The sequence below is a fragment of the Kriegella aquimaris genome (assembly GCF_900103215.1).
Lineage (GTDB): Bacteria > Bacteroidota > Bacteroidia > Flavobacteriales > Flavobacteriaceae > Kriegella > Kriegella aquimaris.
The window spans coordinates 230,686-281,721 of sequence record NZ_FNGV01000006.1; the positions used below are offsets into that span (position 1 = coordinate 230,686).

A 51,036-nucleotide genomic window follows, 5' to 3' on the forward strand; every position below is an offset into this window, starting at 1 on the left:
GTTTGAGAAAATTGCGCTTGTTGGCGAAATTGGTAGACCCGATCATCAATAAAAACTTCCGGATCTCTTGTTGAAATACAATAATCAATGCAATAAGGCCCACTTGCATAAATGCCCCGACCATACTGCTGATCATTTCCATACCCAAGAGTTCGGTGAGTTTCCAAAAGCCCCAAACGATAACAATGCCCAAAAAGATATTGATCGCAACGGAGCCGCGGACCAATTTATAGATGTAGTAGAGAAGTACTGCGACTAAAATGATGTCGAGGACATCGGTAATCTCGAAGTCGATAAAATTCAAAAAATCCAATTAGTACCGTTTTTGTAAAATTATGAAAAATAGATGAACAAAAATTCAAACCTTTTATGAAGCAAGTGCTTTTGCCAATTTAATACATTCTACAGCCTCTTTTACATCGTGCACCCTTAAAATGGAAGCTCCTTTTTGCAGGGCTACCATATTCAGTGCGGTAGTTCCATTGAGCGCGTTTTCGGCACTACCGCCTAAAATTTTATAGATCATTGATTTTCTGCTTAGACCGGCCAAGATGGGAAGTTCAAAGGTTTGAAACAAGTGCAACTGTCGAAGCAACTCGTAATTTTGTGCTATATTTTTGGCGAACCCAAAACCCGGGTCAACCATCAGGTCATTAATTTGCTTAGCTCTTGCCAAAACGATGCGTTCAGAAAAGAATTGAAGTATCTCTGTAAGTAAATTTTCATAATTGGTCTGCTGTTGCATGTTTTTGGGATTGCCCCGCATGTGCATCATAATATAGGGTACTTGATAGGCCGCAATAGTGTCAAACATGTTTTCGTCTAGCATTCCTGCGGAAATATCATTAATCATTGCCGCACCTACCTGCAAACATTCCTTGGCAACATTACTACGAAAAGTGTCAATGGATAGTAGGCTTTCAGGAAATTCTTTCTGTAGCGCTTCTATCACCGGAACTATTCTTTTTGTTTCGGCTTCTTCCGATATTTCCGTTGCCCCCGGCCGCGAACTATATGCGCCCACATCGATGAAGGTGGCCCCTTCATGTAGCATACTTTCCACCTGCAGTAAAATATTCTTTTCTTTGGTGTACTTTCCACCGTCATAAAAAGAATCAGGGGTTATATTGAGAATACCCATGACCTTGGGTTGGCTCAGATCAATTAAATTTCCTTTGCAATTGATAGTCATAATTTGATAAAGTTGGAGGAATTGGGCTTGATAAACCGAGTTTAAAACGCGAACTTTGGCGAATTGAAATTTTAAGCGAAATTTACCATTTAAGTGGTAGTAAAAAAAATAGATGCAGCAAACTTCTGAACAATACGATGCGGTAGTAGCTATTTGCCGGAATCTGTTTCAAAAAAAAATGAAGGATTATGGCAGCGCTTGGCGAATTTTAAGGCTTCCTTCCCTGACCGATCAGATATATATCAAAGCTCAACGTATACGAAGTTTGCAAGAAAACGAAGTTCGTAAAGTAGATGAGGGAGAACGTTCTGAATTTATCGGTATCATTAATTATGCGATAATGGCCCTCATTCAATTGGAAATGGGCATCGCCTCTGAACCTGATCTTTCCGAGGAAAAAGCCGTAGCACTTTATGATAAGCATATTTCGGAAACAAAATCACTTATGGAGAAAAAGAACCATGATTATGGAGAGGCTTGGCGTGATATGCGCATAAGTTCTTTGACCGACTTGATTTTGCAGAAATTGTTGCGCGTTAAACAGATAGAAGATAACAAAGGGAAAACTTTGGTCAGTGAGGGAATCGATGCCAATTATCAGGATATGATAAATTATGCCATTTTTGCACTTATCCATATGGATGAGCACCAATCTGAAAAGGGGTAAACTTTCATTAAAGCACGGTATGACCCTAGCATATAATTTACACTGCAATTCTTAATGTTAATCTAATAATCAGTGTGTCGGATAGCATAATATTCACTTAAAGAAAACATGAAATATATAGTCGGTTTATCACGTATAATAGTTGGAGTTCTTTTTATTATTAGCGGGTTCATAAAACTCAATGACCCTGTTGGTTTCTCATTCAAACTGCAAGAATATTTCAGTGCCGGCGTTTTAGATCTTCCGTTTTTTGAGCCGTATGCATTGACTATTTCTATTTTTGTTGTCATTTTCGAGGTGATGTTGGGCGTAATGCTCTTGACTGGCTTTCGGGTGAAGTTTACAGTGTGGAGCTTATTGCTAATGATTGTGTTTTTTACCTTCCTGACATTTTATTCGGCCTATTTCAATAAGGTGACCGACTGTGGTTGCTTTGGAGATGCTATCAAATTGACTCCATGGGAATCGTTCACAAAAGATATTGTACTTCTGGTATTGATTGTTGTTTTATTTGTAGGCAGTAAGCATATTAAGTCGGTTTTTGGCCCGAATACCAAAAGAATCGTTACTGTAATCGCATTGGTGTTATGCGGAATCTATGCCAATTACGTGCTAAATCATTTGCCGGTAATTGACTTTAGACCGTATAAAATCGGTGCAAATATCGAGCAGGGTATGGGAGTCCCCGAAGGTGCGCCCAAAGCTATATTTGAATATGCATGGAAATTTAAGGTCGATGGCGAGGAAAAGGTTTTTGTTACCCAAGGCGATTATCCGACGGTCGATGGTGAATTTATCGATGTCGAGACGACTGAAATACAAAAAGGTTATGAACCGCCCATACATGATTTTACCATAGAACAAGAAGGTGAAGACTTTGCAGCGACCTTACTTCAAAAACCGAAATTAATCATGGTGGTGGCTTACGATTTGCGAAAGAGCCATATGCCCGTTTTTGAACAAATAAAGCAAATTACCGATAGTGCGGTAAAGAAGGGATATAAAGTAATTGGTATGTCGGCATCCAATGATGAACAGACCCAACAATTACGTCAGACCTACGATTTGAATTTTGAGTTTTATTTTACTGATGAAACTACATTGAAGACTATAGTTCGTTCGAACCCGGGAGTTTTGGTGTTGGAAAAAGGAACTATCAAGCAAAAAGTACATTATAACGATTTAGGAGATTTGGAATTCAATTAATCGGATTTTAAAGCTGATGCATTGGATGAAATCAAAGAGTATAGAATTTTAGAAACTAAACACATCGAAAATGAGAAGTAAAATTGTTGCAGGAAATTGGAAAATGAACAAAAATATGAAAGAGACGGAAGCCTTGCTTACCGAACTTTCAGCAAAACTGCCCGATACAAAAGCCGAAGTCATGGTGGCACCTACTTTTGTTAATTTGGCCAAGGCCGTACGTACGTTGGAAACTTCGACTATTGAGGTTATTGCACAGAACGTCCATTTCGCAGAAAACGGAGCCTATACCGGTGAAATTTCTGCAGATATGTTATTGAGTGTGGGGGTCGAGACTGTCATTATAGGTCATTCAGAAAGAAGAGCTTATTTTGGAGAAACCGATGAGATTTTGGCTAAAAAAGTGGTTACGGCATTGGGCAAGGGCATGCGTGTCATGTTTTGCTTTGGGGAAGAATTGGAAGATAGAAAATCTGGCAACCATTTTAACCTTGTTGAAAGCCAACTGAAGAATGCACTATTTTCTTTGGATGCTAGTGTATGGTCGAAAATTATATTGGCTTATGAGCCTGTTTGGGCAATTGGTACAGGTGAAACTGCATCTCCCGAGCAAGCCCAAGAAATGCACGCCTTTATTCGAAAAACAATTACGGAAGCTTATGATGCAACTATAGCCAATAATGTTTCTATTCTTTACGGAGGAAGCGTTAAACCGGCCAATGCAGAAGAAATTTTCTCAAAACCTGATGTTGATGGGGGACTCATTGGTGGGGCGTCATTAAAAGCTGATGACTTTGTGGCAATTATAAGTGCCATTTAGAGCTAAAACGTCTTTTTAGGAGGTTTTTACTTCGAAGAAATGAGAACCTCCTATTTTTCATTCATATTATGAAGTAGCGCATGTCAAATACCATTTATGTAGAATATAATTTTAAGATTGAGCCTCAACAACCTGCTTCCGATATTTTAATTGCCGAATTGGGAGAGGCCGGTTTTGAAAGTTTTGTCGAGAATGAGGAAGGGATTTTGGCGTACATTCAAAAAACGGATTGGAACGACACTATTCTTAAAGGCATCCAGATTTTTGATAATAAGAATTTTAAAATTGATTTCTCTTTAAAAGAAATCGAACAAGAAAATTGGAATGCGACTTGGGAGCAGAATTTCGATCCTATTCAAGTAGGTGACCAATGTATGGTCCGTGCTCCTTTTCATGCAAAACCAACGACAAAATACGATATCGTCATTGAACCAAAGATGAGTTTTGGAACTGGGCACCACGAAACTACCCATATGATGTTACAGTTTATTTTGGACCACGATTTTGACGGTAAATCGGTGTTGGATATGGGTTCGGGAACTGGCGTACTGGCTATCTTGGCCGCAATGAAAGGCGCTTCTCATGTTGATGCCATCGATATTGATAATTGGTGTTATGTGAACGCCAAAGAAAACGTGCAACGGAACAACTGTGACCATATCAATGTGAAAGAGGGGGATAGTAGTCTGTTGGGATCGATGAAATACGATATTATTTTGGCCAATATTAATCGAAATATATTGTTGGAAGATATCCCGCGATATGCCGAATCACTAAAAAAAGATGGACAGCTATTTCTAAGTGGGTTTTATTCCGAAGACATTCCTACGATTTCTGCAAAATGTAGGGAGTTAAACCTAGAATTTGAAAAAAACATCGAAAAAAATAATTGGGTTGCCGTAAAATATGTATTTTAGGGAGTGTTATACTGGTAGAAATGAATGTATAAATGTTATCACTATGAGCACCAAAGAAAAAATATCGGAAGAGCTGCTTTTAGAGGAAAAAGTAGTGAAACAGAATGAAATTGTACTTTTCAACGACGAGGTCAACACTTTTGATCATGTTATTGAAACATTAATCGCTGTTTGCGATCACACTCCTGAGCAAGCCGAACAATGCGCTTTGATAGTTCATTACAACGGCAAATGCACTGTCAAAACAGGAGAGTACAATGATTTGGAACCACAATGTAGTGGATTGCTACAAGCCGGACTGAGTGCTGAAATCGTTTAGTGCGTAAAGCCTAACGTTATAGCATGGTTTTCCTTGGCTTATTGCAGGCCGTCACCATACCAAGATGTTTTTTGGTAGCCAAAAAGTATTCCCTAATTTCTTGTAAAATCTTTTCTTATTGTAGTACACTGTCGTGCTAATATTTTAGACGTTCTAGGGTCTGAAATCCACGGATAATCTTAAATCCGGCTACTATTAGTTGCATAATAAGGAATTTGAGATGCTGTCAACTTTCTATCCCTGATTCCCTGGTCATTTTCAAACTTTTAAATCATTTCATATTTCACGGTTAAAGCCCGTATTTTAGTAATTCGGCAGAAATTGATATTTGCCCAGAACTTAAATAATAGAATAACATACTGGCTGTTTGCCTTGGAAAGCTTTGTGGTGTGCGGTTTGCTTGCTATTGTAGTTTTCGATTAATGTAAGAAATATACCTAACCCTTTTCAGCTGCAAAAGTGGTATATTCCATGCCTTAAATGTTCGTAGTAATAATTGTGCGATGAATGGCTCTCTCAAAAAAATATAAGATTAGTTCTGGCGATTTCAACCTGCTGTTCAATACCTTATTTACGCCACTTTGCCTATTTGCAAACAAATTTTTGAACGATATCGAGATTTCTAAAGATGTCGTACAAGAGGTTTTTGTTCAGGTGTGGAATAAAAGAATTGAATTCAATGACGAAGTGGTGGTCAAATCGTATCTATACGCTTCTGTTAAAAACAAATCCCTAGATTATTTGAAGAGTAAACATTTCAAGGTGAAATCGGATGTCAAAATAGAACAGCTGAAAAAAGTGGAATCCAATTCTTTTTTCTTAAGGGAAGTGATGCTGTCGGAAACCTATGAAATAATTGCGGCCGCCTTGGAGAAATTACCTATGAAGTCAAGGGAGGTTACTAAATTAAGTGTTTTAGGTTTGTCAAATCAACAAATTGCCGAAGAACTTGATATTTCTGTGAACACTGTTAAAACGCAAAAACGCATAGCCTATAAAAAGCTAAGAGCAGTTTTAAAAAAGGATTACTTTCTTTTTCTCTCCATATTTTTGACATAAGTTAAAAAAATCACAATTTTTTTTCACCCTGTTTAACGTTTCTCTCGTCTTATTAAAAAATGAGGGGAATGTAACTGCATATTCCATCTAATTGAAGCATATGGGTTATTTAAGAAAAGTGATAGTAATGGCCAAATCGATTGCGGCAAAAGTTCTTAGCGGGGAACAGGTCGATGAGGCTCCTCTGAAGGAAATCTTTTCTGATGAGGATAAGAATCATATCCTTTCACAACTTAATGATAAAACTGCCTTAAAAACATATCAGAAGACTAGAAGCGATTTAAACAATGACAGAGCTGAGCAGTGGAAAAAGCTTGAGTCGTTGTCGGTGAAAAAGCCAAAGGTTTTAACACTTAGGTTTCTTGGGCGTTTAGCGGCTGTCTTTATTGGTCTTGTCGCATTATCGGGGTATTTGTTTTATCAGATTTCCGCTGATTCCAATGCTGACGTTCAAATTCCTGAGGATGTCATTACGTTAGAACTTGAAGATGGTACCATCAAGGTTATTGATCCTGAAAAAGGAAACAAGATAACGAATGCTAAAGGGGAAGTAATCGGGGTTCAAAACAAAGATTCTATAAGTTATAAAACTGCGTCGGCCGAAGAGAAACTTGCCTATAATGTTCTTAAAGTACCCTATGGGAAAAAATTCCTGATTTCACTATCTGATGGTACATCGGTACACTTGAATGCCGGTACGTCACTTAGGTATCCTATAAAATTTTTGAAAGGTCATAAGAGGGAAGTTTTTTTGGATGGGGAGGCTTATTTCAATGTGGCAAAGGACAAACAGCATCCTTTTTTGATCAATACGGGTAAACTGAACATAGAAGTATTGGGCACCAAATTCAACATATCATCTTATGAAGAGGACCCGCAAGTAAATACAGTAGTCGTTTCCGGTCTGGTAAAGGTATATGATGACACTTCTGATAATAGTGATTTGGTTACTCCGGGTCGCATGGCTTCTTGGGATAGGCTTACGGAAAGCACGATAGTCACCGAAACGGAATTGGATTTACATGTAGGATGGATAGAAGGAAAATTAGTGTTCAGAAGAACCACTTTTGGGGCAATGATAAAAAAATTGGAACGGTTTTATGATGTCGAGATAACCAGTACCAATGAAGCGCTCAATGAAACCGTATTCAGTGCCTCTTTTGATTTGAATATCGAAAGTATTGACCAAGTGCTGAACTACATATCTAAAAATTATCCTTTTACCTATACCAAAAATCAAAATGGGATAACCATAAATTGAATAATAACCTTAAAATCCAAAACGATATGAAATGAAAGTAGTACAAATCTTGTGTTAGGGAAGCCGAGAAATATGCGCGCAAAGGCATGGGGCTTCTTGAGATGAGTGAATTATGATTTTAATTAACTAAATTAACTACACCGAAAAATGAAAAAAAAGAAAAGAGGCACGCAACGCCCAAACCTTTTTAACTTTGGTCTAAAAATGAAGCTAACTACAATACTCTTAATTGTTTCGCTTTTTAAGATTCAGGCCAACACGTATTCACAGAACACAAAAATTACGCTCAACTTAAAGAATGTTAGTCTAGAAGAGGTCTTCAATGAAATTGAAGCAAAGACAGAATTTAGGTTCTTATATAATAATGAAGAGGTGGACCCTGATAGAAAGGTCTCCATCAATGTTAGCAAAAAACGTATAGCTATAGTTTTACGCGAAATTTTTCAAAATACTTCAATAGATTATAAAGTATTTGATAATCGCCAGATTGTACTGAGCGATGTCAAAGAGAATTCAACAATACCAGATAGTAATATCAAGGTTGGCAAAACCGTTCAAAATCAAGTTACCGGTACTGTGACTGATGAAGATGGGGTTCCTTTACCCGGAGTAAACGTCGTGGAAAAAGGTACTTCTAATGGGGCATCGACTGATTTTGACGGTAATTATGTCATTACGGTATCCGATACGGCTACTTTGGTATTTTCTTCTCTTGGTTATACAACAAAGGAATTGGCTGTTGGAAGCCGCGACACTATTAATATGGTGTTGGAAGAAGATGCTAGTCAATTGGATGAAGTGGTTGTAACGGCCTTAGGGATTAAGAAAGATGCCAAAGCACTGGGGTATTCCGTTGCTAAGGTCGATACCGAGCGAATTCTTGCAAGTGGTACACCTGTTAATGCATTGCAATCATTGTACGGTACAGCTTCAGGTGTTTCTGTGGCCTCCACGGCAATTGGCCCTTCCGGAGGTATGAAAATCAATATTCGTAACGCTGTTTCGTTTGACGAAAATTCTACGACCAGACCTTTGATTGTAGTCGATGGAGTACCTATTCACGATGAGAATACAAGTATAAGCTATAACGAGCGCAGCGGTAGGGACAACGGTACCGGCATTAATGATATCAACCCTGATGATATTGCATCCTTTGAGATTCTAAAAGGAGCGAAGGCTTCTGTGCTATATGGTAGTGAAGGGGCGAACGGCGTAATATTGATTACGACCAAGAGTGGTACAAAAGGCCAAGGGCTAGGTGTTTCTGCCTCATTTACCACTTCAATGGATAAAAGTGCCTTCATGCCCGAGTTTCAAGATCAATATGGTACAGGTAGAAGCCCAAGTAACACCCAAACCGATGCTCAGGGTTATTATCTTGATGATAATAACCAAAGAGCATTGGACGTTGCAGGTGCAGCTTTCGGACCTAAATTCGATCCAAACGTAAACTTGAATTGGTGGGACGGATCAAAAAAACCATGGGTAGCCAATAGACAAACAGTTTATGATCAGTTGTTCAGAACAGGTATTCAACAAACTGCCAATGTTGCCGTAAGTGGCGGTAATGACAAGGGATCTATGCGATTCTCTTATACCAATATGCGCTTAACGCCGGTGTTCTTAAATTCAGAGTACAAGAAGAATACTTTTAGTTTAAGTTCTACTTATAAGTTGAATGACTTTATATCAGTAAGGTACGTGGGTAACTACTATACGACAAATAATCTAAATTCGGCTTATGCGGGATCTTTTGATGCCCAAGGGGCAAGATCATCTTTAGGTGCATATTCTAGAGATATTGATGTTGATTTGTTACGAAGCACTATGGTAACCGATAATGGTTATAACTACTTTTCGAACCCTGATTTACAGAGCAATTTTATTTCTGGAGGAAGGCAATCTGTTATAGGTACATTATGGGACTGGACACAGAATGAATCCATTTTTAAGCGGGTTCACAGTATTCAATCGTTAACCCTTGACTTGACGTTCAATGATGTTTTTACTGCCACTGTTTTAGGAGGATTGGATAATACTACAGAGCACAATACTTACAAAGGGAAACTACAAGATCCTAGTTTGATTGGCCCAAATAGTGGCTCGGTTTATACAGATGACACTAGAAATATTCGTAAGACCTATGGTCAAGCCACTTTTAACTTCGATACCAGCATCAAAGAATTTGGTTTATCCGGTTTTGTGGGTGGAGCTATTAGAAACAATTTTACAGAAAGAAAAGGTGCTTCCGTTATCGGAGGAATGGTTATTCCGAATTTCTTTTCCTTCTCGAATCTTCCATCAGGTGTTCAGCCTGTATATACATTCGACAATGGAGAAGATATGCTGTACAGTTTGTTAGGTTCTTTTCAAGTCGACTGGAGAGATCAATTGTATGTTGAGGTTCAGGGCCGCCAAGATTGGTCTTCGATCTTACCTCCACAGAACAACAGTTATTTCTACCCTGGTGCCAGCGTAGCTTGGATTGCTTCCAACTCTTTTAACTTGCCAGATGTTGTGCAATTTTTAAAGCTTAGAACTTCATGGGCAGATGTAGGTCGCCCAGGACCACGATACTTCAGTAATGTAAACCTAGGTGTTTCGGCATCGGGAAGTGGCTTTATTTTATCGCCTCCTGGTGACCTTCCTCCAATCGATGACAATTTCGTTCCGAACTTAAAACCAGAACGTAAGCGTGAATACGAAGTAGGTCTTGAAGCATATTTATTCGATAAAAGAAGGTTGGGTATTGACTTCTCATTGTATCATTCGAACACTTACGATCAAATAATGAAAGTAACGGCACCTCCAGGTCTTGGTGTAAACAACATCAGGTTGAATGCCGGTGATGTCGCCAATACAGGTTGGGAATTGGCTCTTAAGACGATTCCTGTCCTTGGGAAAGATTTCCAATGGAATTTCGATATGACTTTTGCCGCTAGTAAAACCAAAGTTGAAAGACTTGATGGAGAACTTACTTCTTTGTCATTATGGGGAACAAACGGTTTGAACGCCGTGGCAGAAGTTGGTGGTGAATATGGAGTGATTTATCAGCAAAGGGGATGGCAGAACTATATCAATCCTTCAGATGATAATGATCCCAATAATGGCCAACGAATCGTTGATGGTGATGGGGCTCGTTATAGTTATTCAACAAGTAGCAATAGAAAAGTGGGTAAATTGTTGCCCGACGTCACCGGTGGTGCGTTCAGTAGTTTCAACTATAAAAACTTTGGTTTGGTGGTCAATTTAGACTACTCTTTTGGAGCTACATTTATTCATGAAGCCGAAACCTATATGATGGCTTCTGGTGTTTTAAATGAAACCTTGCAATATAGGGATGCAGAAAACGGAGGTGTTGCCTATTATTTAGATAACGGTGGACAGAAAGTGGCAGGTGCCAATCCTGGTGCTGGACCGACCTATAATGATGGAGTCTTGTTGAACGGTGTATATTCTGATGGTACTCAAAATAATCAAGTAGCTTCTGCTGAAGATTATTATTACCAGTCATACTTTTCAAATGGCTTTTTTCCTCAAGACCGTCTTTTTAAGAGTGATTATGTTGCCCTACGAAATATTTCATTGACTTATAGACTCCCTGATCTTTCTAAAAGAATAGGGTTGACCAATATAGAATTCTCTGTATTTGCCAATAACGTGGCTTATCTTTATAAGGCAGCTCCCAATACCATACCCGAATCATCAAACGGAACAGGATGGTCTAGTGGATCATATGGAACCACTGCACTTCCTGCTCAGCGCTCGGTAGGATTGTCGGTAAAAGCAAAACTATAATTAAACAAATAGAATTATGAAAAATATAATTTTTAAATCGATCTTGTCACTCCTGGTCTTGGTAAGTTCTGTGGGTTGTCAAGACACATTGGAAGAGTTGTACCAAGATCCAGACGGATTTTCTAAGCAGCAGGCTGATGCCGCGGGTATTAGTATCATTGCAGGTTATTTCACATCGCAACTTACGCGAGGATTTTTCTTGCGGGGCGATTATGGTTCGGCATATCATCAATTAAGAAGTGGTTCGCGTATCATGGGAACTGGGGTTCAGCTTTATTATACGGTTAGTGATTATGGCCTGTCATATACGCTTCAAGATGTTGAAAATGATTGGGGTTCCAATTCCTTCAATAGAGGCGTATTCAATAATGTGAATAGTGCATGGGTCAAACAAGTACTGTGGGCACAAAAGGAATATAATAAAATTTCTGAGGAAGACCGTACTATAATGGATGAGCTTTATATGAAGTTGCTGCACGTCATGAAGGCCTATGCGTTTCAGCGGGCAACTGATTTGTATGACGAAGTTCCTTATTTTCAAACAGGGTCGGCAGGTGCCCTTGACGGGGAAAAAGCGGAGTATCTTGGTCAAGAAGAGATATATCCTATCATTATTGAAGAATTGAAAGAGGTTGAGACCTATCTTGAGGGAGTTGTTTTGTCTTCGGCTGAGCAAGGGTCTTTTCAACAGCAAGATGTTATATTTGGCGGAAATTTGATGCAGTGGCGAAAATACATCAACTCGCTACGTTTGCGTTGGGCCATGAATGTTAGCGAAGTGATGCCTAGTCTCACCACTTCGGTATTGTCGGAATTGGACGGTAAGCCGTTGTTCGATCAGTACACTGATGTAGCCGGTTTGGCTGATATTGCAATCGTTGAGCCTTACCGTTTGCAAGTGGAATTGGGTATAACAAGGGCATTTCGGGAACGAGCTGATGAGTGTAGGGCCCCTAAACGATTTTTAGAAGACGTTATGCACTGTGTGCCAACGGAAAGTAGTGTCGTAGTTAATGGAGAAACCTTGTTCTACTTCGATGGTGACAATTCTGAAACAGGTCTTATGGATGGCACCGTCGACCCTAGAACAGCCTATATTTACTCAAAGGATATTTTAGGACGGTATGTGGGTGCGGAAACTACTTGGGACGATGGCAGTGATCCGAACAGTTATTTTAGTAAGGCGATGAGAGCATATTATATCAATCATCCTATAATGACTGATCCTGGTGTAACCGAGATAACTTTTGGTACCCCTGGAAATGAGCAGAAGATTACATTAAGCGACGAAGCTGCGGCCGATTTATCGCAAAGGGAAGCATTTTTGTTGAAAGCATTTAGGGAGCATTGTAGCCAATATAATGATATTAGTTGGACTATTGGTACCGACAAAAACATGATTTCGGAGTATAATGTTCGTCCACAATATAACTTTGATGTACGGTATCCCACGCTCCATGCGGTCGAAACTGAACTTTCATTGGCCGAAGCAGCCGTTAGAGGATTCGGTACGCTAAACGGATCGGCGGAGGATCATTATAGAAATGCTATAGAACTATCTTGTAAGTATTGGTATGATTTAAATACCGATAATAACTACTCTCAACAAACCACACCCTCATTTCCAAGTAACATGGATCAATCTAGAATTGATAGGGATAGGCCAAGTATGCAATACGACCCGGGCGCCTATGCGGCGAACGAGGCCCAGCGATTTGCCGGATTGAGTAGTGAAGAAAAGGTTAGAGCTATTTTTAATCAATTACAATTGCACTATAATATGTTCAATTTTGAGACTCCTTATGCTGCGGCACGCCGTTTGGTCAATTATCTTGGTGATAATCCTGGATCTCCCTACGAGGTATTCCAATGGAAAGAGCGGTTTCTTTACAACCCAAGTATTCAAGCGACAGATCCAGAAAATTGGGCAAAAATTAGCCAGCATGACGATTTTAATCTGCCACTTTGGTTTACAGGGCGTCAGACCAAATGGAAAAATGTGTTGGAATAAAAATCTATTAACTCTTTAATTTAGAAAAATGAAAAGAATATTCTTTTTAATAATATCATTGGTTTTAGTCACATCGTGTAGTAAAAACGATGAGGCTTCAATTATTGGAACAGCAAGTGCAGATGGTGGTAATGTCACATCGGGAATTACGGTGAAACTATATTCTGAAGGCACAGATTTGCTTATGGATACGACTACGGATAGTGAAGGTAACTTCTCTTTTACAGGGTTAGAAGCCGGCAATTACTTAGTGGGTGCAACAATAACAGTTGGCGATGTCGTGTGGGATAGTGGAAATACTCCGCAAATTTTTTACGTAAGCGGTGAAATTGTAAAGGAAGTAGCGTTGACACTTACGCAGAAATAATTCTTATGAGATTTTAGTAAATCTCTGTTTTGAAGAATTAACACAATAGCCTAGAACTTATCTACTTTAAATTCTAGGCTATTTACTACCAAGAGAATCCCGATTACGGGGCAGGACCTAAATAGTAACTATTGGGTTCGGTGAAATTTAAATGCTGCTCGATTTTGATTGAGCGTATTGATTTGAGTTAGTAGTTGAAAAGCCATTTTTATTTAAAAATGGCTTTTCTTTTTTGAAGAAATTCTTACGGTTTAGCCATCTTTTATTGCAGATGGCATAAATTTGTTTTGCAACCGGAAAATTGATAAATAACAGAGTTTAACTTAAATTATTCCAGTGAATAATAGAAAAAAATATTACGAGATATATATAATGTTGTTCATCGGGTTCTCATTTGCGCGAGGGCAACAGGTGCCAAGAAGCTATGTGGCACATCGCACAATCGATGTAATCGAGGTTGATGGCAAGGCAAACGAAAAGTCGTGGAAAAACGCCGAATGGTCAGAAGGTTTTATTGATATCGAGGGAGTTGAAAAACCGACCTACAAAACCCAGATGAAGATGTTGTGGGACGAAACCTATCTTTATTTTTATGCAGAAATGGAAGAGCCACACGTCTGGGCTACACTAAAACAACGCGATACCGTTATTTTTTACAATAATGATTTTGAAATTTTTATTGATCCAGATGGGGATACCCATGACTATATGGAATTTGAAATGAATGCCTTGAACACGGTCTGGGAGCTCTTTTTGACCAAGCCTTATAGAAATCACCCCAAAGTGATTGATGGCTGGGACATTAATGGACTAAAGACTGGGGTAGACATCAGTGGCACACTGAACGATTCAAAAAATACCGATAAGGGTTGGTCGGTAGAAATCGCAATGCCTTGGGAAGCTCTGAAAGAAGCGAATACACATGGTAAACTTCCCGTAAACGAATTTTGGCGCATCAACTTTTCACGCGTAAATTGGGACTTTGATATGGAAGACGGCCGCTATTCCAGAAAAAAAGGGAAAAATGGCAAGTTTCTTCCTGAATACAATTGGGTATGGTCGCCTCAGGGGGTCATAAACATGCACGAACCCGAACATTGGGGTTATGTTTATTTTTCCGATAAGCCTGTTGGTACCGATGCTTCATTTACCATTCCTGAAGATGAACATGTGAAATGGTTTCTCTATGAAAAATACAGGGAGATAAACGGGCAGGAAGATAAAATTGACATTAAATTAGAACCAAAAGAAATTTTAGGCAAAACGATAGCTCCGCAATTTGAAATGCATTCCTTAGGTTGGAATATAAGTGTTGAGAGCCCATTTACGGGTAACGTATTATCAATTCGTGAAGATGGAAAATTTGAAAGTAAGCCGGTAAAATAATGCTATTCTTAAGAATAAAAGGGCACGTTATAACGACGTGCTTTTTTTATAAATGAGGGCTTTCAATGAGTTCCGACTATCTTCGAAAATCATATTGACCAAATTTATGCCTGTAACATGAAATATTGTTCGAAGTTTGGATAAAATTGGCTTGGCTCACCTTTTCTAAGTGTTCCTATAACCGAAATCAAACCATTCCGATATGAAAATAAACATGCTTGTTTCCAACTTATTTATTAAAAACTTTTACTTCCCGATGGTACTTGTTGTGCTATCGGTACTGATGGTTTCTTGTGCCAATTCCGAAAAAAAAGAAGCAGTGGTAGTGCAAAGTCCTGATGGTCGGTATGTGCTGAACTTTGAAATTGATGCACAGACGGGTCCTTCCTATAACATCAGGTATATGGATAAAGAAATAATAGGAACTTCGGGGCTTGGTTTTGAAATGGGTGACGGGCAAAATCCCGAAGGCGATATTCAAATCGATAAGGTTGTACCACAGGAGGTAAATTCCAGCTGGAGACCTGTTTATGGAGAAAAAAACGAATATCCCGATAAATATCGCGAAGCATTGATTGTTTTAAAAGGAGCGGGGGCGTTTTATAATCTTAGAATTCGCGCCTATAACGAAGGAGTGGCATTTCGGTATGAATTCCCAAAAAGCGAGGGTAAGATAGCGAAAGAACTTACCGAGTTTTCTTTGTCTCCCTCGGCAACAGCTTGGGCCTCTTTAAGAGCACAAAGTGCAATAGAAAAAATTAAGGTTTCCGAAATCGATTCAGTCGTCGAAAGGCCTTTGTTGGTTCAGCTAGACCAATCTTTGTTTACGGCCATCGGGGAAGCTGCATTGGTCGATTATGCACGCATGAAACTCACAAATATACCAGACCGGCCCGGAACTTTGGTGTCTCAATTAAGCAGTGAAGTAGTGCTCGGGAGTACAGTAAATAAGACACCATGGCGTTTTGTGATGGCAGCCGACAACGCGGGCGAATTGTTGGAGAATAATTACTTGTTGCTGAACTTGAACGAACCGAATAAAATTGAAAATACCTCGTGGATAAAACCGGGAAAGGTAATACGTGAAACAACGCTTACCACCCAAGGCGGAATGGCATGTGTAGATTTTGCAGTCAAACACAACTTACAATACATAGAGTTTGATGCCGGTTGGTACGGTAATGAATATGATGATAGCTCCGATGCCACGACCATAACTGTTGATCCGAAGCGCTCTAAAGGGCCACTAGATTTGTTGGGTGTTATAAAATATGCGCGAAGCAAAGATATAGGCGTCATTTTATATGTAAATAGAAGGGCTCTGGAAAAGCAATTGGATGAAGTGCTTCCGCTTTTAAAATCGTGGGGCGTGAGCGGTATTAAGTATGGCTTTGTTAATGTGGGGCCTCAAGAATGGACAAGCTGGTTACACGAGGCCGTTCGTAAGGCTGCCGACCACGGTTTGATGATCGACGTACATGATGAATATCGCCCGACTGGCTATTCAAGAACCTATCCGAATTTTATGACCCAAGAAGGTATTCGTGGAGATGAAGAATCTCCTGATAATATGATGGTCATTAAGACAATCTTCACGAGGATGATTGCCGGTGCAGGAGACCATACAAATTGCTATTTTGCACCACGTGTCGACGAAAAGATGGGTTCACATGCCTCGCAATTGGCAAAAGCGGTATGCGTGTATAGTCCTTGGCAGTTTTTGTATTGGTACGACCGCCCACAAGGTTCCAAGCCCGAAGAAGAAGGTGCCGGGGGCAGTAAAGAGTTTATACACGAAGTACCCGAGCTGGCATTTTTTGATGCACTGCCCACGGTATGGGACGATACCAAAGTTATTGGTGGATACCCAGGTGAATTCGCTATCATAGCAAGAAAGAGTGGCGACGACTGGTTTATCGGTGGCCTTAACGGGCTTGCCGAGCGAACAGTCACCATACCCTTTAATTTCTTGGATAATGATAAAACGTATGGGGCAACAATCTATTCGGATGATGCAGGTAGCGATTCGGTTACAAAGGTTTCTATTACAAACAGTAAGGTTACTGCGGCAGATGTCGTTGACTACAAACTGCTCGCTAAAAACGGTTTGGCCATCCATTTAAAAGTTGCGAAGTAGAATTTACTCTAAAGCATAAAACGGATGTAGTATTGAAAGGGCCATATTTTAAGGTATTCTAAAATTGATGAATGTTATGTTTGAACTTACTTATGAATCGCAAGCTATTGACAAATTGACTTCTGCCGATATTGAAGAAATATTACAAGAGGCAAGAAGCTTTAATGATTTACATGAGCTTACGGGTTGTCTTGTTTTCTATAATAGAAAATTTATACAAATATTAGAAGGTGACCATCAAACTGTTCAGGAAATCTACTCAAAGATTAAAAAGGATGAGCGTCATACACATGTACGACTGATTTCGGAAGACATTATAGAAGAAAGAACGTTTCCAAAGTGGGGTATGGCCTATTATCCCATAAACGATGAAAATATAAACGAAACAGAATTGCAACAGTTTCGTAGAAACTTGGGGCTATTGGCTGATTTTGCCAAGCCTACTAGTGCGACGACCTTGCTTTTCTGGAAAAAAGTTAAGTTGCTCATTCTAGAATCGCCTGAGGACCAATTATAGCTGCCTGGGGCGTTTCATCACTTCGATTTTTGGCGCTTAAGCCATAAGGGAAGAATCCCTTACGATAAGGCTTGTTTTAATTTCTACGGTCTTGGTGATAACATCGGTTTTGGGGTTTTCAATCTCCTCGATTAGAAACTTGACCGCTGTGCGACCAATTCTATCGCCAGGCTGGTCGACAGTAGTCAAGGCCGGTTGTATGATCGTCGAATTCACCGAATTGCTAAAACCGACCACTGCGATTTCTTCAGGAATTTTGACTTTAAATTTGTGGAGTGCTTTGATAGCGCCAATGGCGGCGTTGTCGGTGATGGCAAAGATAGCATCGGGACGCTTCTTCATGCTCAAAAGAATATTGGTCAGGCGTCTACCGTGAGACAACGATATGTCTTCGGTACTTAAAATTATCTTTTCCCGAACTCGAAGGCCATAATGTTTTAGGGCCCGCAAATAACCGGCATACCTTTTTTCTGAATTATATGAATTTTCGGTTTCCTTGATGATGGCAATTCGTTGTTTGCCAAGTTCTATAAGGTGTTCAACAGCGTTAAAGGCGGCTTCCTCCTCATTGATTACGATTTGGGTGCAGGGTACCTTATTTGAAACTTTATCGAACAAGACCATGGGTATGCGGTTTAAGATTGGTAATACTTCATCTATTTTTTTCGTTTTTCTTGTCAAGGACATTAGAATTCCATCTACCCCGAATTGTGACATGGTATTCAACATCTCGATTTGTTTGGCCTCATTATTATTAGACTCTGATATAATGACCCGGTACCCGCGCAATTCGGCCTCTTCCAAAATACCTTTTAAGATAGTGGAGGTGAATAAATGGGCGATATTAGGTACGATTACCCCCAATATATGACTTCTCTGTGAGCGAAATCCTCTGGCAAAAAGATTGGGGGCATAATGCATCTGCTTCGCCAATTTCTTAACGCTTACCTTGGTTTCCGAGCTAATGTCAGGGTGATCGTTCAATGCCCTTGATACAGTGGAGATCGAGAACCCCAGTTCCTTCGCTAGTTCCTTTAAGGTGATATTTCGTTTTTTCTTCATTTCCTATAAAACTTCATTGTTCAAATATATAGCATTACACAAGTAATATCGAATAATGAATTGCAAACGATACCGCAAACGTTTGCATAAGTTTTTCTTAAAATTAATGTAAAATGGGTGTCATATCCATATAATTTTACCCTCATACTCAATAATATAATAATTACTTGATTCGAAAAACTATTTAAAACTTAATGATTATGAAAAAAATTGTTTTTGCGGTAATGAGTCTTCTTTTAGGAGTGAACACCTTCGCGCAGACCGAGATTACCGGTACTATTAAAGACAACAGCGGTGAGCCCATTCCTGGGGCGAATATTCTTCTGGTTAATAGTACTTCGGGTACTACATCTGATTTTGATGGCAATTATATTTTTACGACTGATTTGACTGGCAACCAAATTCTTCGTGTTTCTTACTTGGGATTTTCCACTTTGGAGAAATCGGTTGAACTTGACGGTACATCATTAAACGTAGATTTTGTTCTTCAAGAAGGAGGGCAACAATTGGATGAGGTGGTTTTGACCGCATCTAGTACGTTCAGGTCTCAAAAGCAGGCTCCGTTGTCTATCAGCTCGGTAAAAATGAAAGAGATAACAAAGTTATCTGCAAATAGCCAGGCCGATATTCTTCGTAGCGTACCGGGTATCACCGCTGAAGGTGGTGGTGGTGAAACGGCAACCAATGTATTTGTCAGAGGTTTACCTTCTGGCGGTCAGTATGTTTTTAACCCCTTACAATATGACGGTATGCCCTTGATGAGTACATTTGGGTTGAACTCTTCTGCGCATGATGTTTACGCCAGACCCGACATAGGTTTTAAAGGTGTTGAATTTGTACGAGGTGGTTCCGCTATTTTATATGGTGCGGGTTCTGTTGCCGGTATCATTAACTATACCAGTAAAACTGGAGATACCGATCCCGGAAATATTATAAACCTCGAAGTTGCCAATCAGGGAAGATTTAAAACCGATTTTTATAGTGGCGGTCAATTGGGTGGCGAAGATTCGAATACTTTTTATGCCTTTACAGGTTTTGTACGTCACGATAGAGGTCCGATCGATACGGGACTGCCTACGAAAGGGGTACAATTTAGGGGGAATATCAAAAAGAAATTTGACAAAGGTTCTTTTACTTTATCAGGACAATTTATAAATGATAAGGCTCAATTTTATATGCCGTTGCCTTTAAAAGGCGGAAGCAGAGAGCGCTTGAATGGAAACGATGGTAAACCTGTTGAACAGTTATTACCAGGAGACTTGGCGAATACTTCTTTTTTTACACCCGGAGGTACGTACAACAGTCCAATAGCTGATGGTGTTTCTACTACAGGTGGTTATATTATGGGTGATTTTGACTATAGATTTACCGATGACCTAAGATTTAAATCTAAGGTTAGATATGCTAATTACAAACATAACTTTGCCTTATATGTTGCTGGCAATGGTGATAACGGAAATCCGATTACATTAAACAATTATGTGGAGAGTATAGCCCCCGGAAACCAAGGATACACTGCCCGTTACCAAAGCGGTAACCCGAACCAGCAAATAAATGGTTCTGACCTTGTTATCGATAACTTACATGTAGATCGTTTGCGTCCCATGACCGACTATTCTGGGGAGGCATCTTTGACAAAAGCTATAGACACCGAAAATGGGGGAAGCCATAACATTACCTTGGGGTCCTTTATCGCTCGTACCGAGGCCGAAGATGTAAACTACCAATACAGGGTATTGACAGAGTTTAATAACGACCCCCGTTTGGTCAACTTAAATTATACGGATGCCGGAGGAAATAACGTTGTTTATTCCACTGGCGGACTTTACAATCGTATCGGGCAGACAGCGAATAATTTTCTATCTCAGAACCGTGTTGCATTTTATTTGACTGATGAGATGATTTTTGACCGGTGGCGTTTTGATGTTGGTTTTAGATGGGAGCATACTGATGGTGAGTTTAATAAAGGAGGTACAACCTCGGGAACGGTTTATGACAATACCGAACTGACAACAGAATTGCGCGACGTCGAGACCGCCGATGGCAGCTTTTTGCACACTACGGTGAACGCATCGGGTTGGGCAGTCTCATTAGCAGGTCTTTATGAGTTGACCGATGTTACCAATTTATACGCTAACTTCTCGAAAGGTTATTTCTTTCCGCAGATAAGAGGTTTCGGTCCTGTTGCAGGAATTTCCGAAAATGTCTACGATCCTGAAAATATCATTCAGTTCGAAGCGGGTGCCAAATTTGGAACATCGAAATTCTCTGGATCAGTAGCTGGCTATTATGTAGCCTTAACAGATAGAATTAAAATTCTACAGGCTATCGTCGGGGGTCAATTAATCGATCAGACCCGTTCTGAGCAAGATACAAGAACTATAGGTGTAGAAGGTACAGGGGATTATAGGTTTGCAGAGAACTTTAGTTTGCGTGGTACGGCGACCTATCAAGCCCATGAAATTACGAAGAACATCGATTTCGATTTGGTAAATGGTTCTTCTACTGAAGCCAACGTAGGTAATGAATTGGCACGGCAACCTAATTTTTTGGGTTCGTTGGGTATGTATTATGATAACAATGCCTTTGATGCCAATTTTGGTTTTAATTATACCGGCAAGAAATTTACCGATGACACGAATAATATAGAATTGGATGCGATTACAATCGCACGATTAGGTGCTGGATATACTTTTGGGCAACTCGAAAACAATCAGTCGGTTCGTATTGGGTTCTCTGTGTTCAATCTTTTTGACGACAGTGGTATTACCGAGGGTAACCCAAGAGCGGGATCGGCTGGTCAGAGTGAATCTGAATATTTTGTCGGACGCCCTATTTTGCCAAGAAGGTTTTTCGTTACGGCAACCTTCAATTTCTAAAAGAAAAAATGTTAGTTAGTTGTTTGAGTGTTTTTTTTAATAGGAAAGCACATTGGTGGAGAGTGGTGTTTCTGCCAATGTGTTTTTAACTTATCTAATTTATGAATGAAAATTTAATTGACAGGGCCATAGATGTTTTAGACGCCAATTTTCAAGAAGGTGGTTTCACCATTCCGAGTAAGGGGTTGTATCCGTTTCAATGGAAATGGGATTCCGGTTTCATAGCCATTGGTTTGGCCCATTATAACATAGAACATGCGAAAACCGAGATAAAAACATTGCTCGATGCGCAATGGCAAAACGGGTTTATTCCGCATATCGTTTTTCATAGTGAGAATGATTCCTATTTTCCAGGAGCCGATTTTCATCGTTCTGAACTACATCCATATTCCTCAAAAAAATATAGATCTACGGGAATGACACAACCTCCAGTAACGGGTTTCGTATTGCAGGAAATGTATCGAATTGCCGAGGATAAAGTCGATATGTTGAATTTTATAGAGGATAGTATAGATAAGGTGTATCAAAACCACGCTTATTTTTATGCAAACCGCGACCCACAAAACGAAGGCTTGATGTTTATCTATCACAATTGGGAATCAGGTACCGATAACTCCCCTGTATGGGATGATATCTGGGAAACTATGAATCCTCCTGAATATGAGTTTGAACGAAAAGATACAACCCACGTCGATGCCGCCCAGCGACCATCAAAGAGGGAGTATGACCACTATCTTTATCTTATAGATATTGCAAAGGAGCATCATTACGACGATGCGAGAATTGCAGAATTATCGCCTTTCTTGGTGCAAGATCCGTTATTCAATGCGATGTTGATCAAATCGAATCAAGCATTGATTGATTTATATGGATTGATTGGCGGCAAAGAAATTGAGATAACCATCTTAAAAAAATGGCAGAAAAAAAGTATTGATGGGTTCAATAATAAATTATTTGATGAAGAACTAGGGGCTTATGTTCATTATGACCTGAGAAACAACAGGCCTATTCGATTTGTATCATCATCTTCTTTTTCACCTCTTTTCGCAGGCATACCTAATCAAAAAAGAGCTAAAATATTAGTAGAGACGATGCTAGACAAATTTGGTGGAGATGATAAATATCTCTGTGCGTCGTTCGACCCGACCAATGAAAGGTACGATCCACGAAAGTACTGGAGGGGTCCGGTTTGGATCAATATGAACTGGTTGCTTTATAACGGACTCAAAGATTACGGATTTACCGAAGTTGCAGAGCGAGTCAAGTCAGATTCCGTAGCACTAATTGAACGCGACGGATTTTTTGAATATTTCGATTGTCGAAAAGATACTGGAGAGACGAATAGAGTGGGGTATGGGGGAGGAGATTTCTCTTGGAGTGCAGCACTTTTAATAGACCTTTTGAAGAATTGAGACGTTGACCTTTCAGAAACTTAAGTTCAATTGTCGAATGGAAAATTAGAGAAGATTAAAGAAAATTGATCGACCTAAAACAAGCACAGTTAATTCTTGAGTTTTGGGCACAATATATTTAGAAAGAAAAGGATGTTCAATGTGTCGATTGTTAATAGAGTCAGTTGGTCATATATTGGTGAATATCCCTATGTTGTTGAAAAGAAAGGCCTCGATATGGCAGATGGCGCGATTGTAGTCAAAAGTTCCCCTGCGACTCCCTGTCACATGGGGCCAATCTTTAAAATGGTATAAGAAAATTATTTTTTATTGTAGAAAGGAGATAACTTAATCTGTATAAGGCCTAAACCAAAAATCAACTAAACACATGAACTATTTAGACTACACTGTTATAATCGTTTATTTAATCGGCTTTTTAGGGTTGGGGTTCCTGTTCAAGGAAAATAATACTTCAGGAGATTATTTTTTGGGAGGAAGAAATACTTCTTGGTTGCCATTAAGCCTATCCGCCATGGCAACCCAACTTTCGGCCATTAGTTTTGTTTCCGCACCTGCTTTTGTTGGTTTGAAGCAAGGCGGTGGCATGCAGTGGTTGACGTATGAGTTCGGCGTTCCGTTGGCGATGGCTTTTTTACTGATTGCCCTCTTGCCAACATTATATAAATCTGGCATCGTCAGTGTTTATGAATACTTGGAAAAACGTTTTGATGCTTCTTCTCGATTGTTGATCAGTTTTGTTTTTCAGATAAGTCGATCGGTCGCGACTGGGGTTATGGTCTACACCATGGCGTTGATACTTCAAGCAACGATACAACTAGATTTTTGGATATCGGTTTTGATCATTGGTGTCATTACTATGATTTATTCCTTTCAAGGAGGTATGAAAGCGGTCATTTGGGGCGATGTGATTCAAATGAGCATTCTATTCTTAGGTATCATTATCTGTTTGTTTTATGGCTTTAGTGAATTGGGAGGCATTGATAATTTCTTGACCCATGTAGACAAAGACCGTATTACGGCCGTCGATTTCAACAAATGGGGTTTCAGTAATGCCGATGGCGATGACGAATTTGGCTTTTGGCCCATGGTCATTGGCGGGTTTTTTCTATACGCATCTTATTATGGCACCGATCAAACACAGTCTCAACGGCTATTATCTTCCAGTAGCATGTCTAATTTAAAGAAATTGATGATGGCCAATGGCCTTCTTCGATTTCCATTTACCTTGACCTATTGCATCATGGGACTTGTTTTGGGAACCCTTTTAATGCAAGATGTAAGTTTTCAAGAACAGATGGAAACAGTATATCAGGCCAACATTTCTTCCTTGGAAGGCAAAAAGGCCGATTTGATGGTACCGGTTTTTATCATTAAATATTTGCCCAATGGGGTAATTGGAATCTTAATAGTAGCCATTATGTCTGCCGCTATGTCGACATTGAGTTCTACGGTAAATTCCCTCTCTGCCGTCACGATGGAAGATTTTGTAAAACGTTTTAAACCAAACATGCCGGATAAAAAATATGTATCCTATTCAAGGTTATTATCCATTTTTTGGGGTCTGGTATGTTTGTTGTTTGCCTTTTTTGCCGGCAATATAGAAGGTACCGTCATTGAGGTTATCAATAAAATAAGCTCCGTTTTTTACGGTCCCATTTTGGCGGCTTTTATGCTCGCCATCCTTACCACAAGAGTACATTCCCTTGGCGCGAATATTGGCATTGTGGCGGGAGTACTGTTCAATATCTACCTCTGGTTGTATGTGCCCGAGATATTCTGGTTCTGGTGGAACGCTCTCGGATGCCTTATGACAATTTTGGTGGCCGTAATTGTAAGCTATACCGTTAAAAGAAAGACCAACAAAGGTTTGGAAGTCGTTTTTTATGCGGGCAAAAAAGAGGTGGCCATCTTATCTGGCTATTTTGTTGCTATTGTTTTGTTCAGTTGGTATTTGCCCAATCTATTAAACTAAAATTCACCATATGATGAAATTCGTAATCGCCCCCGACAAATTTAAAGGCTCCCTTACTGGTTTTGAATTTTGCCATGCTGTGGAAGAAGGGTTGCGCATGGTACTGGAAGATGCAGAAATTATTGCAATGCCCTTGGCAGATGGTGGTGATGGTACCATAGAAGTGGTCAAACATTACATCAACGGTGAAAAGGTTACGATAACGGTGAATGATCCTTTGTTTCGCCCTGTTCAGGCCTCTTATCTCTATGCTGAGGAAAATCAAATCGCTTATATAGAAATGGCAGAGGCATCAGGACTCAAATTGTTGAATGAAGCCGAAAGAAATTGTATGCATTCTTCGACTTTGGGTACCGGTGAACTGATTGCCGATGCGCTTCAAAAGGGTGCAATTGAAATTATTCTGGGTATCGGTGGCAGCGCTACCAATGATGGGGGCATGGGTATGGCAAGTGCATTGGGCTTCCGGTTTTTAGATGAGGATGATAAAGATTTAAGACCCGTGGGGAAAAATCTTATCGCACTTCGAAAAATCGATGCGACGAAAATACACCCGAGACTCGATGATGTCGGATTCAAGGTGGCTTGTGATGTGTCGAATCCTTTATATGGTGATGAAGGTGCTGCCAAAATTTATGGAGCCCAAAAAGGAGCTTCGGTAATGGAAATCGAAAGTTTGGACTACGGTCTGAGAAATTATGCCAAAATTATTTTGGAACAATATAATATTGATCTTCAGGAAATCAAAGGATCGGGAGCTGCCGGCGGTATTGGTGGGGGTGCCATTGTCTTTCTTAAGGGGCACCTTACCTCAGGTATCGATTTGATTAAAGAATTGGCTGATTTTGATTCTGCTATTACAGGTGCTGACTGGATTATTACGGGGGAAGGCCAATTGGATGAACAGACGCTATCGGGAAAAACTATCGACGGGGTGGTTACCTCGGCAGCACAAAATAATATACCCGTAGCAGCACTTTGCGGCTCGGTAAACATTTCTGAAAAACAGCAAGAAAATTTCGGATTGACCTATGTGGTTTCTATTATTCGAGGTATTTCAAACCTTGAGAAAGCCATGGCTTCCAGTTATGCCAATTTGGTAAATGCCAGCTATAATTTTGCCAAACTTTTAAAACAACGAGCACAATAGTTCTTAAATTCACGGGCTAAATAAGTGATTTATGATGTAGAATCATATTCCTATCTTGGCAATAACTTTTATGATGTCTGCTATTTTAAAAATATTAGTGCTGAGAAACTTTCTAAGTGACGTGAATTATGAATAGTGATATTCAGAAATATGGTTTTAAAGAAGGGCTTCCGCAAGAATTTGAAATCGTAAAGCTTGCCGAATTATTTCAAGATTTTTCTAAAGATCTAACCTCCCCGCATAGAACCGAATTCTACCAAATTATTTGGTTTCAAAAGGGAACCCGCACCCATATGGTTGACTTTAACCCCATAAGCATTAAGCACAATACCCTTCTCTTTTTAGATAAAAATAGCGTACAGTGTTTTGATGATAAGGCTGCCATGGATGGTATTGTACTTTTGTTTACCGATAGTTTTTTCTGTAAGTCAGAGGCAGATACAAAATTTCTAAGAAGTAGTTTTTTGTTTAATGACCTACATTCGATTTCTACTATCGAGGCACGGGAACTGACCCCGATTTTCGCCAACTTCTTTCGGCTAATGGAGATTGAATTAAAAAATCCTTTGGACCACTACCAATCTGATATTCTTAGAAATTATTTACAGAATTTCTTGCTACTGGCAGAAAGAGAAAGAAAAAATCAGAACAGCACCACTGTTTATAAAGGGGCCGATCTTGAATGTGTTATCCGTTTTAGAGACCTTTTAGATCAACAGTTTCAAGAACAAAAATCGGTAAGCAAGTATGCGGTGCAAATGAATATTACCCAGAAACGTTTAAATCTGGCTACGTTAAAAGTTATGGATGTCACGCCCAAGCAAATGATTGATTCTAGAGTGCTTTTAGAAGCCAAGCGCCTACTTGTACATACTAGCGATAGTGTAAAGCAAGTGGGTTTCAAGCTAGGTTTTGAAGAGCCTACCAATTTCGTGAAGTATTTTAGAAAGCACCATAAGGTTACCCCTACTGAATTTAGAAATGGCTTTTTAGGGTAATATACTTTGGCGTAAAAGTACCATATTAAGCCCATTTTTTATCATTCGTGTTTTGCAGTTTCACCCCAAATTTGTTTTCTTAATTTATAACAAAACAAAGCGTCTGAAATGAAATTGGCAATTGATGTTATCGGCTGGTCGGGGTCTTCATTTTTGGTGATAGCCTATGGGTTTACCCTGATTGAAAATAAAAAATATTTGAATTACGGCAAGTATTTAAACTTGTTCGGGGGTCTTTTAATTGCGATTAATTGCTACTACTATAATGCAATTCCGTCTTTTGTGACCAACCTGATATGGAGTACGATGGCCACGCTAACTATCTATCGATCTAAGCGGAACTTTCTTCCAATGGCCAAAAAAAAATCTCGACTTCGTTCACAAATTAAATTTTAGGTTGTAGTCGGTTTGATTCTGAAGTGTTGAAACATATCATATAAAGGGCTTTTTAGATTGATTTAAAGCCGTTTTTCCGAAATTTTTGATTAAGCGATTAGAAACCCTATTCTAATCGCTTAATTTTTTTCAAGTAAATTTATCAAATGAAAAAGATCCTAATTCTGTTTGCTCATCCCAAATTTGAGAAGTCTAGGGCAAACTTGGCGCTAGTTGATCATATTAAGGAAATCGAGGGTATAACTTTTCATGATTTATATGAACAGTACCCTAATTTCAATGTCGATGTAGTTGCAGAACAATCTTTATTAGATCGACATGATGTGATTATTTGGCATCACCCGTTTTACTGGTATAGTTGTCCGCCGTTAATGAAACAATGGATTGACATGGTATTGGAGTTTAATTGGGCCTATGGCCCGCAAGGTAAAGCTTTGCATGGTAAAACCTGTTTAAATGTGCTTACAACTGGTGGCTCAAAAGAAGTATATTGTTCCGAAGGTTATAACAGTTTCACCGTGAGTCAATTTTTAAGGCCTTTTGAACAAACCGCTAATCTATGCGGTATGATGTATCTTCCTCCTTTTGCGGTGATGGGAACTCATAATTTGACTGTCGAAAAACTAACTGAATATGCCCACAGTTATGGAAATTTAATAGAACTACTAAAGACGGATATATCGGTTGAAGATTCTCAGGGCTATTCATTTTTAAACGACATTCCAAAGCTAAAACAGGTCAAACTATGACAGGAAGTTTACTTTTTCAAGCCATAGTATTTTTGGCGGGAGCTATTTTGTGTGTATCTATTGCGAAGCGATTTGGGCTCAGTTCCGTAATAGGTTATTTATTGGCCGGAGTTTTAATTGGCCCTTATGTTTTGGGGTTCATAGGCGAAGAAGGTCAAGATATTCTTCATTTTGCCGAGTTTGGCGTAGTTATGATGTTGTTTTTGATAGGCCTTGAAATAGATCCCCGAAACTTCTGGAACATGCGCAAATCGATACTGGGCATGGGGGGAATACAGGTCGGGCTTACCATGTTGCTCACATATATCTTTTTCAGTATCATGGGCTTTGAATGGCAAGTATCCCTGGTGATTGCCATGGCTGTAGCGTTATCTTCGACAGCGATTGCACTACAGACCATTAAGGAAAAAGGATTGATGGACACCACCTTTGGGTCATCGGCATTTTCAATTCTGCTATTTCAAGATATTATTGTCATTTTTATGCTGGGTGCATTACCCTTATTATCAAATACCGCGACAGATACGGCTGCAAATGAACACGGGTCTACCGGAAGTTTAATAGCAAGTTTACCTTTAGGGTTTCAAACGCTGGCTATTATTCTATCGGTTGTTTTAATTGTGGTAGCTGGTCGTTATTTAATTGTGCCCTTGCTTAGAAAAGTGGCAAAAACAAGTGTTAGGGAACTGCTGATTGCTGCCGCTTTTTTAATAGTATTCGGAATTTCCTTTTTGATGGAATTTGTTGGCTTGAGTCCTGCGCTTGGAGCTTTTTTAGGAGGTGTAGTACTATCCAACAGTGAGTTTAAACATGAACTGGAAAGCACTTTAGAACCTTTTAAAAATTTATTTTTGGGCTTGTTTTTTATGGCCGTAGGTGCTTCGATAAACTTTATTGTCATTGCTAAAAGCCCGTTGACAATCGGCGGAATTTTAATAGCCATTATTTTATTAAAAGCACTGGTATTATTCATTACGGCACGAGTGTTTAAGCTTAAAATGGACCAAAAGCTGTTGCTCACTTTTAGCTTGGCTCAAATAGGGGAATTTGCCTTTGTACTTTTATCCTTTGCATTTCAATTAAAAATATTAGATCAAGAGACCATAGATTTGATGTTGGTTATTACGGCATTATCCATGTCGTTGACGCCAATCATAGGGCTTATAAACGAACGCTTGATTTTACCGAAGGTGGGGACCAAAGAGTCTATAAAACGGCCAATGGATCACATTGCTAAATCCCACAAAATAATACTCGTAGGTTTTGGGCATTTTGGTAGTACGGTTGGGCGTTTTTTACGTTCGCATGGGGTAGAGGCAACAATTTTGGATCAAGATTCCAATCGTGTCGATTTTCTCCGGAAAATGGGATTTGAAGTCTATTATGGTGATGCCACTCGAATTGATTTGCTGGAATCTGCAGGTATTGCCGAAGCTAAAATATTAATTTGCGCCATTGATAATCCTAATATAACTAAAGAAGTCACTAAACTCGTAAAAGAGAAATACCCTCATGTTGAGCTAATGGTCCGTGCTAAAAATCGATATGATGCCTATGACTTATTGAATTTAGGAATAGAAAACATATACCGTGAAACTCTGGACACCTCATTGTCTTTGGCCAAAGATGTGCTAAGCAAAATGGGTTTCAGAAAATATACCTTAAATAGGCAAGTACAGAATTTTATCAAATATGATGAAGAAAGTATAAGGCGTTTGGCTAAGGAGCCCAAACGAGGGGATGAATACATTTTCAAGGCTCGAAAAGAGTTGGAAGAACAAGAGAAATTACTCGAAGACGACTTTAAAAGAGGTATCGTTGATTTAGACAATCATTGGGATAGTGAACACATTCGAAAAGCTCTCAATGAAAAGATTGAAAATTAGTTTAAAATACTTTCAAACGTGATGGGAATTGTATGAAACGGAATAGTTAGATTGGCTTCACCATGTTTATTATAACAACATCTTACCACATTAAAAATTGAAAAAAATTGTGAACCTATCAGAAAACAAAAAAAATGCAATCGCTTTTTATAAGACTGCTTATTTGGGCAATCCGAAAAAGGCAATAGCGGAATATGTTGGACAAGAATATATTCAACACAATCCCGCCGTTGCAAATGGCAAAGCCGGATTCATCGCCTATTTCGAGAGAATGCAAAAGGAATATCCCGAAAAATCGATTGAGTTTGTACGCTGCATTGCCGAAGGGAATCTAGTGGCTCTACACACTCATCAACTATGGCCTGATAATGATGAGTACGTCACCATGGACTTTTTCCGATTTGATGAAAACGGAAAAATTTGTGAACATTGGGATTCGATTCAGCAGGTTCCCAAAACTTCGAAAAACAAGAACAAAATGTATTAAAAAAGTGGTTCTTAATTGTTGCTGTTCACCATCCAGTTGATACCGTAGTTATCGGTACATCTTCCAAAATAACCCCATTCGCGTTCCCTAAAGTTGTGATGTATTTGACCACCACTCGATAGATTCTTAAAAAGTGTTTGGGCTTCGTCCTTGTTTCCGATTTCAACACTCATATGAATTTGGTTGCCATGGTTGATAGGAGTGTCCGGGGCAGCGTCATATGCCATAAAGTGCACATTCTTGCCTTTTAGTTCGGCATGCTGCAGTTTTTGTCGAAAAGAGGAAGGAACATCTATTTTCTTGTCCTCGTACGTTTGGCGATTCTTAATTTCGGCATTGAAAAGATCTGCATAATAATTAAGTGCTTCTTGACAATTACCATTAAAGGCGAGATAAGCTTGAAGTTTCATATTGTTTGTTTTTTATCGAAAGTAAGCGTTACTCGAATTCTAGCGTTGTTCAAAAAAATCAAGTTTTAACGCTAACCATCTCTGACGAAGCAACAGGTATCATTCATCTACATGTTTTATCATAATCTGTCTGATTTTACGGTACGGCTAAGATTACCCGAAAATTTGGCAACGAAATAGCCATTTAATGTTTAATGGCAAACCCATGAACCGAAAGGAAAGTGTGATTTAAGGGATTAATTTACAATTGAATCAATAAAATTTTGAATACCGATAATCACACCAAGGGCATCTTTCTAATTTTGCAATGGAAGGAGATATTATACGTATCGTATTTGATACTTTCTCCTCAATGGAAATTAATTAGTAATGTTAAATAGTAAAGCACTTATTATGAAAACTTTAAAATCAATTACAGTAATAATCGTAATATTTATGGCTTTTAGTGCCTTTTCACAAAACAACAATGACCAAAGGGTTATCAATGATGCCGAAAAGGCCAAGGTTAAATTAGAAGCAATAGATAAGGGGCTAGACCGATTTTTTAAGAATTCCTCCGGATATGTTATTTTTCCGAATGTCGGCGAAGGAGGATTTATTATCGGAGCGGCCTCGGGTAATGGGGTAGTCTACGAAAATGGAAAAGTTGTAGGTATGGCCGACCTTAAAAAAATAGATGTAGGATTACAGGCCGGCGGCCAATCACTTACCGAAATTATATTTTTTGAGACCGATGATGCCTTGAACGCTTTTAAACAAGGGGAATATAAATTCTCCGCAGAAGCTTCGGCCATAGCCATTGAAAAAGGAGTTGCGGCAAAAGCCAATTATGATGATGGGGTGGTCGCTTTTATAAAACCTAAGAAAGGATTGATGGCGGACCTGTCTATCGGAGGTCAAAAATTTGAATATAAACCCCTTGATATTCAATAAAGAGACATAAATGGATTTGAAAAAAAAGTCGGCAGTTATGCCGACTTTTTTATATTTCTGGTCAAAGATTACCGAAATGGGGGTTCTTATTATTTGGCCCTATTCTTATATATATCAATATAGCGTTGGTCTAATGCCGAAGAATCTTTGTATTTCTTCCGAAGTTCGTCCAATTCTGTGTGTAGCCTTTCTACCACTGACGCATATTCCGGATCGTTGTACACATTGTTCATTTCGTTTGGATCTTTCTTACGATCATAGAGTTCCCATTCATCTACATCATAATAAAAATGGACCAATTTGTATTCTTTGGTTACGATACCATAATGCCGCTTGACCATATGCACGCTTGGGTACTCGTAGTAATGGTAGTAAACAGCTTCACGGTCCCATTGATCGTCTTGTCCTTTCAAAAGCGGCATAAGACTTTCACCTTGCATATCATCAGGGGCTTCGATTTGTGCCGCCTCTAAAAAAGTTTGTGCAAAATCGAGGTTCTGTACCATTTCTTCGTTGGTGGTGCCCGCCTTGATTTCGTTGGGCCAGCGAATCAATAATGGTGTTTTGAAAGACTCGTCATAAATAAATCGTTTATCGAACCAACCGTGCTCACCGAGATAAAAGCCTTGATCGGAAGTGTATACGACAATCGTATTCTCGGCCAATCCGCTTTCATCCAAATAATCTAAAAATCGTCCTACATTATCATCGACCGAAGAGATGCTACCCAAATAATCTTGCATGTACCGCTGGTATTTCCAAATCATTTTTTCTTTATCGGTCATCGAAGGCCATCTGGTCTTGAAATCTTGATTGATAGAATCTAAAATTACTTTGTACGCGCTTTTTTGTTCTTCGGTACCTCTGTTGAATTCATTGTACACGCTGGCTTGTAGTTGTTCTACTTTGGGTTCTACACCTCCCATGGCTTCGATAGTCTCAGGCCATATTTTACTGTCGTGTCCATATTGCATATGAGTCAACAGATTCATTTCCGCAGTCTTGGCAGCAGTACCCCTATTCTCATAGTTGTCAAAAAGCGTTTCGGGCAGGGGAAAGGTTTTTTTTGAAAATTCCCTGAATTTGTCTGGTCTAGGCCACCAAGGTCTGTGGGGCGCTTTGTGAAGGTATGCCAGCATAAACGGCTTATCGGGATCTCGTTGTTTATCTAACCATTTGATACTTAAATCGGTAATGATATCTGTTACATAACCTGTAATTGTGGTATCTCCGTTTTTGGTTATAAAGTCGGGATTGATGTAATGTCCTTGGCCGGGTAAAATCATAAATTCATCTACACCTTTGGGGCTATTTCCGAAATGTAGTTTTCCGAACATGGCGGTTTGGTAGCCCGCTTTTTTGAATAGCTGGGGAAAGGTCACCTGTGTCGTGTCGAAAGGTGTGTGATTGTCTATCTTGCCATTGATGTGCGTATGTTTTCCCGTAAGGATGGTTGCCCTAGATGGGGCACAAATTGAATTGGTCACACAGGCATTGGTAAAACGCATTCCTTCGTTTGCAATTCTGTCTATATTCGGAGTGTTGATCAATCGATCGTCGTAGGCACTGATAGCTTGATACGCATGGTCGTCAGACATGATAAAGACAATATTCGGTCTTTGTTTTGTGGGCGCCTCTTTCTCCTTTTGTTCACATCCGAAAATGGCCAATACGGTAACTGATAAAAATAAAAAGTTAAGTTTCGTTCTCATTCGATGTTACTTTTTTAAGGTTTTGAATGTTGGTTTAAATTTCAGGGATTTAAATAATTCTGTCATTGTTTTTCAAATATAGCTATTACGTGTGTAACTTTTTTAAGGCATATGCATAAGCTCCAAGTGCTATCATAGCTGCCGTATCGTTTTTAGATACACCAACGCCAGTTCGTAGCATTGAATCGTAGGTTATTTTTTTATCGGTATTGGGTATTGCAATTTCCTTTTGGTTTCCCTCCAGTAGCTTTTGTTTCTGCTCTGGGTCTTCCAAGTTGAAAACCTGTTGGGGCAATCGCACCGCGGTATTACCGTCGGCCAATTGAAATTTTGATTGCATTTGTTGAAACATTGCGGGAGCGAAAAGGTCGAATGCAGCTGAAACACCTCCCCCTAGAACAACTACGCCGTCGATAATAGCAACTAAGGTTGCCAGGGCCTCGCCTAATACGGTGCCAAAATCATTGAAGGTAGCCATAGCCGCTTCTTGATTGCCTGGGGCTTTTCTTTTGGCGATATGGTAAATGTCGGCGGGCATGCCAACTTTCTCTAATGGTGTGCCTGCCTTTAATGCGTAGCTTCTCCGTATTCCCTCACGGCTGAGGTGCTCTTCAACATAAGAATCTGCATTAATAAAGTCGCGTAACAACCACCCTTCTCCTCCATTTGAATTATCACCTGTAATAATTTGGTTATTGCTCACTAGTCCCACGCCAAAACCGGTTCCAAGGGTTATGCCAATCAGATTTTTGAACCTTTTTAGATTATTGGCTTTCTTTAGGCTGTCGTTCAATTCGGGTAACAGACCACTAAGTGCTTCCCCGTAGGTAAATAGATTACCGTCATTATTAATGTATACAGGAATATTAAAGTGATGCTCAAGCATGGGGCCAAGTGCAACACCCCCTCTGAAGGCAGATAAATTGGGTAAATCTCCAATAATACCCCTAGGGTAATCTGCCGGGCCGGGAAATGCGAAACTAATGGCAGCCGGAGTGGTAGGTAGGGCTTTTTTCACCAATTCAAAACCCGAGGTGATAGATTCAAGGCATTTTGCCAAATCGTGCGAATTGGGTTCAAGTCTTATGGGTTCGATTATCGGCTTATTTTCTTGTATGGCCGAGAATATGAAATTGGTTCCTCCGGCATCAAGGGTCATTACAATACTCGGGTCTTTACTTTCCATATTTTTCATTAAGTAGGGGAGTTCGCTTTTGGTTGTATCAATACATATAATAAATTGGTTCAATCAATACTTTGAAAGGGCATTGCATTTTAATGTTTCCGTCAGTTAAAAGCCAAATATGCCATTCGTGTTGTAATATACAAATGATTGTGTATTTGCCATAGTCACTAAAAGGATTATGGTGATTGCGTGTTTAATTTTGAATGAGTTTTAGTTACTTCAGCCAATGAATATTCTTTGTTCATTTAGATAATTTTTGATGAATTTATGCTTTGTGTATAAAAACTATTGATTCTAAGTGATGATGTTTTAAATTTATCGCAGTTTTGGTGTCGCGATTGAAAATGGGTTACATCCATGCAATGCTCGTGCTTCTAAAATGTTTTATGTAAGTAAAACCTTTTTTTAAAAAAGAGCGTATTGCGGCAAGATTAGATGTTTTTGCGTCTATTCTTCCGAAGAAATAATCTTATCCTTGATCCTAAAATATATGGATATGAAAGTTTCATCATTAATCGGAATGGCCTCTGCCGTTGTTAGAAGCAAAAAGTTTAAAATCGTATTGGTCGGATTGCAATTGGGTTTTTTGACTATGAAGTACCTTTCGGAGAAAAAAGGGAAACCCGCTTCGAAGAAAAAGAAGAAAAAGAAAAAATTGTTGATAGGAAACTAATAATAGATAACAACATACTATGGCATCAGGATTTTTTGCGCTACTAGACGACATAGCTAGTTTGATGGACGATGTGGGGGCGATGAGTAAGATTGCCGGTAAAAAAACCGCTGGTATTTTAGGTGATGATTTGGCGGTAAATGCCGAAAAAGCTTCAGGTTTTATTGCATCGCGGGAAATTCCAGTATTGTGGGCCATCTCCAAAGGATCCTTGCTCAATAAAGTTATAATTCTACCCATAGCCTTTCTTCTGAGTGCCTTCTTACCATGGGCGGTCATCGTAATATTGGTATTGGGAGGATTGTATCTCGCTTACGAGGGGGCGGAGAAAATCTATGAATTTTTTGTACCTCATGAGCATTCGGTCATTGCGGCCCAAGCACCTAAAATGACCAAAGAAGAGATATTGACTTTGGAAAAGGAAAAAATAAAATCTGCTATTGTAACTGACTTTATACTTTCCATTGAAATTGTGATTATTGCCCTTGGTACGGTTGTAAATGAACCTATCTCTACCCAAATTTTTGTGGTATCGATTATTGCCTTATTGGCGACAGTTGGGGTGTATGGTATCGTTGCCTTGATTGTACGAATGGATGATTTTGGAGTCTACCTTATTCGGTTGAATGAAAGAGATAATAGTATCTCCGATTTTTTTGGAAAAATGCTTGTGGGCGCATTACCTTGGGTCATTAAAAGTTTATCGGTAATCGGAACTATCGCTTTGATTTTAGTCGCCGGTGGCATTTTTGTGCACAATCTTGATTTTCTACACGATTGGCTCCATGGAATACCGAGTATTTTGGGTGAGTTTCTCACAGGTTTGGTGGTTGGTTTTATCTGCCTTTTTGCAGTAATGTTATTTAAAGGTATTTGGAAAAAAATCGCCCGTTAATCGGCGTGGCCCTAAATCAAAAAAATCTAACATATTAGGGAAACCAGAACCTTATTATAAACCTCTCAGTGGTCAAGGTCTCGTGCTTGACTACCCATTGGAAGGTATTTAGAAATGTTTTTTTATAATGATGCTTCAGTAATAAATACCCATTCTTCATACAATTCATTTGAATGACAAAAGATTTGGCAATTGTAGATAGTTGCCACAGGCGGTGCTTTGGTGTAAATATCGTAATTGAATGTAGTTATGTGCCGATAATTTGTTTATTTTTCTACAATTTTATTACAGATATGGTAATTGAGAAAGGATTTTGCGTGGGACTATCCTTTCTGATTTCGATATTTTCAAGTCCTTTTGGTATTTTGGACCAGGACATTAATGGCTTTTAATTTATAATAGTAAGAACTATGCAGATAAAGGAATCCTCCGAAGTATATGATGTCATTATAGTAGGTTCTGGTGCGGGTGGTGGTATGGCGACCAAGCAACTGGCCGATGCGGGTTTAAATGTGGCGGTCGTAGAAGCCGGTCCTTTTTTCGATCCCAAAGACCCGAAAACCATGACGCAGTTAAAATGGCCTTATGAATCTCCTCGAAGGGGAGCCAGAACGGATCGCGCCTTTGGTGAATTCGACATGGCCTATGGAGGTTGGGAAATTGAGGGCGAACCCTATACGCGCGAAGAAGGAACAGAGTTTGATTGGTTTCGATCACATATGTTGGGAGGTCGTACCAACCACTGGGGTCGCATTTCATTGCGTTTTGGCCCTAAAGATTTTAAGGGAAAGGATAGGGATGGTCATGGTGAAAACTGGCCCATTAGCTACGATGACGTAAAACCGTATTATGATAAGGTTGATAAATTGATTGGGGTTTTTGGTACCAATGAAGGGTTGGAAGATGATCCCGATGGTTTTTTCCTTCCGCCTCCAAAACCAAGGTTACACGAACTATTTTATATTCAAGGAGCCAAGAAAACGGGTATTCCCGTATTTCCTGCTCGAAAATCGATTCTTACCAAACGAATCAACAATGAAAGAGGAGTATGCTTTTATTGTAGACAATGCAGCCGCTCTTGTTCGGTATACGCCGATTTTTCATCAGGTAGTTGTTTGATTTTCCCTGCCCAACAAAATGGGGGGCGTGTCAAAATTTTTGTCAATTCGGTGGTCCGCGAAGTAACCACGAACGAAGAGGGTAGGGCAACAGGTGTTTCCTATATCAGTAAAGAGGATAGAAAAGAATATAAATTAAAAGGTAAGGTGGTCGTGCTTGCGGCCTCGGCCTGCAGTTCTGCACGTATTCTATTGAACAGCAAAAGCAAACAGCACCCTAACGGGCTGGGAAATAGCAGCGATTTGGTGGGTAAATACCTGCATGATTCGACAGGGGCCAGCAAAGCGGGGTTTATTCCCGCATTAATGAACCGGAAGGTTTCTTATAATGAAGATGGCGTAAATGGTATGCACGTGTATTCCCCATGGTGGGGCGATAATTCGAAGCTGAATTTTCCTCGGGGGTACCATATTGAGCTCGGTGGGGGTATGGGAATGCCGAATTATGGATTTGCCATGAATACTAATGAATTCAATAAATTTTTCGGATTGAAAGTAGGTGGTTACGGAGAAAGTCTTCGGTCGGATGTAAAGAAATACTATGGTTCTGTAATTGGTATGGCTGGCAGGGGCGAGGCGATAGCCCGTAAGGACAATTTTTGCGAAATCGACCCGACAACTGTTGACCAATTTGGTATTCCGGTATTGAAGTTCAATTACAAGTGGTCCGATTTTGAAATCAACCAAGCAAAGCACATGCAAGATACCTTTGAGGAAATTATACATAATATGGGTGGTGAACCCATAAGTGAGACGCCCTCAAAAGAAAACCATTATGGTCTCGAGGCCCCAGGAAGGATTATCCACGAGGTCGGTACTACACGGATGGGAGATGATCCCAAGACTTCGGTCACCAATAGGTTCCAACAACTGCACGATGCCAACAACGTTTTTATTACCGATGCAGGCCCATTTGTGTCGCAGGGAGATAAAAACTGTACGTGGACAATCTTGGCGCTTTCATGGCGGGCCAGCGATTATATTATCGAACAATTGAAGCAACAAAATATCTAAGGCCTGTTAATTCTCGAGTATTTTTTTAGCCGTAGTTTTTTAATAAGTAAATACAGAGGAAACGGAGCCGCGCAAGTGATATAAAACAAAAAGCAGTTACAATATTTTGTAACTGCTTTTTTCGGTTTAGGCCGGTTATAAAAGGCTTTGGGCCTCTTGTTGTTCCGCAAAACAAAAAAAGTCCATGTGCTGAACCGGCATAAGGACTTTTTGCTTTAAGTGATTCTGACAAGATTCAAACTTGTAACCTTCTGATTCGTAGTCATACAAAAGATTGGTGCGAATCATTTCCTTAGAGAATATATTGATTGAAATCATATAAAAAAATGATTAAAAAACTGTCAGGCTGATATAGGTCATTTTACAAGATATATGGGAGTCGTACTTTCGGGATATCAATAAAACAAATGATTGTTTAACCTAAAAAAGATAAGTTATGCCGCTAGTAAAATTTAGAAGAAGACCTTTCGGAAATAGGTTCACACAAGATTTTTTCAATTTGCATGGTTTTTTTTGATGGCTGTATGTTGAAAAAAGGCGCCGTAAACAACCCTTTGTGGAACGGAAAGACTATGGAACTTGCCCCGAACATCAATAAAACCGACGATAATTTTGAAATCGAACTTACCGCTCCCGGTATTGTTAAAAAAGATTTTATTCTAACCATCGAAGATGGTTGTCTTAACATTACGGCCGAAAAGGAAAGCTCGGAAGAGGAAAATTATGAGAACTATACACGTAGTGAATGCAGCTACAACTCCTTCGAGCGGTCGTTGCATTTGCCCGAAAGCGTAAAAGAAGAAGAAATCAAGGCCAAGTACAGCAGTGGTGTTCTGAGCTTTAAATTTTCCAAAAAGGAAGTGTCCAAAAAGCGACCACCAAAAGTAATTGAGGTATCACAATGCTTTTTTAAAGATTTAGCTTTTTCAAAATGCCCTTCAACTACGGCCCAAATGTATCCAACTAAAGCGGTTTGGTTGGGGTATTGTTATTCCCTCATCTATCATTCCGAGGAAGGAGTAATTTCTTAGTCCATAGATCCGAAGTCAGCTACTAAAACACGACTTGCATAACAAATATTACCTTTTCTATGATCAAAACCCCATTCTTACGTACTGCCCAAGAAATCGCAACCGAGTTGCAAAGCGATTTAGACAACGGTTTGGATAACGAGGTTGCGAAAAAACGTATCGAAAAATATGGTCTGAACCAAATTTCACAAGAGGGGACGAAAAAGCGCTGGCGCATTCTTGTCGATCAACTCGCCGATCCCATAATCTATATTTTGTCCGTTGCCGCTCTCTTGGCCTTTCTCTTTAATGATTGGTTAGAAGCCGTAGCCATAGTAATCGTTATCTTGATTTCCGTCGGAATCGGGTTTTTTATGGAGTTGCAGGCCGTGCGTTCGTTGGAGGCGTTACGTAAAATGGGACAGGCAATGACACAAGTGCTTCGTTCGGGGAAAACGTTGCGTATCAAAGCATCACAATTAGTGATTGGCGATATAATCCTATTAAAAAAAGGAGATGTAATCCAAGCTGATGCACGCATGGTCTCGCAAGAAAACTTGTCGGTAAAAGAGTCCGCCTTGACGGGGGAAAGCGTTCCCGTCTTTAAAAAAATAGAAGTCTTGTCAGAAGACACTTTGATGGCCGATCAGCGTAACATGCTATTCAAGGGTACTATGGTCACCACAGGTTCAGGTAAGGCAATCGTCATCGCCACAGGCGCCAATACTCAATTGGGAAGGATCCAACAGATGGGCATGGACGCCGAAAAGACCATTACGCCCTTAGAAAAAAAATTGAAACAATTGAGTAAATGGTTGATTTGGCTTACCCTGATGTTTACCGTCCTTATCATTATTGCTGGATATATTCGGGGTAAGGATTTGTTGTTGATGATACAAACAGGGGTGGCATTGGCGGTTGCGGCTATTCCTGAAGGTCTTTCTATTGTGGCTACCATTGCTTTGGCCAAAGGAATGTTGCGCCTATCGAAAAAACAGGTCATCATCAAGAAATTGGAGGCAGTACAGACTTTGGGTGCTACCAATATCATCTGTACGGATAAAACAGGAACACTGACCGAAGATAAAATGAAAGTAGCTACCGTGCTCTTTCCCGGTGGAACCATTACCGATTTTTATCAGAAGAACGCGGAAGACTTTGATTTTGTAAAAGGGAAGGAAATTTTTGATAGGATGGTATGGGCAAGCATACTGTGTAATAATGTGGCTGTATCTGCCAAAGATAAAGTGGGCGATTCGGTTGAAATAGCCTTGCTCGATTTTGCACGACATGCGGGCTATGACCCTGAAACCATCCGAAGAGCAAATCCTGAAAAATTGGAACTGCCATTTGATGCCGATCGCAAATTGATGGCTACGTCCCATCAAAACAAAAATGGATTTTGTGTTTATGCAAAAGGTGCTTTTGAAAAAATCATTATCGATTGCAATTTTATTTTAAAGGATGGAAAAGTCCAGAAATTTGACCAAAAACAAGCATGGCATGCAAAAGTAGATAATCTCGCCGCACAAGGCCTACGGACTTTGGCCTTTGCCTATAAGGAAACCAAAGAACTTCCAGCAAAAGAAAAACTGACCCAAAACTTGGTATTTCTGGGCATTATCGGATTTATCGATCCCGCGCGGGACGATGTAAAGGCTACTATAGACATTTATAAGAAAGCAGGCATCAAGGTTATCATGGCAACGGGCGATCACCCCAAGACCGCACAAAAGATAGCCGAACAAGTCGGATTACTAGCACTAGATGCACCTTCTACCAAAGTACTACAGGGCAAGGATCTGTTGCATATCAAAAATGCCGATGAGAACCTTACCAGACAGCTACTCGATGCGACTGTTTTCGCACGGGTAACGCCAGAGCAGAAGTTGGATCTGGTAACTTTCCATCAAAAGAACAACCATATTGTGGGCATGATCGGCGATGGTATCAATGATGTGCCAGCACTTAAAAAAGCTGATATTGGTATTGCCATGGGCATCCGTGGCACCGAGGCCGCTCGTGAAGTGGCCGATGTTATTCTGAAGAACGATAAGTTTACGGCCATAGAACTGGCTATACGGCAGGGTAGGGTGGTATTTCAGAACATTCGGCAGTTTGTTGTCTATCTGTTGTCGTGCAACTTGGCGGAAATCATGTCCGTGGGAGTGGCCGCCTTAATGAACCTACCATCGCCTTTGTTGCCCTTGCAGATTTTGTTCCTCAATTTGGTTACTGATGTCTTTCCGGCATTGGCTTTGGGTCTGGGAAAGGGCGAGGAAGATAGTATGGAACAGCCACCTCGTGATTCTAAAGAGCCTATCATGACCCGAACTGATTGGTACGCTACCATCGTATATGGAGTCTCAATAAGTGCCTCCGTACTCGGTATCGTGGTCTATGCCAAGTTCGTTTTGAAACTATCACCGGACAATATTAATAATATGGCGTTCTATACCTTGGTACTGTCACAATTGGTCAATGTGTTCAATGTGCCAAAGTGGAGCGAATCTTTCCTTAAAAACGAAGTAACCAAAAACCCATGGGTGTGGGGCGCGATTGTTCTATCCTTGGCCATGACAGTTACCGCCTATCTAGTACCCCCTGTAGCGAGAGCACTAGAATTACGTACTTTATCGCCTCATCATTTGAGCCTTTCCGTTGTGTTCGCCTTGGGTTCCCTAGTGCTTACACAGTTGGTAAAGCGAGTGGGGAGAGCGACCCGATAGAATTTGATTTGAAAACCGTGTTAAGGCTTTTACAATGTACTATGTCACTAATTTATTTAGGGACAAACATAAATTTTATCTAATCTGCTCCTAGTTTACAGATTGACCTTCTCCCATATTTAGATACCGGTCTTAACTAGATTTTTTGTTTCGCGGGACTGTATTCTCAAATTGATGATGAAATGTTTAGTTGTACGATTATTACCGAGAGGTCAACGATTTTTTTGTGGAAGTACATAACAAAAAAGGCGGATGCCATTGGTACTTGATGAAGAATTTAACAAGGAATGTCTAAGGAACGATCTAAGTAGACCGCATATAGAGTAACTTATGAGAGCAGGGTTCCCTATAAAGGAATTTGAGGCCTGTTCCGTTACATGCAATTCCCGCTTACCTAGTTGCTATCGATCTTGTTGCGAATCAAGATTATAACTGTAGGGTGAATACCCCTGCACACACACTTCGACTTCGCTCAGTGCGTCGCCCCCTACCATAGGTCCCCCAACGGTCGTCGGTCGACGGAACGGGTATAGATTAACACCTTACTTTCCTTTTACCCACGGGCTAAGACTAATTTGTAAATTTAAATCATACCCGGCAGCCTTACTAAAACCCGATGATTTATCGGATTGGGGTTTTCCGCCTGTACGTGTTTCATTTTGGGGCTTTCCTGTTCTTAGTCCTTTTTCGAGGCTGTTCCAAAACGGATAAAGCCGATTGTTGGCCATTTCTAACATACCGCCCACATAACTCCGTTTATTCTTATCAAGAAAGAGCGCTGAATCTTTGGCATTGCTGTACGAAGCAGTTTCTTTCAAGCCGTTCCTTTCCAAAAACCCGAGCGCCACCAGTGTATCCAAAAAATCGTAAAGACTCCGATTGTGCAAACCCAATGCGCTTTGTATGTCTTTTCCAGACATCTCGCCGTCGGAAAGGTGCGTAAACAAGCCCATGTTAATAGCAGTCAATAATGTTTTTGATGCCCAAAAACCCATGCCAACTTGCATGATTTTTGAAGGATCTATCGATATTTCAATTGTTGATTTCATCTCTCTATTTTTAAATAAGTGATTATACTTTGCTGGTTAATTGCTCCTGAAAAAATGGCGCAAACGCTGCCTTGTTTTCTGTGAGCCATTGTTCAAATCCCTTTATCTCAGGATACATTTCATGACTCGATTTCAAATCTGCTTTTCTTTCTAGAATGTGTAATCGGTTGCAGGTAAACTGAGTGGCGAGGTCTTCTGCCCCTGGGAAGCCTAACGAGGCAAAGAACTCTCTTGAAATATGATTGTAATGAATGGTTTTCCCAAGTACCCTTGTAATTATCTCGGCATATTTCGCAGGCTCCAAGTCTTCAGCAACAGCACCTTTAAGTTTCCCGATGTAGACGGAAGGGTTGCTGAAAATTGCATTTACGATTCCACCTAAATCGGCAATAGCCAGTGCGGCTAATGGAGTGTTTCCCTGAGGAAACCCAAACCCATAAGTTCCATCTTCGAGTTTCATTGGTGGAAAGAAGGATAGAAAATTCTCGAAATGAAAGGCTGCATGAACATAGGTTGTTGGAGTGTCTTTCGATCTACTGTAGTTCTCCATAGCCGCTTTGGTTTCAAAGTGAGGCACGGATAAAGTTCCATTGGATAGTTGTTTGGCACTTGGAAGCGTACTGAAAACAAAGTGTTCAATATTTGCTGCTTCTACAGCATCTATTAGGTTTTAGGTATTGTTGTACTTGCGTTATTATTAATAAATTAGAGTACATTAGAACCAAATAAATTATTATTCACATTATGAAAATCTTTTCTAAAATTCTTATTACGACATTCCTTTTTGCAGGATATGCTGCTATCGGCCAAACAAAATCTCAAGCACTTTCTAAAATTAATACGGAAGGCTTCCAGAAATCACAGGTCATGAGTTTGATTTCTGACTTATCAGATGTTTATGGGCCTCGGCTAACAGGAACAAATCAATATTATGCTGCAGCGGAATGGGCAAAGAAAACTATGGAAAATTGGGGAGTCGATAAAGTGTATTTTGAAAATTATTGTGATGATTGTATGGGTTGGGAAGTAAAATCATTTAATGTAGAAATGACGGAACCTGCTTATATGAAAATTCAGGCCTATCCATATGCGTGGACAGAAAGCTCAAATGGTGTGCAAATTGGTGATCTGATTTGGATTCAAACTTATACTGATTTAGAAAAAGTAAAAAAACGATGGAGCGGAAAATTACGCGGAAAGACCATATTGATAGGATCTGCTCCAGAGCAAAATATGTTATTTGAGGCGCTTTCAACACGATTTACTGAGGACCAAATTGAGGAAGCAGAAAAATCAATTGTACCTGTACCGAACAATCCTTTGGGGCCATCTGCCGGAGATATGGATTTAGTAAAAGATTTGGATGTTATTTTCAATATGATGCTCAAAAAAGATGATGCCTTTTTTCAATTCTTAAAGGCTGAAGGTGCCTTAAGCATGTTAGGAACTACACCATTTTTCCCTGGGATCATTCATCCAAGCGGCACGTATAATTTTCGTGAAAGTGATGAAAAGCCAATTCCATATTTTGCAATTTCTCCAGAAAATTTTGGAAAATTAAATCGTTTGATTGAACGGGAAATGATTCCCAAAATTAAATTCCATTTAGATTCCGAACTGTACTTAAAACCTAAAAACAATGTGAATATCATCGCTGAAATTACAGGTTCGGACCCAAAATTAAAAGATGAAGTTGTGATGATCGGTGCCCATTTTGATTCCTGGCATCCTGCATCTGGAGCAACGGATAATGGCGCAGGATCTGCGGTGATGATGGAAGTTATGCGAATTATTAAAGCAACGGGCTTAAAACCCAAGCGAACCATAAGAATTGCACTCTGGGGTGGCGAAGAACAGGTGTTTTTAGGCTCATTGGCCTATGCGGAAAAGCACTATGGAAAAGTAAATGAAACGATGAGGAAAAAAGAGGTCGAAAAAATTTCGGCCTATATCAATATGGATAATGGTGCTGGTCAAATGCGAGGTGTATATTTACAAGGAAACGAAGGAGTAAGGCCTATTTTTGAAGAAATGTTAGCGCCCTACGCGCATTTAGATGTAAATAATCTAACCATTCAAAATACCGATTTCACAGATCACGATGTTTTCGATTACTACAAGATACCTGGGTTTCAGATAATACAAGATAAGTTGAACTATAGTACGGTAACGCATCATACTAATTTAGATGTTTTAGAATATGTTCCAAAACGTGATATGATGATTAATGCAACTGTAATTGCCGCACTTGTTTATCAAATTGCAGAGAAGGATTCGCGTTTGCCTAGAGAAGATTAATTACTTATGAACTTGTTTTACTAAATGTAGTATATTTTCATAGTTATGTTGCTCTTGGTCATAATTAAGCACAACGTTTCGTGTGAGCATCCCGCAGGGTGCTATGCTCTATACATTTTGTGTGTAGTTAATTAATTATTTTTTTAAACCACAAATTATTAACTCGTTCAGATGAAATTCTAAATCCTGTTATTTGTTGTTTATCATTTCTTTCAAATTTAAAGGTATAGTAACCTTCACGAAACATATCACTTTTGACAACTGATACTGGGAAATCTTCAGAGCGATAATGCGTAAAGGTAAGTTTGTTGTCCTTTATAATAGCTTTATAAGTAGTGCTTAATTCTGGACTAAAGTATTCGCCAGTGAATTCTTCAAGACTTGACAGAGAATTGCTAGGAGGGGTAAATTCATCATATATAATTGGTTCAGCATCATTTATTAAAACAATCATCTGCCGTTGATCATTAGATTTAGAAAATTTAATTATTACATCATCATTAACTCCTAACATTTTAAATTTCTTAGGCGAAACCGGAGCTAAAGAACTTTCATTTCCTTCACTTCTAAAATATCTTAATGTATCATTTTGAACATAAATTTTTCTGCCATAATTTCTATCATCATTCCTAAAATGACCACTGAATTTTTCTAATTGTTCATTAGTGAGATTTATATATTCCACCGCAGTTTAAGATGTTATAGTTGCATCTGATTCTTTTTCAAAAGAATCCTTTAAATAAAGGTCTGCAACTTGAAGTGATAAATTTATAGGGTTGGATTGGCCTAAGTTACCAAAGACCATTACGGAAAAGTTCTGATCAGGAAACCTGCCTAAATAACTGCGATATCCAGCGTCAACTCCGTCATGTTGAATTTGATTTAATCCCTTGTATTTGTTTATGAATTGACCGTATGCACCACCAAAAGTTTCTCCATTATTTAGTACTGCCAGCGTATTCATTTTGTTAAATATGTATTCATTACCTACTACATAAGACGAAAAATTCATAGACCAAAGTGCAAGATCTTCAACTGTTGTAAATAGACTAGTAGCCCCTACATTCGCATAATTTAAAACACTTTTTTTATAGACATTTTCTTTTACCGTTTTATATGAATAGGCTCTGTTTTTTACAATTTTCTCATGATCATCATAAAAAAGTGTATTAGACATACTCAAGGGTTTAAAAATATTTTCTTCAGTAAATTCTGCAAATGTCTTACCGGAAATCCTTGCAACTACTTCCGCTAATAAAGTAAAACCTGTATTACAATACATATAGGATTCACCAGGATTAAAATTTAATTCTTTTTGCTGAAAAACTAATTTTAAAATGTGCTCTTTAGTGATAATGTCATCTTGTCTCCATCCGGCCATACCTAGTAAGCCCCACTGATCTCTCATTCCACTTGTATGTGAAGCCAAATGTCTTAAAGTAATTGTTTTTCCGAAATCAGGAACTTGGGGAATGTGTTTGCGAATATCATCATCGAAAGATAACTTTCCTTCTTTTTCTAGTAATAGAATTGAGAATACAGTAAATTGTTTCGAAACAGATGCAATATGGAAAATTGTAGAAGGTGAATTTGGAATACCATATTCTAAGTTAGCGCTTCCATAACCTTTTTTAAAGACAATTTTCTGATTTTTAACAACAGCCACAGTTGCTCCAGGTTTATTTATATCATTGAAATTTTCAAAAATACTATCTATTTTTAGTTCCAATTCATTAGAAAAATTGGCTTGTGCAAATAGGTTTAGTGAGAATAGTAATGAAGAAACTATTAGAATTGAAAAAAAACGAAAAGCTTTAATACAATTCATAATTATAATTGTTTTAGAAAATGTTACGTCCTAAAATACGGCTACACATTAATATTAGTTTTAAGCGGCATATTGATGCACGTAATTAGGTTTTTTGTAATCTAAAGATAAATGCAATCTTTTAGAGTTGTATAACTTGATTGCGTTTTTGGCTGCTTTTTTAGCATGGAACACACTGGTAAAGGTTCGGTCAAGATAGAATTCATCTTTGAGGATTCCATTTACGCGTTCTGCCATTGCATTTTCGTAACAATGGCTATCTTCTGTCATACTAATATCAATCTTGTTTCTCTTTAAAATTTGAATGTATACATTGCTACAGTACTGTATTCCTCTTATCAGAATGATGAATAAGCTGTTTAATATTTTTAGCTTGGTATATAGCCTTATTTAAGGCTCTTTCACAGCCCTTAAATTCTAGGCTATTGCTAATATCATCTCTCCTAATTCAGCCGCAAGATACAGAGCCTGCAAAATTGCTTGTTTTTGACAAAGTAAAATTACCACTTTATAGCAGCCCAAATTGGTCGATGATCGGAAAGAGGTTTACCATATTTTTCCCATTCTACCTTATAACTCGGCATTGATTTATCCTCTTCCTTCGGATTTTTAGCATCCATTATAATTCCACCGTCGTAAACCTTTGCCTTAATCTTTGTATTGTAATAGATATGATCAATTACTCCACTTTCAACCCCAGTTTCAATATGTTGATGCGTACTCCTATGTTGCACATTTATATTCAAATCGTTCCATATATTTTGCATTCCATTTTGCTCCAATAAGTTCAAAGGAGCATCGCCTATATGGTTATTGAAGTCGCCCATTATTACGAACCTTTCATTTTTAATTTCAGGAAGAACTTGATTTGCAATAAATTCGGAAGCAGAGCCATTAGCTGTATCTGAAAAATAAGGCCGTCCTGGAATATGTAAAGAATAAACTAAAACAATTTCTCCCTGAATTTTAGTTTCTGCTCCAACCATGGATGCCGGTCCCCAGCCTACTGCATTTATTTCGATTTCATGCAGATTATAGAGCGGGGTACGGCTTAAGATAGATTTAAATTTATCCTTATGGTTAGCGGAAGAGATCTTTCCAACATAGGTATAATCCATATCCAGTTCTTCTCCTACTTTAGCAGTCCATTGACCATCCGGAACTTCAGAAAAACAGATTATATCAAGATTATACGGTTTAAACATTCTACCAATTTGTTTGGGAGTTCCCCAGTTACCAAAAAGAACATTATAAGCAGCCAACTTTATTTCAACAGATGCCTCAGGTCGTTTTGGATCAACTTTATGTTTATTTTTAGGCTTGCATGAAATTATTGCAATTACCACTAGGATCAAAGTTGCCAGAACTGTTGATTTTGTTATGAATTCTTTTCTTTTCATTTTACTTGGTTCAAATGTTCGTTAATATACATTGTTTACAAAAGTTATAGATTAGGGTTTAAGCTATGCGTAGTTTGGGAGCGGAGAAACAATTCCCGTTCCGCCACGCACATAGCGAAATCTTTTGGTTTTGTTTTTTCTTTTCCTTGTTTAAAGCAAAAATTGAATATTTCGCTGACGCGTAATTTTCAATTTTGCGGACATCATAAAAATACACAAACCCTGCGATTAAGCCCGAAGCCCGTATTGTTTATAGCTTTGTGTTACTTGCTGCCTTAATTTTATAGTTCTTGTTTGTTTTTTACTCTTCCAAAACGCTTTCGATTTGATTTATATCTCCATCAATTAATTTTGGAATTTCTAAGCCTAATATCTTACACATTAATGGATAAAGATGAATGTTTTTTATCGAAGGTATTTCATAATTATTTTTAAAGGCTGGACCATTCGCATAAAATATCCCATGCATTTCTTTGTATTTGCTATCATAGCCATGAACTCCAAAGGTTGTAACGCCCTCTTCGATAAGAGTGTCTTTGCATCTTTGATTCCAAAAATGATAACCGTAATCTGGTATTAATTGTATTGCACCCCAGTTTTTATTTTTTGGGATGTACTCAAAACCTGGTGTATTTTCAGTTTTATAAGCTTTGAAATTACTTTCCTTATTTCTTAAATACTGTAGTACAGAATCTATTTCAACATCTTTTTTTGGATGAATATTTACTATTGTACCATTTTCAATTGTCATGAATAAGTCATCGTTTTCGATAGAATCTATTGGTATTATTTTGTTAGTAGACTGATTTCCCATACCATGATCAGAGACTATCATAATATTTACAGGAAGCCCAGTTTCTGATACTCCTTTAAACAAATCTCCTAAATTTTTATCTAATTCAAACAATGCCGTTTTCAGTTTCTCGTCATTATTAGTACCATAATCGTGTCCAACTTTATCCATATCACTAAAATATAATGTAATAAAATGTGGTCTGGGTTTCTCTTTCAAGTTCAACCAATGTATTGTTTGATTAACTTTTTCACCATTTTTAACGCTATTATCAAATGTATAATAGTACGTAGGTCTTATTCCTTGAATATCTGCTTCTGTACCTACAAAGAAAAAACTGGCAGTTACAATATTTGCCTTAATTGCCTCTACCCAAATCGGTGAACCTCCATAAAAGCTTCCATCTTCTGCCATTCCCGGACTTCTTTTATTAAAGAGCGTGTCCTTCTTATAATCATAAAATATATTCCCTATTATTCCATGTTTTTCAGGATAAAGCCCAGTAGCAATGGTATAATGGTTTGGAAAAGTCTTAGTAGGAAATGAGGGTATTAATGATTCTGCCTTAACACCTTTTTTGGTAAATGAACTCAAATTTGGTGGATTGTATTTTTCCACGTAATCCCATCGAAAACCATCAAGAGAGATTAAGATTAAATAAGGATTTTTTCGAGCAGTTTTTGAGTCTGTATTCGCATTGGAATTAGACGGACTTAATATTTTTTTATTGCAAGAAGTCAATAATAACATTCCTATAATAAAAACTGATGTAAGTATTGTTATTCGTTTTATCAATTCGGTTGATTTTTAGTGGTTTCAGGTAACGTTTGGGCTCGTGCGTAGTTGCTCTGGCGTTTTTTTTGGTGTAGAATTAGTTTGATATAAAAGTAGGGAACCAAATTCAATTAACCCTTTGAAAGCAATTACTTATAGCCATTGTGGGCGGTTCGTTTTTATTCCTTTTTTCACTTCAAATATTTTGTCCAAATGTCAATAAATTACTGTCTGGGTCAAGTATCGAAAATTCCTTTTGTCCCCAAGGTTTGATTTCCAATTTTCCATTTGGGTGAATTTCAGTCTGTTTGTCCAATAATGATTTATAGAATTCGTCAATATTGTTGGTCCGAATATAAACTTGTCCATAATTTTCTTTCGGGTCGATTTCTTTGAATTCAAAGAAATGAATTTGGATTTGGTCTTTTTCCATCATCAAATAACCGTCAAAATCGGCACTTCCAAATTCCTTAAAACCTAATCGGTTTGAGTAAAATTCCCGAGTCACTTTTTTGTCACGCATCGGTAATTTCGGATTGATGTCCGTTAGCATATTATTATCTTAA

At 39.0% G+C, this 51,036-nt stretch carries 43 protein-coding genes (1 of these 43 only partly in view); 29 read left to right on the forward strand and 14 right to left on the reverse strand.

Annotated elements, in window-relative coordinates; all coding sequences use genetic code 11:
• A protein-coding gene (gene cdaA, locus BLS33_RS13940; protein ID WP_089890303.1) for a diadenylate cyclase CdaA crosses the window boundary here: on the reverse strand, window positions 1-313 show its 5' portion. It extends 473 nt beyond the left edge of the window; the window shows 313 of its 786 coding nt (coding positions 1-313); it begins with the start codon at window positions 311-313; its stop codon lies off the left edge, out of view.
• A 54-nt stretch (window positions 314-367) separates the two neighbouring features.
• Window positions 368-1,192, reverse strand: coding sequence for a dihydropteroate synthase (folP, locus tag BLS33_RS13945; RefSeq protein ID WP_089890309.1), 825 nt, complete (start codon window positions 1,190-1,192; stop codon window positions 368-370).
• Window positions 1,193-1,304: 112 nt separating this feature from the next.
• On the opposite strand from folP, the gene BLS33_RS13950 reads away from it, so the two are divergent.
• The 13 genes from BLS33_RS13950 (at window position 1,305) to BLS33_RS14010 (ending at window position 17,657) form a co-directional block, all read left to right on the forward strand.
• Window positions 1,305-1,859, forward strand: coding sequence for a DUF1599 domain-containing protein (locus BLS33_RS13950; protein WP_089890312.1), 555 nt, complete (start codon window positions 1,305-1,307; stop codon window positions 1,857-1,859).
• A 108-nt stretch (window positions 1,860-1,967) separates the two neighbouring features.
• Entirely contained in the window at window positions 1,968-3,065 is a 1,098-nt protein-coding gene (locus BLS33_RS13955) for a BT_3928 family protein (RefSeq protein ID WP_089890315.1), read from the forward strand.
• A gap of 70 nt (window positions 3,066-3,135) precedes the next feature.
• Window positions 3,136-3,885: a triose-phosphate isomerase gene (gene tpiA, locus BLS33_RS13960; protein ID WP_089890318.1), complete on the forward strand. Its 750-nt coding sequence runs from the start codon at window positions 3,136-3,138 to the stop codon at window positions 3,883-3,885.
• 80 nt (window positions 3,886-3,965) lie between these two features.
• Window positions 3,966-4,802 (forward strand): 50S ribosomal protein L11 methyltransferase, encoded by an 837-nt coding sequence (gene prmA, locus BLS33_RS13965; protein ID WP_089890321.1) that lies wholly within the window; start codon window positions 3,966-3,968, stop codon window positions 4,800-4,802.
• Between the two features lie 43 nt (window positions 4,803-4,845).
• Window positions 4,846-5,121: an ATP-dependent Clp protease adaptor ClpS gene (locus tag BLS33_RS13970; RefSeq protein WP_089890485.1), complete on the forward strand. Its 276-nt coding sequence runs from the start codon at window positions 4,846-4,848 to the stop codon at window positions 5,119-5,121.
• Window positions 5,122-5,628: 507 nt separating this feature from the next.
• Window positions 5,629-6,180 (forward strand): RNA polymerase sigma-70 factor, encoded by a 552-nt coding sequence (locus tag BLS33_RS13975; protein WP_245731451.1) that lies wholly within the window; start codon window positions 5,629-5,631, stop codon window positions 6,178-6,180.
• Between the two features lie 100 nt (window positions 6,181-6,280).
• On the forward strand, window positions 6,281-7,441 hold the full coding sequence (locus BLS33_RS13980) for a FecR domain-containing protein (RefSeq protein ID WP_089890324.1): 1,161 nt from the start codon (window positions 6,281-6,283) through the stop codon (window positions 7,439-7,441).
• A gap of 147 nt (window positions 7,442-7,588) precedes the next feature.
• Complete coding sequence (locus tag BLS33_RS13985; protein ID WP_089890327.1) at window positions 7,589-11,239, forward strand: SusC/RagA family TonB-linked outer membrane protein; 3,651 nt, start codon at window positions 7,589-7,591, stop codon at window positions 11,237-11,239.
• A gap of 16 nt (window positions 11,240-11,255) precedes the next feature.
• Window positions 11,256-13,250: a SusD/RagB family nutrient-binding outer membrane lipoprotein gene (locus BLS33_RS13990; RefSeq protein WP_089890331.1), complete on the forward strand. Its 1,995-nt coding sequence runs from the start codon at window positions 11,256-11,258 to the stop codon at window positions 13,248-13,250.
• A 28-nt stretch (window positions 13,251-13,278) separates the two neighbouring features.
• Window positions 13,279-13,617: an SdrD B-like domain-containing protein gene (locus BLS33_RS13995; RefSeq protein WP_089890335.1), complete on the forward strand. Its 339-nt coding sequence runs from the start codon at window positions 13,279-13,281 to the stop codon at window positions 13,615-13,617.
• 372 nt (window positions 13,618-13,989) lie between these two features.
• Window positions 13,990-15,003 (forward strand): carbohydrate-binding family 9-like protein, encoded by a 1,014-nt coding sequence (locus tag BLS33_RS14000; RefSeq protein WP_089890338.1) that lies wholly within the window; start codon window positions 13,990-13,992, stop codon window positions 15,001-15,003.
• A gap of 202 nt (window positions 15,004-15,205) precedes the next feature.
• A complete protein-coding gene (locus tag BLS33_RS14005) occupies window positions 15,206-17,140 on the forward strand; it encodes a glycoside hydrolase family 97 protein (RefSeq protein ID WP_218129561.1) in 1,935 nt (644 codons plus the stop codon).
• Between the two features lie 76 nt (window positions 17,141-17,216).
• A complete protein-coding gene (locus BLS33_RS14010; RefSeq protein ID WP_176801390.1) occupies window positions 17,217-17,657 on the forward strand; it encodes a BLUF domain-containing protein in 441 nt (146 codons plus the stop codon).
• 36 nt (window positions 17,658-17,693) lie between these two features.
• Here BLS33_RS14010 and BLS33_RS14015 read toward each other — a convergent pair whose 3' ends face one another.
• Window positions 17,694-18,719: a LacI family DNA-binding transcriptional regulator gene (locus tag BLS33_RS14015; RefSeq protein ID WP_089890345.1), complete on the reverse strand. Its 1,026-nt coding sequence runs from the start codon at window positions 18,717-18,719 to the stop codon at window positions 17,694-17,696.
• 200 nt (window positions 18,720-18,919) lie between these two features.
• On the opposite strand from BLS33_RS14015, the gene BLS33_RS14020 reads away from it, so the two are divergent.
• From BLS33_RS14020 to BLS33_RS14060, 9 genes are all read left to right on the forward strand, one after another.
• Window positions 18,920-21,598 (forward strand): TonB-dependent receptor, encoded by a 2,679-nt coding sequence (locus BLS33_RS14020; RefSeq protein ID WP_089890496.1) that lies wholly within the window; start codon window positions 18,920-18,922, stop codon window positions 21,596-21,598.
• A 101-nt stretch (window positions 21,599-21,699) separates the two neighbouring features.
• On the forward strand, window positions 21,700-23,010 hold the full coding sequence (locus BLS33_RS14025) for an MGH1-like glycoside hydrolase domain-containing protein (RefSeq protein WP_089890348.1): 1,311 nt from the start codon (window positions 21,700-21,702) through the stop codon (window positions 23,008-23,010).
• 367 nt (window positions 23,011-23,377) lie between these two features.
• Window positions 23,378-24,982 carry a sodium:solute symporter family protein gene (locus BLS33_RS14030; RefSeq protein WP_089890351.1) on the forward strand — a complete coding sequence of 535 codons (1,605 nt, stop codon included), beginning with the start codon at window positions 23,378-23,380 and terminating at the stop codon, window positions 24,980-24,982.
• Window positions 24,983-24,992: 10 nt separating this feature from the next.
• On the forward strand, window positions 24,993-26,132 hold the full coding sequence (locus BLS33_RS14035) for a glycerate kinase (RefSeq protein WP_317039862.1): 1,140 nt from the start codon (window positions 24,993-24,995) through the stop codon (window positions 26,130-26,132).
• A gap of 128 nt (window positions 26,133-26,260) precedes the next feature.
• Complete coding sequence (locus tag BLS33_RS14040) at window positions 26,261-27,130, forward strand: AraC family transcriptional regulator (protein WP_089890358.1); 870 nt, start codon at window positions 26,261-26,263, stop codon at window positions 27,128-27,130.
• Between the two features lie 108 nt (window positions 27,131-27,238).
• Window positions 27,239-27,526 carry a CBU_0592 family membrane protein gene (locus BLS33_RS14045; RefSeq protein WP_089890362.1) on the forward strand — a complete coding sequence of 96 codons (288 nt, stop codon included), beginning with the start codon at window positions 27,239-27,241 and terminating at the stop codon, window positions 27,524-27,526.
• A gap of 146 nt (window positions 27,527-27,672) precedes the next feature.
• Window positions 27,673-28,275 (forward strand): glutathione-regulated potassium-efflux system oxidoreductase KefF, encoded by a 603-nt coding sequence (gene kefF, locus BLS33_RS14050; RefSeq protein ID WP_089890365.1) that lies wholly within the window; start codon window positions 27,673-27,675, stop codon window positions 28,273-28,275.
• Window positions 28,272-30,161, forward strand: a complete 1,890-nt coding sequence (locus BLS33_RS14055) for a monovalent cation:proton antiporter-2 (CPA2) family protein (RefSeq protein WP_089890368.1) — start codon at window positions 28,272-28,274, stop codon at window positions 30,159-30,161. The genes kefF and BLS33_RS14055 overlap by 4 nt, the downstream gene beginning before the upstream one ends.
• A gap of 109 nt (window positions 30,162-30,270) precedes the next feature.
• Window positions 30,271-30,648, forward strand: a complete 378-nt coding sequence (locus BLS33_RS14060) for a nuclear transport factor 2 family protein (RefSeq protein WP_089890500.1) — start codon at window positions 30,271-30,273, stop codon at window positions 30,646-30,648.
• An 11-nt stretch (window positions 30,649-30,659) separates the two neighbouring features.
• On the opposite strand, the gene BLS33_RS14065 is transcribed toward BLS33_RS14060, so the two are convergent.
• A complete protein-coding gene (locus BLS33_RS14065; protein ID WP_089890371.1) occupies window positions 30,660-31,058 on the reverse strand; it encodes a VOC family protein in 399 nt (132 codons plus the stop codon).
• A gap of 393 nt (window positions 31,059-31,451) precedes the next feature.
• Between BLS33_RS14065 and BLS33_RS14070 the strand changes: the two genes are divergently transcribed.
• Window positions 31,452-31,991 (forward strand): lipid-binding SYLF domain-containing protein, encoded by a 540-nt coding sequence (locus BLS33_RS14070; protein WP_089890503.1) that lies wholly within the window; start codon window positions 31,452-31,454, stop codon window positions 31,989-31,991.
• A gap of 89 nt (window positions 31,992-32,080) precedes the next feature.
• Here BLS33_RS14070 and BLS33_RS14075 read toward each other — a convergent pair whose 3' ends face one another.
• Window positions 32,081-33,703, reverse strand: a complete 1,623-nt coding sequence (locus BLS33_RS14075) for a sulfatase family protein (protein WP_089890374.1) — start codon at window positions 33,701-33,703, stop codon at window positions 32,081-32,083.
• A gap of 85 nt (window positions 33,704-33,788) precedes the next feature.
• Window positions 33,789-34,898: an ROK family protein gene (locus tag BLS33_RS14080; RefSeq protein WP_218129562.1), complete on the reverse strand. Its 1,110-nt coding sequence runs from the start codon at window positions 34,896-34,898 to the stop codon at window positions 33,789-33,791.
• A gap of 487 nt (window positions 34,899-35,385) precedes the next feature.
• Between BLS33_RS14080 and BLS33_RS24870 the strand changes: the two genes are divergently transcribed.
• The 5 genes from BLS33_RS24870 (at window position 35,386) to BLS33_RS14115 (ending at window position 42,328) form a co-directional block, all read left to right on the forward strand.
• The gene (locus tag BLS33_RS24870) at window positions 35,386-35,562 is read left to right on the forward strand and encodes a hypothetical protein (protein WP_176801391.1); all 177 of its coding nucleotides are present in this window, start codon (window positions 35,386-35,388) and stop codon (window positions 35,560-35,562) included.
• A 19-nt stretch (window positions 35,563-35,581) separates the two neighbouring features.
• Window positions 35,582-36,457, forward strand: coding sequence for a DUF808 domain-containing protein (locus tag BLS33_RS14090; RefSeq protein ID WP_089890380.1), 876 nt, complete (start codon window positions 35,582-35,584; stop codon window positions 36,455-36,457).
• A 410-nt stretch (window positions 36,458-36,867) separates the two neighbouring features.
• Complete coding sequence (locus BLS33_RS14100) at window positions 36,868-38,589, forward strand: GMC family oxidoreductase (RefSeq protein WP_089890387.1); 1,722 nt, start codon at window positions 36,868-36,870, stop codon at window positions 38,587-38,589.
• Window positions 38,590-39,113: 524 nt separating this feature from the next.
• A complete protein-coding gene (locus BLS33_RS14110) occupies window positions 39,114-39,620 on the forward strand; it encodes an Hsp20/alpha crystallin family protein (protein ID WP_245731453.1) in 507 nt (168 codons plus the stop codon).
• 59 nt (window positions 39,621-39,679) lie between these two features.
• Complete coding sequence (locus BLS33_RS14115; RefSeq protein ID WP_089890393.1) at window positions 39,680-42,328, forward strand: cation-translocating P-type ATPase; 2,649 nt, start codon at window positions 39,680-39,682, stop codon at window positions 42,326-42,328.
• 542 nt (window positions 42,329-42,870) lie between these two features.
• Here the strand turns inward: BLS33_RS14115 and BLS33_RS14120 are convergent.
• Window positions 42,871-43,377, reverse strand: coding sequence for a methyltransferase family protein (locus tag BLS33_RS14120; protein ID WP_089890398.1), 507 nt, complete (start codon window positions 43,375-43,377; stop codon window positions 42,871-42,873).
• A 22-nt stretch (window positions 43,378-43,399) separates the two neighbouring features.
• Window positions 43,400-44,041, reverse strand: coding sequence for an NmrA family NAD(P)-binding protein (locus BLS33_RS14125; protein ID WP_089890401.1), 642 nt, complete (start codon window positions 44,039-44,041; stop codon window positions 43,400-43,402).
• An 80-nt stretch (window positions 44,042-44,121) separates the two neighbouring features.
• Between BLS33_RS14125 and BLS33_RS14130 the strand changes: the two genes are divergently transcribed.
• Entirely contained in the window at window positions 44,122-45,675 is a 1,554-nt protein-coding gene (locus tag BLS33_RS14130) for a M20/M25/M40 family metallo-hydrolase (protein ID WP_089890404.1), read from the forward strand.
• A 127-nt stretch (window positions 45,676-45,802) separates the two neighbouring features.
• Here the strand turns inward: BLS33_RS14130 and BLS33_RS14135 are convergent, their stop codons facing one another.
• The 6 genes from BLS33_RS14135 to BLS33_RS14160 all read right to left on the reverse strand — a co-directional run bounded on the left by BLS33_RS14135 (window position 45,803) and on the right by BLS33_RS14160 (window position 51,023).
• A complete protein-coding gene (locus BLS33_RS14135; RefSeq protein ID WP_089890408.1) occupies window positions 45,803-46,360 on the reverse strand; it encodes a hypothetical protein in 558 nt (185 codons plus the stop codon).
• A gap of 6 nt (window positions 46,361-46,366) precedes the next feature.
• On the reverse strand, window positions 46,367-47,503 hold the full coding sequence (locus tag BLS33_RS14140) for a serine hydrolase domain-containing protein (RefSeq protein WP_089890411.1): 1,137 nt from the start codon (window positions 47,501-47,503) through the stop codon (window positions 46,367-46,369).
• Window positions 47,504-47,563: 60 nt separating this feature from the next.
• Window positions 47,564-47,893, reverse strand: coding sequence for an integrase core domain-containing protein (locus BLS33_RS14145; RefSeq protein ID WP_317039863.1), 330 nt, complete (start codon window positions 47,891-47,893; stop codon window positions 47,564-47,566).
• Between the two features lie 110 nt (window positions 47,894-48,003).
• Window positions 48,004-48,903: an endonuclease/exonuclease/phosphatase family protein gene (locus BLS33_RS14150; protein ID WP_089890417.1), complete on the reverse strand. Its 900-nt coding sequence runs from the start codon at window positions 48,901-48,903 to the stop codon at window positions 48,004-48,006.
• A gap of 301 nt (window positions 48,904-49,204) precedes the next feature.
• A complete protein-coding gene (locus BLS33_RS14155) occupies window positions 49,205-50,491 on the reverse strand; it encodes an alkaline phosphatase family protein (protein ID WP_245731455.1) in 1,287 nt (428 codons plus the stop codon).
• 175 nt (window positions 50,492-50,666) lie between these two features.
• Window positions 50,667-51,023, reverse strand: coding sequence for a bleomycin resistance protein (locus tag BLS33_RS14160; RefSeq protein WP_089890427.1), 357 nt, complete (start codon window positions 51,021-51,023; stop codon window positions 50,667-50,669).
• Between the last annotated feature and the right edge of the window lie 13 nt (window positions 51,024-51,036).

Coding starts and splice junctions, on each gene's coding strand:
- folP (WP_089890309.1), bottom strand. CDS start 1,192: ATGACTATCAATTGCAAAGGAAATTTAATTGATCTGAGCCAACCCAAG.
- BLS33_RS13970 (WP_089890485.1), top strand. CDS start 4,846: ATGAGCACCAAAGAAAAAATATCGGAAGAGCTGCTTTTAGAGGAAAAA.
- BLS33_RS13980 (WP_089890324.1), top strand. CDS start 6,281: ATGGGTTATTTAAGAAAAGTGATAGTAATGGCCAAATCGATTGCGGCA.
- BLS33_RS13985 (WP_089890327.1), top strand. CDS start 7,589: ATGAAAAAAAAGAAAAGAGGCACGCAACGCCCAAACCTTTTTAACTTT.
- BLS33_RS14130 (WP_089890404.1), top strand. CDS start 44,122: ATGAAAATCTTTTCTAAAATTCTTATTACGACATTCCTTTTTGCAGGA.
- BLS33_RS14055 (WP_089890368.1), top strand. CDS start 28,272: ATGACAGGAAGTTTACTTTTTCAAGCCATAGTATTTTTGGCGGGAGCT.
- BLS33_RS14040 (WP_089890358.1), top strand. CDS start 26,261: ATGAATAGTGATATTCAGAAATATGGTTTTAAAGAAGGGCTTCCGCAA.
- BLS33_RS13995 (WP_089890335.1), top strand. CDS start 13,279: ATGAAAAGAATATTCTTTTTAATAATATCATTGGTTTTAGTCACATCG.
- BLS33_RS14070 (WP_089890503.1), top strand. CDS start 31,452: ATGAAAACTTTAAAATCAATTACAGTAATAATCGTAATATTTATGGCT.
- BLS33_RS14140 (WP_089890411.1), bottom strand. CDS start 47,503: ATGAATTGTATTAAAGCTTTTCGTTTTTTTTCAATTCTAATAGTTTCT.
- BLS33_RS13950 (WP_089890312.1), top strand. CDS start 1,305: ATGCAGCAAACTTCTGAACAATACGATGCGGTAGTAGCTATTTGCCGG.
- BLS33_RS14020 (WP_089890496.1), top strand. CDS start 18,920: ATGAAAAAAATTGTTTTTGCGGTAATGAGTCTTCTTTTAGGAGTGAAC.
- BLS33_RS14150 (WP_089890417.1), bottom strand. CDS start 48,903: ATGAAAAGAAAAGAATTCATAACAAAATCAACAGTTCTGGCAACTTTG.
- BLS33_RS14035 (WP_317039862.1), top strand. CDS start 24,993: ATGATGAAATTCGTAATCGCCCCCGACAAATTTAAAGGCTCCCTTACT.
- BLS33_RS14160 (WP_089890427.1), bottom strand. CDS start 51,023: ATGCTAACGGACATCAATCCGAAATTACCGATGCGTGACAAAAAAGTG.
- BLS33_RS14010 (WP_176801390.1), top strand. CDS start 17,217: ATGTTTGAACTTACTTATGAATCGCAAGCTATTGACAAATTGACTTCT.
- BLS33_RS14110 (WP_245731453.1), top strand. CDS start 39,114: ATGTTGAAAAAAGGCGCCGTAAACAACCCTTTGTGGAACGGAAAGACT.
- BLS33_RS13990 (WP_089890331.1), top strand. CDS start 11,256: ATGAAAAATATAATTTTTAAATCGATCTTGTCACTCCTGGTCTTGGTA.
- BLS33_RS14065 (WP_089890371.1), bottom strand. CDS start 31,058: ATGAAACTTCAAGCTTATCTCGCCTTTAATGGTAATTGTCAAGAAGCA.
- BLS33_RS13955 (WP_089890315.1), top strand. CDS start 1,968: ATGAAATATATAGTCGGTTTATCACGTATAATAGTTGGAGTTCTTTTT.
- BLS33_RS14115 (WP_089890393.1), top strand. CDS start 39,680: ATGATCAAAACCCCATTCTTACGTACTGCCCAAGAAATCGCAACCGAG.
- BLS33_RS14100 (WP_089890387.1), top strand. CDS start 36,868: ATGCAGATAAAGGAATCCTCCGAAGTATATGATGTCATTATAGTAGGT.
- BLS33_RS14045 (WP_089890362.1), top strand. CDS start 27,239: ATGAAATTGGCAATTGATGTTATCGGCTGGTCGGGGTCTTCATTTTTG.
- BLS33_RS14120 (WP_089890398.1), bottom strand. CDS start 43,377: ATGAAATCAACAATTGAAATATCGATAGATCCTTCAAAAATCATGCAA.
- BLS33_RS14025 (WP_089890348.1), top strand. CDS start 21,700: ATGAATGAAAATTTAATTGACAGGGCCATAGATGTTTTAGACGCCAAT.
- BLS33_RS13975 (WP_245731451.1), top strand. CDS start 5,629: ATGGCTCTCTCAAAAAAATATAAGATTAGTTCTGGCGATTTCAACCTG.
- BLS33_RS14005 (WP_218129561.1), top strand. CDS start 15,206: ATGAAAATAAACATGCTTGTTTCCAACTTATTTATTAAAAACTTTTAC.
- BLS33_RS14000 (WP_089890338.1), top strand. CDS start 13,990: ATGTTGTTCATCGGGTTCTCATTTGCGCGAGGGCAACAGGTGCCAAGA.
- BLS33_RS14080 (WP_218129562.1), bottom strand. CDS start 34,898: ATGAAAAATATGGAAAGTAAAGACCCGAGTATTGTAATGACCCTTGAT.
- prmA (WP_089890321.1), top strand. CDS start 3,966: ATGTCAAATACCATTTATGTAGAATATAATTTTAAGATTGAGCCTCAA.
- BLS33_RS14030 (WP_089890351.1), top strand. CDS start 23,378: ATGAACTATTTAGACTACACTGTTATAATCGTTTATTTAATCGGCTTT.
- tpiA (WP_089890318.1), top strand. CDS start 3,136: ATGAGAAGTAAAATTGTTGCAGGAAATTGGAAAATGAACAAAAATATG.
- kefF (WP_089890365.1), top strand. CDS start 27,673: ATGAAAAAGATCCTAATTCTGTTTGCTCATCCCAAATTTGAGAAGTCT.
- BLS33_RS14090 (WP_089890380.1), top strand. CDS start 35,582: ATGGCATCAGGATTTTTTGCGCTACTAGACGACATAGCTAGTTTGATG.
- BLS33_RS14015 (WP_089890345.1), bottom strand. CDS start 18,719: ATGAAGAAAAAACGAAATATCACCTTAAAGGAACTAGCGAAGGAACTG.
- BLS33_RS24870 (WP_176801391.1), top strand. CDS start 35,386: ATGAAAGTTTCATCATTAATCGGAATGGCCTCTGCCGTTGTTAGAAGC.
- BLS33_RS14075 (WP_089890374.1), bottom strand. CDS start 33,703: ATGAGAACGAAACTTAACTTTTTATTTTTATCAGTTACCGTATTGGCC.